Raw genomic sequence first — 57,671 nt, forward strand, 5'->3', positions numbered from 1 at the left:
TTTCCGACGTCTCGGAAAACCAAGTAGTTCTCTCAAAGTTACTTTTAATAACGGCGTAATTGGCGAAACCTTTAGGAAAAAAACCATAAAATTAAAGAAATAGCGATAAAGGAGAAGAAAGCGTGACTGGTAATAAATTTATCAAAAAAAAGATAAGAAAAACGCTAAAGTTGTCGAGAAGTCCGTCGAGCGAGGTTTTGTGTTTTTATTAACCAAAGAAGCCAAATAAACTGAAATGGTGTTATGAGATTTAAAGTAATTGATTAACCTAACAAGGTTAAGGCAAGGTTAGGTGCTTGCTTCGCTTGAGCCAGAATAGTGGTGCTAACTTGCTGCAGAATTTGCTGCTTTAGCATCTGAGTCGTTTCCTTGGCGTAATCGGTATCTTTGATTCGACTGTTTGAGGTCGCCAAGTTTTCATGAACATTTTCAAGGTTGTTAATGGCGTGGTCGAAGCGGTTTTGCATTGCGCCTAATTCAGAGCGATGGCTATCCACGTACTTCATCGCGGTATCTAAAATAGAAACAGCACGCTGCGCACCACCCACATCCGTCACATTGATGTCATTCACCGACTCATAGTAACCCGCCGACATCGACAGTTCACTCGCGAGTGAACCAGAGAAAGAGATAGTGCCAGAGGTATCTTCACCAGACATGTAGATTTGAAGCTGCCCATCATCATTAACCGAAGCTGAGACCAGATCCGTTTGACCATTTATGTAGGTCGCCAACTCTTCAATGTCATCGCCGACTTTCGCATTAATGATGATCTCTTGAGGCTGACCAAAACGATCGGTAAACGACATCGTCATATCATTCTGATTTGATTTCACTGCCCACGAGTCATTGGCCATGCCATTAGCGACATAACTAAAACCACCCATGTTGATGTCATCGGTACGCATACTTTTGAGGCCGATTTGTACCGCCTCGCCAGAGCTACCACCAATCTGAAATGACGTACTACCAAAGTTACCATTGAGAAGTTTTTTGCCACCAAAAGAAGTGGTCTCTGCAATACGATTCAGCTCATCGTTTAAGGCGGTAATCTCTTCTTGAATCGCCGTTCTTTCGGACTGGCTATTTGAACCGTTGCTTGCTTGTAGAGACAAGTCGCGCATGCGCTGCATGATATTGGTGGTTTCATTCATCGCACCTTCAGCGGTTTGCATGATAGATATACCATCATTCGCATTACGCACAGCGACATCAATACCACTCATCTGCGCTTCCAAGCGGTTGGAGATTTGTAGGCCAGCAGCGTCGTCTTTAGCGCTGTTAATACGACTCCCTGAAGCCAAGCGCTCCAAAGATTGGTTCAGCATGTTATTGGCATTAGAGAGGTTTCTCTGGGCCACCAGCGCTGAGACATTGGTATTAACAGTTATAGCCATAGACCTTCGCTTACAAAAAGAGGAATAAAACTCACGATTGCTCTTATATCGACCAATTCATATAAAGCTTTAATAAAAAAGGAGCCCTGAGGCTCCCTTTGTTTATTCTTTTTGAGACGACTTACTTAATCGTTAATGCACTCAACATCTCAGTTGAAGGAGCAAAGTAATACGCGCCAGTCACCGCTTTAGTAAAGCGAAGCAGTTGGTCTGTTTTACCATCAGTTACGCCGTACATGCTCTCTAGCATCGCGTCGAAGTTATGGCGCACGTTACAGTAAGCAATAAACAGTAGGCCGTGATCACCCGTTGCTGTGCCGTAAGGTAAGCTGTGACGAACGATCTTAAGGCCTTTGCCTTCTTCTTTAATATCTACACGACCAACGTGAGACGCTGCTGGAACATCATCGAGCTCGATTGAATCAGGCTTAGTACGACCAACCACTTTTTCCTGCGCCGATACATTCAATCGGTTCCAAGCTGGAAGGTTATGAACAAAGCGCTGCACCATCACGTAGCTACCACCCGCAAATTCACCTTCAGGAACAATCGCGACTTCAGCGCGTTGTGCGTCTTTCGGGTTTTCAGTACCATCAACGAAGTCCGTCATGTCACGAGAGTCTAGGAAGCGGTAACCGTAAGTTTCATCAACCACTTCAACGTCTGCTGCTACTTCAGATAGCAATTTACGTAAGATGAAGAAGTGCAGATCGTGTCGGTTTGAATGGCAGTGAATCAACACATCTGCTGGCGTGCTAGGTGCTGTAACATCACCTTCACCAAGCGCAGGGAAATCAATTAGATCAGAGGGAGCTGCCTGCTCGAACTTATCCCAAAACGCTTTAGAGAATGCAACCGAAGCCGTTAGGTTTGCATCTGGCTGAGTCTGATTCAGCTCTTCGATTAGCGCTGGAATCTTTTGAATTTCAGCTAGTACATTAGCAGTGTTAGCATTCACTTTAAGTTGAACGTAAAGAGCGAAAGGCCCAGCTTCAGGCAAAATAGCACTTTGAACGTTAGGCTGCTCATTTGAGACATTAAGCATAGATTATTCCTTCCAGTTTTAGCTTCTAAGTATAATGGTGAATGGGACAAATGTTTTGATGAGAATCAGTCTTCGTGCTCAACCACTTTAAAGCAATCCCGTGCTGTATAGCTATTGGTTAGATAAAGCGCAAACCACAGCAGCAACAATAGGGTGAGACCATTTGACCAACGGAACCAACCGTTATCCAAATAGATTAAATAAATTGTATGGGAACCCTGCCCCACAATAGCAGCCATAGTGGCCCAACGCCCCCAAGACACCACTTTATTGAGGCGCTTTCTATCTGGAGATCTTAGCCCAAATAACCACATCAGTATCAAGCTAGGGACACTCAAAGCGATCCCTACATAAAACATATGATGATCTGGGTAGATGATCTCGAGAATATCAGTTCCCGATTCTCTACTTGCACCTGCAACGATGAAAACGACGAGAGCTTTCGCAAGAAACAGCCAACCTAACCATAATAAGATGGGTGCTTTTAAGAAGCCGTGCTTGTCGTATTGTTCTATGGAGTACCGCACAAATCTCACTTTCACTTGTTTTCAAACCAACACTTTAACGCAAATCATTCATACTTAACTAGGTTTGCGTTATCTTATTAGCTAATCCGTTTTAATTATCGAACTCAGCATGAAAAAGAAAACTAATACACCCTCTGTTGAATCACAACAAGAAGCACTGAAGATAGCCAAAGCGACTCAAAAGCCAGCCCAAACCAAAGAACAAACCAAATTAATTGCCCAAGGTATTGAGAAAGGCATCGCGCTTTACAAGAAGCAGCAAAAGGAACGCAACCGTCAAGCTGATAAAGCCAAAAAACGTGTACAAAAAGAGAAGCAAACTCAACAAGCGGCGATAGAACAAGAGCGCAATGCAACATCGAGTGTTGAAGCGACATCAAATCACTCAAGTAAGTTACCGTGGATACTATTGTTCGCGAGCTGGGTAGGTTTTGCGATTTATTTGATGCAATAACAGGATAGACGTATGAAAAAGGAATGGATGGCATTAGCCGTGAGCGGCATGTTGTTGGGGTGTACGACACCGACGACAGTCCCGCATAGCGAAGCTGACCAAGTACAAATGGATTATCATGGACTGATTGATATCAGCAAGTGCGCGTACAAAGGGGAAGTCACTGGTAGCGAAGGCCATTGGTACAGCTACCTATTCTACCCGAATGACACCTTGATTCAGGGTGCGATGAACGAACTCAAAACCAATACCATTGAGCTTGGTGCAAACACAGTCATCTTTACCTTACCTCAAGATTTTGCCACTTCGGTTACCATGTTAGGCACTGCTTATCTTTGCGAGTAACCAACAGCTCTACTGCGTGCCATACAAAAAAGAAAGCCAGCTTTCGCTGGCTTATACGCTAAATCCAAGGCTTGTTGCTATATCGCTTTTTCGTTCGAGAACCCACTGACTGTCAAATGGTCCCCAGTCGGATAACTGGTAATAGCCATCATTATGACGTCGCCCATCTTGAACAAACATAAGTTCGATACCGATCCCCGGTAACGCCTTGAGTACATCTTGAATAGTACGACGAGGCCAACCCGTTTTTTCGATGAGTTTAGGCACATTTGGCCTATCAATGCTTTCAACTAACAATGCTAAATATAGCCGCCTTGCAAAAACAGGACTCAACTCCATTGACACCTCCTATATATGTACAACTCAATTATTTCTTTTTTCGCTGACAACATGTTGAGGCTGATCAATAAGTCTCCAATAGTGACATTTTCTTACTGTTTTTTTTCGCTCAATGAAATATTCCTCACTCTATTTTGTCTGAATTGCCGCTTCCTGATAGGATTCAACTCATAACAATGAAAGAAAATCACCCAGAGGAACAATAATGACTATCACAATGTTTGGTATCCCAAATTGCGACACGATTAAAAAAGCAAAGAAATGGCTCGAAGCTGAAGGTATCGAGTTCGAATTTCACGATTATCGCAAACAAGGCATCACTGAAGAGTTGGTAACAAGCTTCTGTTCAGAGCTTGGTTGGGAACTTGTACTAAACAAACGTGGCACGACTTATCGTCAGCTTTCTCAAGAGCAAAAAGACACGTTAACAGAGCAAACGGCAATCACTCTGCTTGTTGAACAACCAGCGATGATCAAGCGCCCTATTTTAAAAGTCGATGGCAAACTTCACATCGGCTTTAAAGCTGACCAGTACGCGGCTATTTTTGCGTGATCAGTCACTTTTATAATCAACAACTTGCGCAATAAGCAATATTAGAACAGATAACAAGGCGTAGAGCGTGCTCTGTTCAACGCCTGAAATTAATGACTCGACGTTTTATTTAAACAAGGAATTCAAGGATGACAGATAGCCCAACTCTGGCTCTGGCAAAAGACCTCATTAGCCGTCAATCGGTAACCCCTGAAGATGCGGGCTGCCAAGAGCTGATGATTAATCGATTAAAATCACTCGGATTTGAAATCGAAGTGATGGTATTTGAAGATACGACGAACTTCTGGGCTCGTCGTGGTACCGAAGCACCTCTATTTGCTTTCGCAGGTCACACCGACGTGGTTCCAGCTGGCCCAATCGAACAATGGAACAACAAACCATTTGAACCAACGATCGTTGATGGCTACTTACACGGCCGTGGTGCGGCAGACATGAAAGGTTCTCTGGCTTCAATGATTGTTGCCGTAGAGCAATTTATTGAAAAGTACCCAGACCACTCTGGTTCAATCGGCTTCCTTATCACCTCTGATGAAGAAGGCCCTTTCATCAACGGTACAGTACGTGTTGTTGAAGCTCTGATGGCACGTGGTGAGAACATTGACATGTGTATTGTTGGTGAGCCATCAAGCACTGAGTTTGTGGGCGATGTGGTGAAGAACGGCCGTCGCGGCTCTATCACAGGCGATCTAACCATTAAAGGTACACAAGGTCATGTTGCCTACCCTCACCTAGCAAATAACCCGGTACACAGCTCTCTGCTGGCAATTCACGAGCTAGCGACGACTGAATGGGACCAAGGTAATGACTACTTCCCACCAACCAGTTTCCAGATCCCGAATGTGAGTGCAGGTACTGGCGCGTCTAACGTGATTCCAGGTGAGTTTAATGTTCAGTTTAACCTGCGTTTTAGTACTGAATTAAGCAATGACGTTATCGTTGAGCGCGTGACAACAACGCTCGATAAATACGATTTCGAATACGATCTTAAGTGGACCTTCAACGGCGACCCGTTCCTAACAGACGCAGGCTCACTGCTTGATGCGATTGTTGATGCTGTTGGTCACGTCAATGATGTGAAACCAGCGCTGCTGACAACTGGCGGTACATCTGATGGTCGCTTCATTGCACGTATGGGCGGACAGGTGGTTGAACTTGGCCCAGTAAACGCGACCATTCACAAGGTTAACGAATGCGTGAAAGTGGCGGATTTAGAGAAGCTAACTGACATGTACGAAAGAACGTTGGTGAACTTGTTCGCTAAATAGATCTTTCCTAGCGAAGTATCACTTCCAAACATTAGAGACGCGTTATGACACCAGAGCAGCTTACCGGACAATCAGATTCTCATCTGGCACCGACACTAATTGGTACTAAGACCTTCTTGGTACACAGTGACGTTATCGATGACCTAAACAGTTTGATTGAGGCTGCTCAGCTTGCTGGCTTTAAAATGGAGATCGCCAGTGGCTTTCGTGACTATGAAAGGCAATCGCTGATATGGAACCGTAAGTTTTCTGGTGAAGCCCCGATCTTAAACTCTGATAGCCAACCACTTGATGCTTCAACACTGACTGAACATCAAAAGCTGTCGGCGATTCTGAGATGGTCTGCGCTTCCTGGAGCGAGTCGCCACCATTGGGGTTGTGACTTCGATGTGTTTGCTCGTAATCACCTCCCTGAAGACACACAGCTACAACTAGAGCCATGGGAATACCTTACCGGCCACCAGCAAGCGTTTTATCAATGGCTCTCTGCGAATGCTGCACAATTTGGGTTCTTTTTCCCGTATAGCCAAGACCTTGGCGGTGTGGCGATAGAACCTTGGCATATTAGCCATCGTAGCGTTTCGGAGCTGTGTTTATCACAGTTATCCCCGACTTTACTTGGCAAGCAGCTCAAATCTAAGCCAGTATTAGGGTATGAGATTATTATGGAGCAGCTAGACGATATCTATGCGCGCTTCATAGCAAACATCAGCCATTAGGAGCGCTTATGTTAGAGTGGCTTACAAACCCTTGGGTTATCATCATCATCGTGATTAGCGTTGTGGTAGGTAACATCGCAGCTCTAAAACAGACCGCTAATACGGATCTTGGCAAAACAAGCCGTAGCAAACGAGAGAGCAACTTGGACAAGCTCAATCGTCTAGATAAGCAGAACCAAGAGAAAACTCAATCGAAAGAGACCAAAGGTAGCTAATCTTACGGTCAAACGAACACAAAAAAGAGGACACAATGTGTCCTCTTTTTATTTGTTTACACTGAAACATTGGCTGAACTAAAAGGGCCTATTTTCCGAGGCCCTTTAACCTATCAAGGTTTGCTTACTCAGCTTCCGCCGCTTTATCATCTTTGGTTTGGTCTGCAACGTGTGCTAGAACAGGAACCAGTGACTTAAGTAGCTCTTCTTCTACTGGCTTACCTGATGCGTCCGTCACGTTAATTGACGTACGGTTACCAAGGTCACCAAATAGGAAGTTGTATGTACCTGGCGCTAGATCAACAGGCTGTAAACCAACCTCTTCCCAGAACTTATCATCTGGCGCTGCGTACTTAGCTTTAACCGTACCCTGAGATTGGTTACGCTCTTCAAGCTCAAAGCCCATCGCCGGCAACAAGGTCGGCAGACGCTGCCAGAATACGTTGTATGGCGTACGAGCAATAATCACAGGGAAACCACTGCGGTCAGAGCCCATCGAGATAGGAATGCGCTTCACTAGCTCTTGTGCTTTCAGAGCCGCTTCAGCACGAAGGTTTTCATCGTACTTAGCCATCACTAAATTGGTTAGGAAAGCGTTGTAACGCTCTTTGTTGGTTGCCGTAACTGGTTTCTCTTTGTTGCCTTCACGCCAATCAATAAGGTTAATCTTGAAGCCATGACGGTTATTCGCTTGGAAACGAGAGATAGAGTAGCGGCTGCCGATCTCTACGTCTTCGTCTTCAGAAACCCAAGTAACCCAATCGGTCTCAATCTCGTTCTCAGACTGTTCACGAATACCAATACCACGTTGAGCCAACATGTCGACAGCCGTTTGCCATACACGGTCTGCTTCTTCTGCACGAAGCAACCATAACGTTACTTCACCGTTTTGACGCTCAGCACGAGCACCAGGGATCAACTCAAGAACCTGTTGTGGTGGACGAATATCCACGGCAGGGCCGACACCACCAGTGAAGTCACCGCTCGGGATGTCAAAATTGGGGTAGAACTGAGGCTGAGCATCTTCAGGCAGCTGCCATTGTGAAAACTCAGGTGTTTCTAAGTATTCGAAATCATCTTTGGCTTGACGACGTTGAGTCGGGCTGCCAGAACATGCTGTAAGAACGAAAACAGCCAGTGACCCAATCACTAGCTGGTGAGAATACTTCATTTATACTCCTAAATGCCGAAGGTTCGCTTCGGCATCACTTCATACGTTTTTAGTAAATACACGCTTCAGTCATTGCTTGAGCAACAACAGGTTGAGCTGGTTCCGACAGTTCAGTCAGAGGTAAGCGTAAGCCACCTTCAGCAATCAGACCCATTTTATGAACCGCCCATTTTACGGGAATAGGGTTAGACTCAACGAACAAATTCTTATGTAGAGGCATCAAGCGCTCATTGATCGCTTCTGCTTCTTCAAACTTACCTTCTTTCGCAAGTTTGAACATAGTAGCCATATCAGCCGCTGCAACGTTATTCGTTACAGAAATCACACCATCGCCACCACGCTTAACAAATTCTAGGCCTGTTAAGTCATCACCACTTAGTAAGATAAAATCTTCGCCACAAAGTTCACGGTGAATTGCAATTCTGTCGAGATCACCCGTCGCATCTTTAAGTGCAACAATGTTTTCGATCTCAGAAAGGCGAGCAACTGTCTCTGGTAATAGGTCTACAGCAGTACGACCCGGTACATTGTATAGGATTTGAGGAACGTCACTTACTTCAGCAATCGCTTTGTAGTGTTGGTACAAACCTTCTTGAGTCGGTTTGTTGTAGTAAGGCGTTACGCTCAGGCAACCCGCAATACCAGAACCGTTCAATAAACGACTGAATAGCACTGACTCGTGCGTAGCATTAGCGCCTGTACCTGCGATAACTGGGATACGACCATCAGCAAATTCAACGATCTTATTGACGACTTTGACATGCTCTTCAATTGTGAGTGTTGACGACTCACCTGTTGTGCCAACCGCAACCAGACCATCACTACCTGCAGCAACATGGTGCTCAACTAACTTTTTAAGGCTGTCGAAATCCACTTCGCCATCTGCGTTAAATGGCGTAACTAGCGCAACGATACTTCCTGAAAACATGTCTATCTCCCTTAATTTATTCTTTTTGCATGTTACTGTAAGCCAATCAATAAACACAAGACATTAAAGTGGCTTAGCGGCAACATCGGTATGAAATATTGTCGTATGTTTGAGGTAAAACGGCTTATGACGCCGTTCAGCCTAAAATTTGGATAACCTGAGCTCAATCTAACGGATAGCAAACCCGTCGATGTCAGTATCAGGTAAGCTGTGCAGCCACTCGACAAACTTGCGTTTCCGCGTTTTAGATATTCTTATCATTTGTTGCCAGTTAGACGCAAGATGAGTCATAAAAAGCCCCGCTCGCACGCTTATTCCTCCTGCTAACTGTGCTAACATGCATGAATCAATGGAATATATAGAGACGTGATTTTATGACTCAACATCTAGTAATCACAGCTGTGGGCACAGATCGCCCAGGTGTTTGTAACCAAGTGGTCCACTTGGTCACCCAATCAGGCTGTAACATTATTGATAGCCGTATCGCCCTGTTTGGCGAAGAATTTACGCTTATCATGCTACTGTCTGGTAAAGCAAACAACATCACCCGTGTTGAAACCACCCTGCCCTTGCTTGGCCAAGAGCACGACTTGATTACGATTATGAAGCGCACCTCTCCGCACGATGTGGTAGAGAACTCCTACACGCTAGAAGTGTTCGTTGAGTCAGATGACAAACTCGGCCTGACCGAGCAGTTCACACAGTTCTTTGCAGACCGAGACATCGGCCTCGACTCACTGAGCGCACAAACGATCAATAAATCTAAGGTCCAGCTCGATAACGACCAATTCCATATCTCTATTACCGCTTCTGTGCAGTCAGAATGTAATTTGATGCAGCTACAAGAAGAATTCAACTCGCTGTGTCAGAGCCTATCAGTCCAAGGCTCGCTCAACTTTATTAAAAACAGTCTTTAAAAAGGAAATATCATGAATACGCTAACGGCTGGTGTTCCAGCACCTGCTTTTTCTCTTCCAGATCAAGATGGCAATATCGTATCTCTTGGTGACTTCAAGGGTAAAAAAGTACTTTTCTACTTCTACCCAAAAGCAATGACTCCGGGTTGTATCGTTCAAGCAGAAGGTCTGCGTGACATCAAAGCTGAGCTAGATGCACTGAACGTGGTTGTTCTGGGTGTTAGCATCGACCCAGTGAAACGCCTACCTAACTTCATTGAGAAGAAGTCTCTCAACTTCACACTACTATCTGACGAAGACCACAGTGTTGCTGAGCAGTTCGGTGTTTGGGGTGAGAAGAAGTTCATGGGTAAGGTTTACGATGGTCTACACCGTATTAGCTTCCTAATTGACGAAGAAGGTCAGATTGAGCACGTCTTCAACAAGTTCAAGACAAAAACTCACCACGAAGTGGTTCTAGAGTACTTCAACCAAGAAGCTTAATGCTTGTTGAGGTGAGCTAACTAGACTCACTACTAATCAAGACAAATTAAAAAGGCGACTATCATCGATAGTCGCCTTTTTGTCATTCATTTTTCGTTAATGATGATGCACAGGGTCATCATCTAATGCATGGCTAGGTAAAGCATTCCAAACCGCCTTCACTAAGGTTGCCAGTGGAATTGCGAAAAACACGCCCCAGAATCCCCAAAGCCCACCAAACACTAACACCGCCACAATAATCGCAACAGGGTGTAGATTCACAGCTTCAGAGAACAGAACCGGCACTAACACGTTACCATCTAGGGCTTGAATGATGCCGTAAGCCAATAACAGCCAGTAGAATTGAGGCTCAAGCCCCCACTGGAACAAGCCAACAATGGCAACTGGTACGGTTACCGCCGCTGCACCTATGTATGGGATCAATACCGAGAAACCGACAGCAACCGCGAGCAACACAGAGTAACGAAGATCTAAAATCGCAAAAGTAACATAGCTGACGCTACCCACGATTAAAATCTCTAGCACCTTACCTCGGATGTAATTCGAGATTTGTTCGTTCATCTCTTCCCATACTTTAGTCGCTAAACGACGGTTTCGAGGAAGCACACCACTTGCCATTCTGATCATCTCTTCTTTGTCTTTCAGTAAGAAGAAAATAAGCAGTGGAACTAAGATAAGATAAACACCTAGCGTCGCTAAGCTAACCAGAGACGCCAATGAGCCTTTCACCACACTTTCCCCCATACCTAACGCCTTGTTCTTCGCGTTAGACATCACAGATTCAACAATCTGTAAGTTGGCCAGCTCAGGGTAACGCTCTGGAATCGTTGCAATGAACTTCTGCAAGCTACCATACATACTAGGAATATCATTGATCAGGTTGCCCACTTGCTCCCAAATGGTTGGCACTAACCCGAATATCGCTAAAAGCATTAAGCTAAAGAACATCAAGATCACCAACATCACCGATGGCGTCCTTGGAATACCGAGTCGTTGAAGTTGAGTCACTGGCCACTCGAGCAAATAAGCCAAGACAATCGCCACCAACAATGGTGCGATCAGGTGACCAAAGAAGTAGATAGTAATAAAGCCGAATAGAATGATGGCAACCAAACTGACAGCGTGTGGATCAGAGAAACGTCGTTTATACCAACGACTGACCATTTCAAGCATCTGACTGCGATTCCTTTTTAGTGACGAGGAGATGGTGGTAATTAGAACAAACCTCTGTCATGACAACATAAGCTTGCTTAGACAAAAACGTAACAATATCTTTCATCGAACTGTTATCTGATACATAAATTGACAAAGATTGCCCTACTTCTAACTTTACACTGTGACGCTTGGCTAATAATAACGCCATTGGGCAGCGCTCTTTGCGTAAATCTAGAATATTAGGTGTCATTCTTGGGCTCGATGCTTATTATAAGGGGCATATTGTAATCTGTTTTTGAAAACGTGCCATCATTGATTCATCTTCCTTCAGGATAGCGCACGCACTTAACAAAGGTTAAACCAGATAAAGAACCAATTTGCATTGCCCTTGTCTTACTGTCAGAAGAAACGGAGTATTACTGACTAATATGTTTAAACGCGCTCGTTCAATTGCTTGCTTATGCATTGCAGCCACATTAAGCACCCCAACGTTGGCTAACACCAACAGCTTGGATTTACCGGACATCGGCACCGCGGCTGGCGGCACACTCACTATCGATCAAGAACTCATCTATGGTGATGCGTACATGCGCATCATCAGAAGCAGCCAGCCTGTCATCAATGATCCAGTTCTAAACCTTTATATCGACACACTAGGTCATCGCCTTGTCGCGAATGCCAATGACGTAAAAACCCCTTTTCAGTTCTTTATGATCCGTGACCGCAACATCAACGCTTTCGCTTTCTTTGGCGGTTATGTTGCGCTGCACTCGGGTCTTTTCTTACATGCAAAGTCGGAAAGTGAACTTGCATCTGTGTTAGCGCACGAAATCGCACACGTTACGCAGCGTCACTTAGCGCGTAGTATGGAAGATCAAGCGCGTCGCTCTCCTGCGACTATTGCAGCGCTTGCCGGCTCCATATTACTGGCGATTGCCGCACCTGAAGCCGGTATTGCGGCCTTAACCGCAACCACCGCGGGTAACATGCAGAGTCAAATCAACTACACTCGTAGTAATGAGAAAGAAGCCGATCGCTTCGGTATCAACACACTCGCCAAGGCTGGATTTGACGTAAACGCAATGCCACGCTTCTTCAGCCGTTTAGCTGATGAATACCGTTATGCCAGCACACCACCACCGATGTTGTTGACTCACCCATTACCAGAAGACCGTATTACCGACTCTCGTGCTCGCGCTCGCAGTTATCCACCGCTAAAGCTTGCTCCATCCTTAGATTACCACTTAGCAAGAGCCCGAATCGTTGCTCGATATGCCGGTATCAATAGTGAAGCTTCACTGGACTGGTTCTCTCGCCAATTGAAAAAGGCACCAAAAGAGGTCATCCCTTCGTTAGAGTACGGACAAGCGTTGGTTTACCTCGACTCTAAAAAATTTGATAACGCTGAGACTATACTGACCAAGCTGATTACCAGTGATCCGACTAACCTATTCTATTTGGATGCGATTTCCGACCTTCACATTGAACAGGAAAAGCCTGAGCTTACCATTAAGGAGTTAAAGCCTGCTTTGGTCCGTCAGCCAAACAACCCAGTTCTTACTATCAACTATGCAAACGCCTTGATTGAAAAAGAAGACTTTGCAGAGGCTATTCGCGTATTACAACGTTATACGCATGACAATCCGAATGACACCAATGGCTGGTATCTGCTCTCAAAAGCGAACACGAGCCTTGGAAACAGTGATGAAGATCTTGCTGCTCGCGCTGAAATTTTGGCATTGCAAGCCAACTGGAACAAAGCAATTCAGTACTACACGCAAGCAAGTCAAATCGCAGAACTCGGTAGTTTGAAGCAAGCTCGCTACGATGCTCGAATTGATCAACTGATGATCCAGCGCGAGCGCTTCTTAGCACTGCAATAAGCCGAGCAATACGCGGAAATCCCAAAAGAACAAAGCTCAACGTATACAGTGAAGAGGCCAATTAGCTGGCCTCTCCTGAAAATTAAATAAAAAATAATAATGAGGAAGAACCATGTCTGTCGTGATTTATCATAACCCACGCTGCTCAAAGAGCCGTCAAACGCTTGAACTGCTTGAAAAAAACGGCGTACAACCTGAAGTAATCAAGTACCTAGACACACCTTTCACTGTTGAACAGCTAAAAGTACTGTTCACTCAGCTTGGTTTTAGCAGCGTTCGCGAGATGATGCGCACAAAAGAGACAGACTACAAAGAAGCGAACCTTGGTGATGCTTCTGTATCTGATGAAGACCTATTTTCTGCCATGGCTGCGAATCCAAAACTGTTTGAACGCCCAGTAGTTGTGGCAAATAACAAAGCCAAGATTGGTCGTCCACCTGAGCAAGTACTAGAGATTCTGTAAGCGGCTATGAGCATCAACATTCTTGTTCTCTACTATAGTCGTCACGGCAACACACAAGCTCTCGCAAGGCAGATAGCACGAGGGGTGGAGTCTATCCCTGAGTGTGAAGCTATGCTGAGAACGGTTAACGATGTATATACCGTAGAAGAGCAGCCAGACTCTCGCTATCAACCCACAGACCCAATCGCCACACTTCAAGATCTCCGTTCTTGTGATGGCTTGGCGCTTGGTAGTCCGGTTTGGTTCGGCAACATGGCTGGGCCGATGAAGCACTTTTGGGATAGCACTACATCATTGTGGATCAATGGCGATCTTATCGATAAGCCAGCTTGTGTATTTACCTCTTCTTCATCACTGCATGGTGGGCAAGAGACAACACAGCAAAGTATGATGTTGCCACTGCTTCACCATGGAATGTTAGTGGTAGGTATCCCCTACTCAGAGCCTGCATTGCATACCACTCAAACCGGTGGTACGCCCTATGGCGCAAGCAGCACAGGCGAAAATGCTTCATTAAGCAAAGAAGAAATTGAGTTGGCGCAGAACCTAGGCAAACGCCTCGCGCGCATCGCGATAAATCAGAAGGGAATCTCTCAATGATGTACATGTCAGAGAAGGCGATGTCTCCTAAGACAAAGCTATTCCGCTACCTAGCATTAGCAGGCAACCTATTACTGTTAGGTTGGGTTGTCGCTTGGCAGATGACGCTTTCACCGCATCCTCACCTAGACAATGTCACACTCGCTATCGTTTGGGCTGTTCCGTTACTGTTGCCATTACCTGGCATTTTAATCGGCAAGCCTTATACGCATGCTTGGGCAAACTTCATCTTAATGCTCTACTTCCTGCACGCATTAACCATCCTATACGTAGATGGTGGTGAACGCTTATTAGCTGCTGTTGAGCTACTGCTGACCACGATTGGCTTCGCCGGAAATATCCTATTTACCCGTTTCCGCGCTAAAGAGTTAGGCATCAAGCTTAAGCGCCTTTCTGAAGTAGAAAAGAAAGAGAAAGCGAAGTTCGAGCAATAAGGTTGGATTCGACATACCCAATCAGCTAGCTCAAGCAATTATCGAACAAACAAAAAGCCCTGCGAGATTTCTCTAGCAGGGCTTTCTTTTTATTTCTCTTCGCCTACTTACTCTTCATATAGACGATGAATGTCAGCAATTACCTAACTACGATTCCACTCGTATACCAAGCTTGGCTTTGCATGCTGTGGAGCTGCGGCTTCTAGCGCTTCGCTACCCGCACCTTCGGAGTTAGCGTCCGAGCCAGCTAGCGTATCATCACCAACAACTTCATTACCTTTGATCACTTGAACATCAGTATCCGCGTCAGTAGCTGTTGCTTCAGTATCAACTACAGCCGTTGAATCATCACCTACAGACATAGTGTTGTCTTGTGTCTCAAATTCAGGGCTTACTTCTGGTTCGATGTAAGACCCTTCAACCTTCACAACTTGGCGAATACTTGCCACTTCTTGCTCAAACTCTTGTTGAGTCGACAGCAAGTGAATACGGAACGTCACTTCGTTGTTTTGAATCTTAAGAATATCTAGACTAGCAACCGAGTTTAGACGCTTAAGTGCATTCTCTAGCTGGAAGAAGTCTTGAGCATTATTCAAGCTAATAAACTGAGTTAAAATCGACTCTGATGACTCACTCGCCACCGTCACCGCGCTTTTACCCGCGTAGTAGTTACTGATTTGGTCAACTAGCTTCTTCGAAGCCGTTGCACTGTTACCCGACACTGAACCTGTGATTGGTGCCGTTGGCGCGCTAGTTAACTGACTTGGTTTTTGGTCGTACAGCGTCCAACGCAACCCTGAAGATTGAGCTTTAATCACTAACACTGCATCTACTGGGTAGCGTTGACTTGCTCTGCTAATTGGTGAAACAAAGCTGCCCCATAAATCTGAGGTCGCGATACCAGTGATATCGTCGAAGTCACCCACTGGCAGAGTCAGAGGTAAACCACGATCTTTTGCACTTGCTTGCATTTGAGCAGCAAGTGGTGAGTTCGAGTGCTCCCACACAATGTTCTTATCGAAGCTGTCTTCTTCCACCAGCCAAACCAAGATGTTTGAGCGAGTTTCAGGCCAGTACGGCAGTTGTGCTTGAGTCAGTAGAGAACGGATTTGGGCACCATTAAAACGCATACGCAATGTTGATTGGTCATTGCGCTCACCAAAACTCATTTGAGACATGTACTGCGCACTCTTACGCATCGCCTTTTGGATGGTCTCATTTGAAGCAACGTCAGTTTGACCAGTCGCACGTATCAATACCTGCTCCATACCGGTATTTCTTGCCACTTGTTCTGGTTGTTTGTCTTCGGCGTTAATCGCAACTTCAGCACTAAAGATATCGACTTTAGTTAAGGCGTAACTCGGGAAGGCTAATAGTCCCATCAACAACAATGCTATGTAGCGCATATTGATCCTAATATTCAATGCTTGTGCCTTGATGATAAGCAACTATGGATTGAGGGGCAAGGTCGTTAGCGCCCACTGTGTTTAATAACCACAAAATATCACCTGACCATGATAAAGCGCTAACTTATAAACCGAATTTTCGGACCTTGTTCGATATAAAACATCACTATGATAAATAAATTTGATCTATTTTGTGTAGCAATCGATTGCTAAGTGATAGAATCGCGCGAATTTTATTTTTCACTTTTCATATAACGACCAATCTAAGGACATATCATGAAAAATGCATTGCAAGGTGCACAAATGCTGTTTGTAGCTTTTGGTGCACTTGTACTCGTGCCGCTACTGACAGGACTTGATCCCAACGTTGCACTCTTTGGCGCAGGTATCGGTACCCTTTTATTCCAACTTATTACACGCCGTTCAGTGCCAATCTTCTTAGCGTCTTCTTTTGCATTCATCGCGCCTATCATGTTTGGCATCCAAACTTGGGGTATTGGTGCAACCATGGGTGGCCTAATGGCAGCAGGTGTTGTGTATGTATTGATGGGTGCTCTTATCAAAGTGAGAGGCGTTGGCTTTATTCATAAGCTGCTTCCACCTGTGGTTGTAGGCCCTGTGATCATGGTGATTGGTTTAGGCTTGGCACCAGTTGCGGTGAACATGGCTTTAGGTAAGACAGGTGACGGCGCTGTTCAACTGGTTGATGCAGACGCAGCACTTTGGATCTCATCGGTTTCACTGCTAGTTACCGTCATCATCAGCGTATTCTCGAAGGGTTTCCTAAAGCTACTGCCTATCTTCGGCGGTATTATCGCAGGTTACATTACGAGTCTATTCTATGGCGCAGTCGACTTTGCACCCGTAGCGCAAGCATCTTGGTTAGCACTACCAAACTTCACTATGCCTGAGTTCAACATCAACGCTATCTTCTTCATGGTGTTTGTTGCGATTGCACCTGCCGTTGAGCACGTAGGTGACATGCTGGCGATTTCTAACGTGACGGGTAAAGACTACCTTAAGAAACCTGGCCTGCACCGCACAATAACAGGTGACGGCGTGGCAACAATAGCAGCATCTATGTTGGGCGCTCCACCAAACACAACTTACAGTGAAGTAACTGGCGCGGTGATGCTAACGAAAGCGTTTAACCCTGTAATCATGACTTGGGCTGCAGTAACCGCTATCGTTCTTGCATTGGTTGGTAAACTGGGTGCGCTTCTACAAACTATTCCAGTTCCGGTAATGGGCGGAATCATGATTCTTCTGTTTGGTTCTATTGCAACAGTAGGCTTGAATACTCTTATCAAAAACAACGTTGACCTACACAAATCACGTAACCTTGTGATTGTGGGTATTACCCTAGTATTCGGTATTGGCGGAATGGCTTTTGGTATCGGCGACTTCAGCCTACAGGGCGTAAGCTTATGCGGTATCGTGGCGATTCTACTTAACCTAGTACTTCCTGAAGAGCTAGGTGACAACACTGTGGTAGACAAGGCTCAAATCGACTAACAGTTAAGTCTGGTTAGATGCCGACAAACTGGAAGATAAAAAAAGGGAGAGCATCGAATGCTCTCCCTTTTTATTAATACGTGTAATTAAGTGAATTCATTAAATTACAACAACGGAACCCACTTAATCTAAAAACCGAATTACTTAGTACCGAAGATCTTATCACCAGCATCGCCAAGACCAGGAACAATGTAGCCCTTGTCGTTTAGCTTTTCATCGATTGCAGCAGTGTAAAGTTCAACATCTGGGTGCGCTTTTTCTAGAGCCGCAATACCCTCAGGAGCCGCTACAAGAACAAGAATCTTGAAGTGCTTACAACCTTTCTCTTTCATTAGGTCGATAGTCGCGATCATAGAACCACCCGTTGCAAGCATTGGGTCTACCACTAGAGCGATACGCTCATCGATGTTAGATGCAAGCTTGTTGAAGTATGGTACTGGCTCAAGTGTTTCTTCGTCACGGTAGATACCAACAACGCTGATACGTGCACTTGGGATGTGCTCTAGAACACCGTCCATCATGCCTAGACCAGCACGCAGGATTGGCACTACTGTTACTTTCTTACCTTTAATTTGGTCAACTTCAACTGGGCCGTCCCAACCATTAATAGTTACACGCTCAGTTTCAAAGTCTGATGTCGCTTCGTATGTTAGAAGGCTACCCACTTCTGTCGCTAGCTCACGAAAACGCTTAGTGCTAATCTCACCTTCACGCATCAGGCCAATTTTATGTTTTACTAGCGGGTGTTTCACTTCAACAACTTTCATTTCCAACTCCGGCAATATTTAAACAAACCTGTAGATTATACACGAACTCTGTGGTTATTTCAGAATCTTTATTCTAATAAAAAAAACCGCGCAAACGTTTGCTCTTCATATTCAAGCCCTGTTAGAATAGCGCCGTTTTCACATCCAACTTAAGTTCGAGGACTATCCCGTGAGTGGTAATACTTCTTCTCTAAGCTACAAAGACGCTGGTGTTGATATCGACGCAGGTAATGCACTAGTAGACCGTATTAAAGGTGCTGTTAAACGCACTCGTCGCCCTGAAGTAATGGGCGGTATTGGTGGCTTTGGCGCCCTATGTGAACTTCCAACGAAATACAAAGAGCCAGTACTTGTTTCAGGTACTGATGGTGTTGGTACTAAACTTCGCCTTGCTTTGGATCTGAAAAAACACGACACCATTGGTATCGACCTAGTGGCAATGTGTGTGAACGACCTAATCGTTCAAGGTGGTGAGCCTTTATTCTTCCTAGACTACTACGCAACAGGTAAGCTAGATGTAGACACAGCAGCAGACGTTGTTTCTGGCATCGCTGAAGGTTGTGTGCAAGCTGGTTGTGCACTTATCGGTGGTGAAACCGCTGAAATGCCGGGCATGTACGAAGGCGACGACTACGATGTTGCTGGCTTCTGTGTTGGCGTTGTAGAAAAAGCTGACATCATCGACGGTACTAAAGTAGCTGCAGGCGACGCACTTATCGCTGTTGGCTCAAGTGGTCCACACTCAAACGGTTATTCTCTAATTCGTAAAGTTCTAGAAGTTTCTGGTGCTGATAAGAATGAAGAGCTAGAAGGTCGCACTATCGGTGAACACCTACTAGAACCAACTAAGATTTACATCAAATCAGCACTTAAGATGATCGCTGAGCATGACATTCATGCTATCTCGCACATCACTGGTGGTGGTTTCTGGGAAAACATCCCACGCGTACTTCCTGAAGGTACTAAAGCAGTGATTGATGGTAAGAGCTGGGAATGGCCTGCTATCTTCAACTGGCTACAAGAGAAAGGCAACGTGGAAACATTTGAAATGTACCGCACTTTCAACTGTGGTGTAGGCCTTGTGGTTGCTCTACCTAAAGACCAAGCAAACGCTGCTGTTGAACTACTGAAAGCTGAAGGTGAAAACGCTTGGGTTATCGGTGAGATCGCGAACGCGGAAGCAGGCGAAGAGCAAGTTGAAATCAACTAAGTGAGCACTTCACTTAATTAGTTAATCAATGAGGACCTAATGGTCCTCATTTTGCTATTTGGCCCGCAGAAAACCTTAGTTTATGTAGGTAATATAGATACCAATCGTAGTAAGTAACTGGTCATCCTAGCTTGTTAAAACGCTCGATCACGTCGTTAGAAATTTTGATTGTAGGATAACTACTTATCTAAAATCTCTGCCTTGTTCTCAAGCCTTTTTCCTGCGCTATTTATGAGCACTTACTTACTGTGATTGGTATAAACTCCAGTTAATCAATCATATGACCCACTTTATGAAAAACAATCACTCTCAGAAAACCACTCAGTCTCAGAAAAATATCGTTGTGTTAGTTTCAGGAAGCGGCAGTAACTTGCAGGCGATCTTAGATGCTTGCGATAGCAATATGATTGATGCTTCAGTCAAAGCTGTCTTCTCAAACAAGGCAGAAGCATTCGGCTTAGAACGAGCAAAAAATGCTGGCGTCGATGCACGCTCAGTGAATCCAAAAGATTTCGGCTCGCGTGAAGAGTTTGATCATGAGCTGATGATTCAGATCGACGCCTATCAACCAGACTTAATCGTACTGGCAGGCTATATGCGTATTTTGAGTTCAGAATTTGTTCGTCATTACGCAGGAAAAATGGTCAATATCCACCCTTCTCTGTTGCCTAAATACCCGGGTTTACATACCCACCAGCGTGCAATTGATGCCAAAGACAAAGAACACGGAACGAGTGTGCATTTTGTAACAGAAGAGCTTGACGGTGGTCCTGTTATCTTACAAGCCAAAGTCCCTGTGTTTGAGGACGATGATGCCGAGCTGCTGGCGGGGCGAGTACTCACTCAAGAGCACGCAATCTATCCGATGGTTTGTAAATGGTTTGCAGAAGACCGTTTATCTATGGTTGATGGACAAGCGGTGTTAGACGGAAAAGTACTAGGCAAACACGGTTACGCAGAAGAGTAGTATCGAAAATACAAAAAGGCAGTTAACTGACGAGTGCAGTTAACGGCCTTTTTTATCGAATCAAGTAATGAGACGTTTAGCTCAATGGTTCAGTAGGCGCTTGGCTTGCGACCTTTTTAGGAGCATAAGCGACATCTTCCAGCTCTTTGTGATTATTGCCAATCAATTCACCTGAATGGAACAAGGCGTATTCACCCGGCTTCATTCTAAACCACTCTTCATTACCAGTGAGGGGTTGAGTAGCCACTACCGTCACCACATCATTCGGTGTGGTTTCTTCTTGGAAGTTAATCTCGACGTCTTCATCGATCAAGCTCGCGTTACCAAAAGGCGCGCGTCTCGTAATCCAGTACAAATGGTTGGTACAGTATGTCATTACGTACTCGCCATCGCTCAACAACATGTTGAAAACGCCCTTCTCTCGTAGCTTGTCGCAACACTCTGCAACGAAGCGGAACATGCCTTCCATGTCTTGTGGTGGTTCAGGGAAACGCTCTTCCAGTTGCTTAAGTAACCAACAGAATGAACGCTCGCTGTCAGTTTCACCAACCGGTCTAAAACGCCCACTCACTAAGTCATCGTAATCTGATAGTTGGCCATTGTGAGCAAAGGTCCAGTATCTTCCCCAAAGCTCACGAGTGAAAGGGTGTGTATTCTCTAGATTAACACCACCACGGTTGGCTTGACGGATGTGGCTGACAACAGCTTGGCTTTTAATTGGGTAGTTTTGAACCAATTCAGCTATCTTAGATTCACAGCTAGGGTTAGGATCTTTAAAGGTACGAAAGCCCTTGCCCTCATAAAAGGTGATCCCCCAACCATCACGATGTGGGCCAGTATTGCCACCGCGCTGCATAAGACCAGTGAAGCTAAAACAAATATCCGTTGGCACATTCGCGCTCATACCGAGCAATTCACACATGGTTTAATCTACTCCCTATTAAAACCAATAGAGCCACAAACCTAGGCTCTATATGTCTGTAAAACTGTTATTCCATCTCTTTTTCGACAAGCTGAATCACAATATGGATGATCTTAATGTGAATCTCTTGGATGCGGTCTGCGTAACCAAAATGTGGTACACGGATTTCAATGTCCGCGCAACCTGCCATTTTACCGCCATCTTTACCAGTCAGAGCGATAGTCTTCATGCCTTTCGCTTGGGCTGCTTCAATGGCTTTTAGGATGTTGCCTGAGTTACCAGACGTTGATAGACCGAATAGCACATCGCCTTTACGGCCAACCGCTTCTACATAACGAGAAAATACGTGGTCGTAGCCGAAGTCATTACTTACACAAGATAAGTGGCTAGGGTCTGAAATCGCAATACCAGCGTAGCCTGGGCGGTTTTCACGGTAGCGGCCAGTCAGCTCTTCTGCGAAGTGCATTGCATCACAGTGTGAGCCACCGTTACCACAAGAAAGCACTTTACCTTCTTGTTTGAATGAGTCAGCAATCAGTTTTGCCGCCGCTTCAATTTGAGCAATGTTATGGTCATCACTCAAAAACTTGTTAAGAACGTCAGCAGCTTCGTTCAATTCACTTTTGATTAGGTCTTGGTACATAAGGCTTATCTCTTATTTTTATGACGCAGCTTAACGTGCGCGACATGAGAGCTGAGGTTTTTTCCCTCTTTTACCTGAGTTTACCCACAAACATGAAATAGTGTCGACACTTAAGCCCAAAGATTGCCACCTTAATTAGTCAGTCATCGCCGATTCGTCCAAATAATCGCCACCAACCTCTCACAATTAGAACTTTAACTCTACTCAGATCACTTTTTACCCAACTTTGAGTTTTACAAATATTTAATATTTTGTTTACACTTGACTGGTTAGACCTCTTACCTAAAACTTAATAACAATAAGTGATCTCTGAAAAGGAAATCGATCATGAACATATTGCTCTCCCTACTCGGCATGACAGCTATCTTAGGTGTCTGTCTCTACCACAGAGTTAACTTGGTACGCGCATTAATCGCATTAACTGGAACGATGGTAGCTTTAACGCTATTCGGTGACGTAGCGGTTACTGGCTGGCTTTGTTACCTATTAGCGGTTGCTATTTTTGCTGTCCCAGCCATTCGTCAAACTCTCATCAGCCAAAAAGCGCTTTCTGTATTTAAGAAAGTACTACCGGCAATGTCTCAGACAGAAAAAGAAGCACTGGAAGCCGGCACCGTTTGGTGGGAAGCAGAGTTATTTAAAGGCAAGCCTGAATGGAAAAAGCTACAAAACATCGCTGATCCAAAACTGTCTGAAGCAGAACAAGCCTTCCTAGACGGCCCGGTAAACACGGTGTGTGAAATGGTCAATGATTACCAAGTCACCCATGAGCTTGCAGATTTACCGCCAGAAGTGTGGCAATACCTGAAAGACCATAAGTTCTTCGCCATGATCATCAAGAAAAAATACGGCGGTTTAGAATTCTCAGCTTACGCTCAATCTTTGGTTCTACAGAAGCTGACGGGCGTTTCCAGCGTCCTTTCATCAACGGTTGGTGTACCTAACTCGTTAGGCCCAGGTGAGCTGTTGCAACACTACGGCACAGAAGAACAAAGAAACCACTACCTTCCACGCTTGGCAGAAGGTAAAGAGATCCCTTGTTTTGCCCTAACTAGCCCAGAAGCAGGCTCTGATGCTGGCTCTATCCCAGACTACGGTGTGGTATGTAAAGGCGAATGGCAAGGTGAAGAAGTTCTAGGCATGCGCCTAACTTGGAACAAGCGCTACATCACTCTCGCACCAGTTGCGACCGTACTTGGCTTGGCCTTTAAACTGCGTGACCCAGATGGCTTACTGGGTGACCAACAAGACCTTGGCATCACATGTGCCCTTATCCCAACCGATTTGAAAGGTGTGGAGATTGGTAACCGCCACTTCCCGCTTAACGTTCCTTTCCAAAATGGTCCAACTCAAGGTAACGATATTTTCGTTCCTATTGATTTCATTATTGGTGGTCAGAAAATGGCAGGCCAAGGTTGGAGAATGCTGGTTGAATGCCTGTCAGTTGGCCGTGGTATCACCCTGCCATCAAACTCAACGGGTGGTATCAAAACAGCGGCACTTGCAACGGGCGCTTACGCTCGTATCCGTCGCCAATTCAAACAACCAATTGGTCGCATGGAAGGGGTTGAAGAGCCACTAGCACGCCTCGGTGGTAATGCTTATGTCATGGATGCAGCAAGTAACCTGACCGTTGCTGGTATTGACCTTGGTGAAAAACCTTCGGTTATCTCTGCAATCGTTAAGTATCACTGTACGCACCGTGGTCAACGCAGCATCATCGATGCAATGGACATCGTAGGTGGTAAGGGTATTTGCTTGGGTCCATCTAACTTCCTAGCTCGTGGCTACCAAGGCTCTCCGATTGCGATTACCGTTGAGGGTGCAAATATTCTGACTCGTTCGATGATCATCTATGGTCAAGGTGCAATTCGTTGTCACCCTTACGTACTTAATGAAATGGAAGCGGCTTACTCTGAAAGTAGCGATGCTCTAGACAAGTTTGATTCAGCGTTAGCAGGGCACGTTAGCTTTACGCTAAGTAACCTAGTTCGTAGTTTGTGGTTTGGTTTAACTGATGGCCGTGGTTCGGACACACCAACACCTGCCAATAACACCGATAAGCAGACAAAGCGCTACTACCAACAGCTGAACCGTTACAGTGCTAACCTAGCGCTACTGTCTGACATTTCAATGGCTGTATTAGGCGGCTCACTGAAACGTAGAGAGCGTCTATCTGCCCGTCTAGGTGATATCCTGAGTCAACTTTACCTTGGTTCTGCAACACTAAAACGCTTTGAGAGCGAAGGCAGCAATGCAGAAGATCTACCGCTAGTACACTGGGGTATGCAAGACAGCTTGCGTCAAACTGAAGTGGCAATTGATGAGTTCTTAGCAAACTTCCCTAACCCAGTGGTTGGACGCCTTCTACGTGTTGTATTGATGCCATTTGGCCGTATTCGCCGCGCACCAAACGACAAACTGGACAGCAAAGTTGCACACATCCTACAAACACCAAGTGCAACACGCTCACGTATCGGCCGTGGTCAATACTTAGCGGATACTCAGTACAATGCCGTAGGTAAGATCGAGAAAGCATTGGAGGTTATTCTTCAAGCTGAGCCTCTGTTCGACAAAGTCTGTAAAGAGACGCATCAGAAACGCGCCTTCCTACGACTGGATTTGGTCGCTCAATTAGGTCTTGAGAAAGGCATTCTGACTGAGAAAGAAGCGGCACTGTTAGAGAGTGCAGAGCAACATCGACTGTACACCATCAACGTTGATGACTTCTCGCCAGAGGAACTAGCAGCAAAGCCCCAGTATCCGGGCCAATCGATAGATAACGTAGCCTAGATTTAGCTATAAAAACAAAACGGGACTCCTATGAGTCCCGTTTTTTTATTCTAGATATGATGAACTGTCACATGTTCCGAGTGCGAGATTGAGTAGCTCTCTCAAAATAACTCAATCAAGCAGATGGTTACTTAGGAGACTTAAGTTGCATCTCTGGTTGAGCTATCTTCTTGGCAGTCACTTTACGAACCACAAACCAAATCAGTAGACCCAATAGAATAGCAACCACGTTACCTACCCCAATAATAATCATACTGCGTTGTCTGTCTTCTTCTCGCTTCTTGAGTATCATCATCTCAGTAGCGATACGCTTTTGCTCGGCTAACGCTTCTTCTTGCAGGCGGCGGGATTCCGCTAAATCAATATCTTGAACCACACTGTAAGAGTGCTCGGAAATAGGGAACGTCAATGGGCGCTGGCTAGAAGCATCGGTGGCATAAACCATTCCAGACCAGTTATAAATCCCAAGTTCACCATTATAAGGGATCTCCAAAGGCACCTTCATCGCATCGACATCTGCTTGCCCTTGCTTGTACATCACGTATTCATCTGGTGCTTTATGCTCAACGTGCACCGCTAACGAACTCGGCTCTATCATTCCCTGCTCGCCAGAGACCACGATAGTATGAGGTAAGCCATCTTTGCGAGACTGGATAAAGGTGGTGGTGATAGGTGTCGGATAAACCAAAATTTCTTGTTCTTGCGCTCGTAAAAACACGCCATTGCCGGAAGTGATGCGCGCGCGGTATTTGCCCGGCTCTATATCGATAGGTAAAGATACAGTGAAGACGCCGTCCCCTGCTTTTTCATCAAGATCAACGCCATCGTCAGCAAATTCACCCATCACAACAGGGACTGGGCGCGCTTCTCTCATTAAAGATTCTTCGTTTTCGACAAATTTAGTAAACGTCACCTTGAGCTTCACTCGATCAAGGAAATCACGCAGCACCAAGGGCTTACCATCAGAGGTGAGACGGGCAGTGAATTTAATACGCTCTGTCTGGTACAGCTTGTTTGGAAATTCATTCGCATCCAAAACAAGATGAGACAGTAGCTTGATATTGTTCTTAGGAGAGACCTTACCTACCGCTTGCCATGGGCCCGGCATCGGCTTATCAATAGAGACAATGTCCATTGAGGATTCTTCATACCAACGGACATTATCAGCGTTACGCCAAGAGTAGTATTTCTTGCCATCAGGACGAACTAAGACGACAGGTTTAGAGTTATCGGCTCGATAAATTATAAAGGTAATTTGTTCTATGCTGGGATCAACTCGGAATCGGTTGTCCAATAAACTCATTACGGATTCTGTTGCCGCGTGCAAGCTAAAGCTTAACAGCAGCAAACAACCGGTGGCCAATACCCTTAACATACTTTCTCCCTACTGACGCCAGAGGCAGCTTCCGCTTTTCTCGACGAGATCTAAACGACTTTGATGCGCTTCTACTTCATCGGCCGTTGCTCGTAAAACCTTTAGGGATTTTCGACCACTTTCTACTCTTCGGATACTTTCTACGCCGCCTTCTTGCTGACCAGCATTAAATTGCAGTGACGTTTGTCCGCCCGTCATCAATAAGTAGACGTCGGCTAGGATCTCCGCATCGAGCAAAGCGCCGTGAAGGGTACGGTGCGAGTTATCGATGCCATAACGTTCACATAAGATATCTAGGTTGTTTCTTTTACCCGGGAATATCTTTTTCGCCATGTCCAGGGTATCGGTAACTTTACAGTAATCCTCTGTCTTACCGATAGTAGGGTCCAGTTTCTCAAACTCGTAGTCCATGAAGCCGGTATCGAAGGGCGCGTTGTGAGCCACCAGCTCAGCGCCTTTGATGAAGTCGAGAAACTCTTTGTGGATGTCTTGATATTCCGGCTTATCAACCAAGAATTCATCAGTAATACCGTGAACGCCAATCGCCTCTTCTTGAATAGCGCGATCAGGCTTGATGTAAACGTGGAAGTGGCGTCCAGTTAACTTACGGTTGATGATCTCTACGGCACCGATCTCAACGATGCGGTGACCCATGTAGTGAGGACCACCTTCGGTATTCATACCGGTTGTTTCGGTATCGAGTACGACGATGCGCTTGTTTTCATTCGAACTGTTTTTTTCGTTCGCGGTTTGTTCTGGAGTGCTACTGGTATTCATAAGGATAACTGTGTCAGACTATGCCGATAATGTGCTTGAGGTAATAGTATCAAATCATGACGAAACAAGTTGAAATTTTCACTGATGGTTCTTGTTTAGGCAATCCAGGGCCTGGCGGCTACGGCATCGTACTTCGCTACAAGAAAGTAGAGAAGACGCTCGCGCAAGGCTACACCCTAACGACCAACAACCGCATGGAAATGCTCGCTGCTGTTGTTGCACTGCAAACCCTAAAAGAGCCGTGTTCTGTGATTCTGACCACCGATAGCCAATACGTTCGTCAAGGCATCACTCAGTGGATACATAACTGGAAAAAGCGTGACTGGAAAACCGCCGACAAAAAACCGGTAAAAAACGCTGATCTTTGGCAAAAACTCGATAAAGAGACAGCACGCCACACTGTCGATTGGCGCTGGGTGAAAGGACACGCAGGTCACCGAGAAAATGAAATGTGTGATGAGCTGGCGCGTACCGCTGCCGAAAACCCAACCCAAGAAGACACAGGCTATCAGCCAAGCTAATATTGGGAACGGATAAAGATATCCGATAGCAAAAAGCCGACTACGAGTCGGCTTTTTCTGTTTTTAGCGGGCGCAGCGCACGAATGGAATGCAACGTGCAGCGAGTATCTGTTCTAAAGCTTGCACCGACCGGAGAGAAGCGTCGTTTGAGGTGCCAGTGTGGCTTAATAGGCTTAAGTGGATAGGTGCGCTTGCGAGCGACAATAAAGTATTGGCTTCCAGCAAATGAGGCGCAACCTCCCAAAGCATTTTCAAGCCAGGTCCACATCGCTTGATACTTACTCATCGGGAACAATGCATAAGTATCACAATGAATCACTTCATAGTTCAGAACGCCCAACCAGTCTTTTACACGACTTGGCGTATACATTCGCCCACTCCACGGTAAACTGTTCTTACGCCAAGGCATTAAACTGGCAAGCCCTGTGACACTGAATGGGTTAAAGCCGGTGATGATAATGTAGCCATCGTCCATCATCACTCGGTCGACTTCTCTTAATAACCGATGTGGGTCATTGCTATAATCTAATTGATGACTCAGTACCACAACATCAAAACTTTTCTCCAAAAAGGGCAAATTATAGCCATCCGCTATCACATTATGTAATGGGTTCTGGATATCTAGGTTTACTTGATGTTGAATGTTGCATGTGCAGCTAGAAATCTCACTGCTGAGACCGCCGAGCTTGAGCATATGGTAACCAAATAACTTTGGACACCACTCATCTAGTCGAGTTTGAATTGATTCTCTCAACCAGTCCCCATTGTGCAATTGTGCCCAAGTGTAAGGACGCTCAAACTTCTTTCTGCTACGTGCTGGCTTCATCAATAATCTGTCTCACTTATTCTGTCGCACTGAAAGTGACTGGAGAACCAATAATGTTACATATCAAAAGCATACCTGCATTTAACGACAATTACATCTGGCTGATTGAAAATAGCGATCGCCGTTGTGCTGTCGTCGACCCCGGCGATGCAGCTCCAGTATTAGAGTTCTTAGCACACCATGAGCTAACTTTAGATGCAATCTTGATTACGCACCACCACCACGATCACATTGGTGGCGTTCCAGAGTTAGTTAGGCAATTCCCAGGTGTTGATGTTGTAGGCCCGAAGAATGAGCCTATCCCAACATTGACACACCCAGTGGATGATGGAGACCAACTGGAGTTGTTTGGCGAAGTATTCTTGGTTCTTGGGTTAAGCGGGCACACGGCGGGCCATATCGGTTACGTTGGTGATGCAAAGCTATTCTGTGGCGATGTAATGTTCTCAGCGGGCTGTGGTCGCATCATGGAAGGCACTCCGCAACAGATGTTTGATGCATTAAATAAGATTACGGCGCTTCCTCAAGAAACCGAAGTCTATTGTGCACATGAGTACACAGCAGCCAATATCGCTTTCGCACTTGCAGTTGAGCCAGATAACCAACATTTGCAGCAATATCGCGACCAAGTGAACCGACTTCGCGCACAAAATAAGTCGACCATCCCCACAAATTTGAGACAAGAGAAGTTTGTGAACCCTTTCTTGCGCTACACCGAACCAAGTGTAGTGAAATCAGTATCTAATCGCACTGAACAGACCGATCCTTTGTCGGTATTTACCGCTTTACGTGCGTGGAAGAACGAATTTTAACAAATACAGACTTGTCACTTATAGGGAGTGGCAAGTATTATCATCGGCCGTTTATTAAAAAGGCTGTAGCATGCGAGTTAAGTACAGCTGGGCTTTGGTATTACTACTATCTGGTTGCCAATTAACTCAGTCAGAGAATCCAGACCAAGCTTCCGAGCAAACCAACACATCTCATACAGAAGTTTCTCAAGCGAACGTTTCACCTGAAGCGACCAAAGAAGAACAAAAAGTTGAAGCACCTGTCGTTACTCCACAAACACAAGAAGATGTTTGGAAACGTATTGCGATGCAACTTGAAATGGAAGTACCAGACCAAAAGAAGGTCGACTACTACCGAACTTGGTATCTAAAACACCCTAGTCATCTAAAAACCGTCTCCAAGCGAGCTGAGCCTTTCCTTTACTTGATCACCACCAAGATCGAAGAAAGAGACCTACCTTTAGAACTGGCATTGCTGCCGGTTGTTGAAAGCTCGTTCGACGCATTTGCTTATTCTCACGGCAGTGCTGCTGGTCTATGGCAATTCCTCGCTGGCACGGGTAAAGACTACGGACTTGAGCAGAACTTCTGGTACGACGGCCGCCGTGATGTTGCCGCTTCAACCGATGCTGCGTTAGGTTTTCTAACCGACCTAAACAGACGTTTTGATGGCGACTGGCAACACGCAATCGCGGCATACAACAGTGGTGGTGGTCGTGTAAACAGCGCAATTCGTAAGAACAAGAAGCTTGGCAAACCAATCGACTTTTTCTCACTAGACCTGCCGAAAGAGACTAGCAGCTACGTACCTAAACTGCTGGCACTGGCAGACGTAATTGCCAACCAAGAAAAGTACGGCATTGATATTCCTGCAATTCCAAACAAGCCAGTACTAACTCTAGTTAACCCAGAAGAGCAACTGGATTTAGCAATCGCAGCTAACTACGCAGGCATTCCAGTAAAAGAACTGCAAGGCTATAACCCTGCCTATAACCAGTGGGCGACGGCACCAGAAAAACACCAACAATTACTGCTTCCCCTAGACTCAGTTGAAAAATTCAACAAAGAAGTCACGGCCAACAAAGGCAAAGGCATGAAGCTAGTACGTTACAAGGTTCAATCTGGCGACAGCATCAGCGTACTGGCAAACAAATACAACACCACCAGCAAAGTGATTCGCTCAGCGAACGGTTTAACCAACAACAACATTCGTATTGGTCAACATCTACTGATCCCAACCTCGACCAAAGACGATAAGACTTACGCACTCAGCGCTTCTAACCGCCTAGCAAGCACACAGTCAAAGAGTCGCGGTCAATATAAGCTAACCCACAAAGTAAAAAGTGGTGACAGCTTATGGACCATTGCGCGTGCCAATAAGGTATCTCACCAGTCACTAGCGAAGTGGAACGGTATGGGCCCACGCGACACGTTACGAGTTGGTCAAGAGTTGGTCATTTGGAAGAACGGTTCTGACGGTGCCATCATCCGAACTATCTTCTATAGCGTAAGATCAGGTGACACAGTCAGCGGTATTGCATCAAAGTTCAAGGTAAAAAGTTCAGATGTTGTAAAATGGAACACTTTGCTGAACAAGAAATACTTACAGCCAGGACAAAAACTCAAGCTGTATGTTGATGTAACTAAGGTAAGTGTATGAACCCGTCAAGTAACCCACTCGTCATGCTGTTGGATATATTCCGTTCACCAACAGCTTGTTTCTTAGCGCTTTATCAGCGAAGTGCTTGGGGATGGCAACCCTACGTCGTATTAATGCTCAGCCCATTTTTATTTTGGGGTGCTTATTTTTCGAATGTAGATTTTGCTTGGTTAAATGCTGAGCTATCTAAGCAATTAGCTCAAACAAACCCAGACCAGTTGGCGTTACTTGATAGTAATACTCTACTTGCCAGTGAAATTATCAGCGATGTGTTTAGCCGCACGCTCACTATCGTTCTTTTGGCATTTTGGTTTAACCTTGCAACCAAACCAAGCCAACATCAGCATAGCTTTTGGCGATGGTTTGCAGCAGCATCAGTTATCATCTTCCCTGCAGTTTTAGGTGATATTGCGAGCTACGCAAGTCTAATCCTAAAGCACGGTCATGTGATGAACTACGCCGCTGACTTGAACAGCTTAAACGGCTTAATCAAGTTGCCGCTTACAAGTGATTGGTCACAATTTGCTAGCTCTTTACCACTGCTACTGCCTTGGTACATCGTACTTGGTTACGCAGCGGTATTAACGTGGACAGAGTTTGAGCGTGGACAAGCACTGGTAATTTCAGGCTTGCCGTGGATTGGCTATTACCTAATCTGGGCTATCTACATTTTAGTTTCGTAGATAACCGTTACTGAGTCTTATCTTTACGCTATTTAGCCTTAAAAGTGACTAACATTGGATTATGATCAGAAGCGTCCGTCATGGGCGCTTTTGCTTTTTCTACCTCTAGCCCACGATAAAATACATGGTCTAGCACTAACCCCGTTATGAACTGAGTGCGGTTATCAGGCTCAAAAGCGACCTCCGCCAAGCCTACCTTTTCCAATGCCTCTTTCAATACGGTAAAACGAGCCTCACTCCAGCTATTAAAGTCACCAGCAAAAATAACTGGCCCACGATACTTTTGTAGATTGTCGGTTAAGCTCTTGAGTTGAGCTTCATAATCTTCAGTACCAAAGGTAAAGTTCACAGCATGAATGTTGATCACCGCCAACTCCTCACCATTGCTCAACTTGTAACGGGACCATAGAGCAGACTTAGGTAACTGCAACCAAGGCTCTTCATGAGTATAAGCACAAGCCTCGATAGGCAAATGAGTCGCGAGGTTGAGCACACCAGCACTTTTTTCAAATGCCTCAAACGCATTGACTCGAGTACTTCCCCATTGGCCACTCGTTACCCACTGACGAAGTCCATCCGTCATACTGGCTTCTTGCAGCAATACTAAATCGCTTCCCGCTGTCAGCTTATTGAGTTCCGTCTGCCAATGACTGCGATTTTGCTTATAAATATTCCATACTGTGAGGCTTAAGCCGTCAGACACATCCAGCGCTTTAGGTTCAGAGTTTTGGTAGCAACTGTAGATGTCATTGCTGGTATTTGGAGAAGACGTAATAAGATTGGGCTTATTTGGGATCACGAAAATAAAGTGAAAACTAACAACAGCCAGTGTTATCAGTAATGTGATAACTATGATGGTTTTCTTGAACATAAAGCACCCTACCAGAAATGAAAAAGGAGCGATAAACGCTCCTTTTAGGGTAATAGTTTTTTATACGGCGTCTTCGTCTTCTTCGCCAGTACGAATACGTACCACACGTTCAACGTCAGTGATGAAGATCTTACCGTCGCCAATTTTACCAGTTTGAGCCGTCTCGATAATGGTATCAACACATTGGTCTGCTACTTCATCAGTAACAACGATCTCTAACTTAACTTTAGGCAAAAAGTCGACCATGTACTCTGCGCCACGGTATAGCTCAGTATGACCCTTTTGGCGTCCGAAACCTTTAACTTCAGAGACCGTCATACCCGTAATGCCCACTTCTGCAAGCGCCTCACGTACATCATCAAGTTTGAATGGCTTGATAATGGCTTCAATCTTTTTCATGTTCATCCCTTAAACTGTGCGAATGGCTCATTATCGGATAGCTATAGTAAACATTCAATGAAAAAAGCCAGGGCTTTAAAGCTCTGGCTCGAAATTCATCGTATTGTTTAATCTGTGCTTTAAGAAGGGTTTACTTAAGGCTTGCGTAGTAAGCAGCTAAATTAGCAATATCTTCATCATTGAGCATTGAAGCTTGAGCCTGCATTACAGCAGCCAAACCGCCGGTGCGCTGGCCGTTCTTATATGCGTTGATTGATGAAGCAATGTATTGCTCGTTTTGACCTTTAAGGTTTGGGTAACCCGGGATCACTGCGATACCGTCAGCACCGTGACAAGCTGCACATACTACTGCTTTTGCTTGTCCTGCAGCAACATCACCTGCCAGAGCGTTACCACTCAATAGTCCAAGTCCAAGAACTAATCCTAGTGTAATTTTCTTCATTGCATATTCCATTAATTATTTTTATTAAAGTGACATAGAATTGTGACACAAACTTTTTCTAGTTGCTCCAAAGCGCTTCACAATCTTGACCATCGTAGTTTTTATCTACGAATAATCCTAAAACAGCGATCACTCGATCACCATCCATTAATATAGGCGTTCTGCGCCTCAGCCAGCTAGGCACTTGGTACTCTTGAAACAGCTTCTTGAGCTTCCTGCTATGTCCACGCCCAACTGGGTGCGCCGATAAACCTTCAGGATTAAAGGTAACACGTAATACCGCGTTTTGGTCTGGTAAACTGAACGTTTGTACCCGACGACCAGGTTCGGATTCAGATACCCCAGCGTGTAAGCTTACATCTCCCAAGCCATCAGGCAGAAGCAACTTTCCGCCAACAGTAATATCACCTTGCCAGCCCGATAGATCTTTAATCTCTCGAACCAAATAGAGTTTTTGATTAAAACGCCTAACTTCAACGTCGTTTAACACCAGTTTAGGATTAGCATCATGCTGAGCACACGCTACTTCCTCCCAGATAAGCTGGAGTTGCTTTTGGCTCGGCATCGCTTGCTGGCAATGACCTAACCACATTCTCAACAAGCGCGCTCTTAGTAAAGCAGATTGCTCAGATAAAACCTCTATGCTCAAGCTCTGGTCATCACCGAGGGCTTGTTGCAAGTGGGAAGCTAATAGCTCATCTAGCAACATCTCTTGCTCGGCACAGAGCTGAGCGCTGCGACTGACAGACTCTCGAAAACTGGGCCAACGCTCGGTCAGCACCGGAGTCACTTGGTGGCGAATAAAGTTACGGTCGAAACGCACATCCTGATTACTTTCATCTTCAACCCAAGTTAACCCCATACGGCGAGCGAACGCTTCAATCTCTGCTCTGGTCACTGACAGCATAGGACGAACAATATAAGCACCTGAAAATGGCATCACTTTCGCCATCGATGAGAGGCCTTTAGGACCACTGCCGCGCTTTAACGCTAATAGAAAAGTCTCGACTTGATCATCGACGTGTTGCCCAGTAACCAGCACATCCCCTTGTCGCAGATGCGATTTGAAGGCGTTATATCTGGCGTCTCGAGCGAGCTTTTCAATACTTTCACCACTATGAACATCCAGTGAGACACGCTCCACTACCAAAGGCACTGACAAATCATCGCACCATGCTTGGCATTGCTCAGCCCAGTAGTCCGCATTCTCACTCAAGCCATGGTGAACATGGATTGCCTGACAATCGATACCATGATCTTGGGTGTATTGCGCAGCCAACTCCAAAAGCACTCGTGAATCAACCCCACCACTAAAGGCAACCACCAGCCGGTGAGGCTTGATTGCGCTTTGGTCAAATACAGAGGTAAACGTTTCGATTAAGTGAGTCATGAGGCTTAATGAACCAAGAAAGTGTTTGAAAGGTAATATTTAAATAATAAAAAAGGGTTGGCACTGAGTCCAACCCTTTCATCATCTTGTTACATAAAGTCCGCCTTCGAATAAGGCAGCTTATTAGCAGTAACCGTAGCTCATTAGACGCTGGTAACGACGCTCAAGAAGCGTTTCGTTATCAAACTGCTCTAGCTCTTCTAGTTGCTTAACTAAAAGATCTTTCATGTTCTGAGCGGTTTGCACTGGATCACGGTGTGCGCCACCTAGCGGTTCAGGGATAATTTCGTCGATAAGCTCAAGCTCTTTAAGACGAGGAGCAACTAGGCCCATCGCTTCAGCTGCTTGTGGTGCTTTATCTGAATCGCGCCATAGGATTGAAGCACAACCTTCTGGAGAGATTACCGAGTAGGTAGAGTACTGAAGCATGTTCACGTAGTCACCAACACCAATTGCTAGTGCACCACCAGAACCGCCTTCACCAACAACGTTACAGATAACTGGAACAGAAAGACCAGCCATAACCTTAAGGTTTTTAGCGATAGCTTCAGACTGACCACGTTCTTCTGCGCCAACACCTGGGTATGCGCCAGCCGTGTCAATGAAAGTAATGATAGGCATGTTGAAACGCTCAGCAGTTTCCATTAGGCGAAGTGCCTTACGGTAACCTTCTGGCTTTGGCATACCAAAGTTGCGAAGTACTTTTTCTTTAGTTTCACGACCTTTCTGGTGACCAATAACCATAACAGGACGGCCATTTAGACGAGCCATACCACCCACGATTGCTTTGTCGTCAGCGTAAGCGCGATCGCCCGCCATCTCTTCAAATTCAGTGAATGCATGCTCCAGGTAATCTTTTGTGTAAGGACGTTGTGGATGACGAGCAAGTTGAGCTACCTGCCATGCACCTAAGTCGCTAAAGATTTTCTGTTTAAGCTCTAAGCTTTTTTTCTCTAGTTGTTCGATTTCTTTGTCTAGATCTACCGCTGTGTCACCACCGTGACGCGAAACGTCACGTAGCGCTTCGATTTTTGCTTCAAGTTCAGCGATAGGCTTTTCAAATTCTAGAAAGTTCAGGCTCATCTATGAATCCTTGTTGATTCAGCTTTGCATTTGCGAAGCTAAATTTTAGTTAAATTCGAGTTCTACTTGGCTATTTCCAAGCAGCTGTTTTAATTCGTCTAGTAATGTATCACTTGGCGTCACGCGCCATTCTGTGCCCAATGTTAACCGCGCTCTAGCGTCGGCACGCTGGTAGTATACATTGACTGGGACCGTTCCGGCTCTATAAGGTTCTAAGATTTGACTAAATCGTTCAAAAAATTGACCATTAATTTGGGATTCATCGATAGATATCGATACCCCACGAGCATATTTTTCACGGGCGCTTCCTAAGTCCATGACCTCGCGCGCGGACATTTTAAGCCCACCGTTGAAGTCATCAAAGCTGACCTGTCCAGAAACGACCACAATTTTGTCTTTTTCGAGCAATTCTGCGTAACGATCGAGCGCATCTGAGAACAACATCACTTCCATACGCCCAGATCGATCGTCGATGGTCATCAAACCAATTCGAGTACCACGCTTGGTGGTCATTACTCGAGCTGCAATCACCAAACCTGCAATGGTTAATGATTGATCACGGCGTGTTGGCGTCGCATCTTTCAGACGGCAGCTGGTGTATTTCGCTAACTCTTTGATGTAAGCGTTAACCGGGTGACCCGTCAGGTACAAACCTAGCGTTTCACGTTCACCTTCGAGCCAAACCTTTTCAGGCCACCTTGGTACTTGGGTGTACTTGTGCTCGACTTCTTCCGGAGCATCCGTCAATACACCAAACATATCCGATTGCCCAAACGACTCTGCATGGTGATATTGGCTTGCCGCTTTAACTGCATCAGCCAGAGAAGCCATCATCGCTGCACGGTGAGGGCCTAATCTATCTAACGCACCCGATAGAATCAACTTTTCGATAACACGCTTGTTAACTTTCTTTAAATCAATACGTGCACAGAAGTCGAATAAATCTTTGAAGTAACCGCCCTTATTTCGCGCTTCAATGATCGCTTCAATCGGGCCTTCACCTACCCCTTTAATCGCGCCGATGCCGTAAACGATCGCACCGTCGTCATCAACATTAAATCGGTAGAGACCTGAGTTGATATCAGGCGGCAGCAGTTTGAGCTTCATGCGGAAACACTCATCAACAAGGCCGATAACCTTCTCGGTGTTATCCATATCCGCCGTCATTACCGCGGCCATAAACTCTGCAGGATAGTGTGTTTTCAGCCAAAGTGTTTGGTAAGAAACCAATGCGTAAGCGGCTGAGTGCGATTTGTTAAAGCCGTAACCCGCAAACTTTTCTACCAAGTCAAAGATCTTCATGGCAAGTTCGCCATCAACACCGTTGGCTTCCGCACCTTCTTTGAAGGTACCACGCTGTTTCGCCATCTCTTCTGGCTTTTTCTTACCCATCGCACGACGCAGCATATCCGCGCCACCCAGCGTGTAACCCGCGAGGATCTGTGCAATTTGCATTACCTGTTCTTGGTACAGGATGATGCCATAGGTTGGCTCTAGCGTATCTTTTAGCGATTCATGTTGCCATGTTTCATCTGGGTAAGAGACCGCTTCTCTACCGTGCTTACGGTCGATAAAGTTATCTACCATGCCTGATTGCAGTGGGCCCGGGCGGAACAAGGCTACCAATGCGATGATATCTTCAAAACAGTCAGGCTGAAGACGTTTGATCAGGTCTTTCATACCACGTGATTCCAGCTGGAATACCGCAGTGGTTTCAGAGTTTTGTAGTAGGTTGAACGACGCTTGGTCATCCAGAGGGATCGATTCAATACGAACCGGCTCTTTGCCTTCCTTCTTTAAGCGTGGGTTTACTAGGCCCAACGCCCAGTCGATGATGGTCAGGGTACGTAGACCCAAGAAATCGAACTTAACCAAACCAGCGGTTTCAACGTCATTCTTATCGAATTGCGTTACTGGGAAATTACCTTCAGCATCGGCATAGATAGGTGCGAAGTCCGTGATCGTAGTTGGTGAGATTACAACACCACCTGCGTGTTTACCGGCGTTTCGCGTACAACCTTCAAGGATGCGACACTTATCGATCAGTTCACGAACTTCCTCATCGCCATCGTAAAGCTCTGGTAATGCAGGTTCAGCAAGGAAGGCTTTCTCTAGTGTCATCCCCGGATCTGGCGGTACAAGCTTAGAAATACGGTCCACGAAGCCAAACGGGTGGCCAAGTACACGGCCTACGTCACGAATTACCGCTTTTGCTGCCATGGTACCAAAGGTGATGATCTGAGATACCGCATCACGACCATACATTTCAGCAACGTGATCAATTACTTGGTCACGCTTATCCATACAGAAGTCGATATCGAAATCGGGCATCGAGACACGTTCTGGGTTCAAGAAACGTTCGAACAGTAGATCGTATTCAAGTGGATCGAGATCCGTGATATCCAATGCGTACGCCACCAATGAACCAGCACCCGAACCACGACCTGGGCCTACTGGCACATCGTTATCTTTAGACCACTGGATGAACTCCATTACGATCAAGAAGTAGCCCGGGAAACCCATGTTGTTAACAACTTCCAGTTCAACCTTTAGGCGCTCGTCATATTCAGGGCGGCGCTCCGCTCGCTCTTTTTCATCAGGGAAAAGGAAAGCTAAACGACGCTCAAGGCCTTCTTCTGATTTTTTAATCAAGAAGTCTTCAATCGCTAAACCTTCGGTTGGGAAGTTAGGGAGGAAGTACTCACCAAGACGAACAGTAACGTTACAACGCTTAGCAATCTCTACGCTGTTTTCAAGCGCTTCTGGGATATCGGAGAACAGCTCACACATCTCTTCTTCACTACGAAGATACTGTTGTGCGCTGTAGTTTTTAGGGCGACGTGGATCGACCATGGTGTAACCATCGTGGATCGCTACGCGGATTTCATGGGCATCAAACAAATCTTCGTTTAAGAACACTACTTCATTGGTTGCCACAACCGGTAAGTCTTGTTGTTCAGCAAGCTCTAATGCGAAATGCAGGTAAGACTCTTCATCGGCACGCCCGGTACGAATCAGCTCTAAGTAAAAGCGATCGGGGAAGTGAGTTTTGTAAAACTCGACACTACTCGCGACCAGATCACGGTTACCTTTCAGCAATGCCTTACCGATCTCGCCTTCTTTGGCGCCAGATAAGATAATCAACCCCTCAGCGTTTTCGATTAACCACTCTTTATCGATCACAGGTTGATGCTGTATGTGACCACGCAAGTAAGCTTTTGAAATCAGCAAGGTAAGGTTGTTATAACCTTTGTTATCAGACGCTAAAACCGTCAGTTTCGTCAGCTCATCTCCAAATTCTGGAGATTGCATCAAAAAATCAGCACCAATAATTGGTTTAACCCCACACCCATGGGCAGTACCGTAAAATTTCACCAAACCACATAGGTTAGTGAAGTCGGTAAGTGCTAGGGCGGGCATACCCATTTCAGCGACTTTCTTAACTAACGGTGGCACCTTAGACAGGCCATCCACCATAGAAAAGTCACTGTGTACGCGTAGGTGAACAAATTTTGGATCTGACATTATTTTTCCTGAGTTCTAGACCGGAGCCTAGGATTACAACTGAGTGTATTCTATTTTTTTCTATTGCTAGTAAGCAAATTTATTCGAAGATCAACGCTTATCTGTGTAGCACTTAATCAATGCCTAAAATACGTTTTACTGGCTTAAAGCTCTTACGGTAGTGCTCGGTAACACCGTGCTTTTCAATTGCCTCGAAATGCACCTTGGTCGGGTAACCTTTGTGCTTAGCAAAACCAAACTCCGGATGAAGCTTATCAAGCTCTTCCATCTCTTGGTCACGGACGACTTTAGCGATAATAGAGGCGGCACTGATTTCAGCGACGCGTAAATCTCCTTTAACCACTGCAATACCGGCCATTGGCAATTCAGGTACACGGTTGCCATCAATCAAAGCCATATCAGGCTGAACACTTAACCCAGCAATCGCACGCTGCATCGCAACCATAGTCGCTTGTAGAATATTGAGTTCATCAATTTCTTGCGGTGAACAACGGCCCACAGACCATGCCAATGCTTTTTCTTTAATTTCAGGAAGCAGGGCAAGGCGCTTTTTCTCAGACAGTTTCTTTGAGTCGTTCAGGCCTTCAATTGGATTATTCGGGTCTAGGATAACTGCAGCTGTCACTACATCACCAACCAATGGTCCACGCCCTACTTCATCGACGCCAGCAAATAGCTGGTAGCCTTGAGGGTATTCGAAAGGTGGAAGCTCTTTTTTCTCTTTTACTGCCATGACAATTCTCTTTGTAACTTTTAAGCCCGTGCCTTTGAAACTAGCACGTTATGATTCAACAAACTCTCGGCCGATCAATTTCAGCACCGCATTGGCGGCTTGTTTGTCAGCATCTTTACGGATCCAGTGGTGCATTTCAGTAAAGCGTTCAATCAATGCACTGTTATCGGCAGCTAGCATCTTATCAACCGAAGGGAATAAGAAATCTGGATGGCACTCTTCCAAGATGTGCTCTTTGACGATTTCTTCGCCTGCCAGAATATTCGGCAGTGACACAAACTCGGTGATAGCCAGCTTCTTCACAATGTAGCCAGTCAACTTATTCACCTTGTACCCCACAACCATTGGACGCTTAAGCAGCATGCACTCAAGAGCGACCGTGCCGGATGCCAATAGTACAGAGTCCGCTGCAGTGATCACGTTACGAGCTGTATCTTGTACAATAACAAAATCTAATTCTGGTGCTGTCGCCTTCCAAATCTCGGTAAATTGTTGCTTGCGGGCTTCGTTAACAGCAGCCACCACGAAACCGATGTCTGGGTGCTTTTGTTTGATACGTTTACAGGTTTCAATGAAAGGTTGCGCGATGAGTTTCATTTCACCACCACGACTGCCCGGTAGAACCGCTAACCACTGCTTGTCTTGCTCTAGGCTAAGCAGTTCTCGCGCTTCCGCTTGATTTGGCTCGAGTGGAACGGCATCTGCCAGTGTATGACCAACAAATTCACAGGCAACGTTGTATTTGTCGTAGAACGCTTTTTCAAATGGTAAGAACGCCAGTACCAGGTCGGTTGCTTTGTCGATCTTAAAAATACGTTTTGGACGCCACGCCCATACTGAAGGGCTAACGTAATGAACCGTTTTTATACCTGCGTTCTTAAGGTCTAGCTCCAGTCTCAAGTTAAAGTCAGGAGCATCAATACCAACGAACACATCTGGTGGATTCTGAGTAAAGTATTTAACCAGCTCTGCTTTTACTTTTAGCAGACGAGGCAAGCGACCAAGTACTTCAACAAGGCCCATTACGGCAAGTTCTTCCATCTCAAACAAAGATTCACAGCCTAGCGCTTTCATTTTTGGCCCGCCAATACCAACAAATTCTGCATTCGGGTACTGAGCTTTTATCGCTTTGATAAAGCCTTCGCCAAGGGTATCGCCAGAGAGTTCTCCGACAATAATGCCTACACGCAGTGGCTCGTTGGAAACAAAGCCTGAGTTATTGGTTTGTGCTTCTAGCTGTGCCATAGTTTTCCAATTCCCTTCTCGCCTAAAACAAAAAAGATCGCCTTGAAAGTAGCGATCTTTTTTATATCAATCACACCTGGTATTAACGAATAATACCGCGCTCAGAGTTCTCTAGCATCTCTAACATAGGAGTTACCGAAGCAAACTCTTTTGCCATTTCAACTAAAGCCGCTTTCGCTTCTTCTAGTGTTTTACCAGAGCGGTAAAGCTCTTTGTACGCTTTTTGTAGTGCACGAATCTCTGGTTTCTCGAACCCGTTACGCTTCAGACCTACAAGGTTAAGGCCGAATGGTGCTGCATGGTTACCTTGTGCAAGTACGTACGGAAGTACATCTTGAACAACGGCAGAACAACCACCAATGTAAGCGTAAGCACCGATTGAACAGAACGGGTGAATCGCAGAAAGCGCCATAACACCAGCGTAATCGCCAACTGTTACGTGACCACCTAAGATAGCATTGTTACCAATGTGAGTGTGGTTGCCAACAATAACGTCGTGCGCTACGTGAGCGTTAACACAAAGCAGGTTGTCATCACCAATCACAGTGGTTGCTTTATCTTGAACCGTACCACGGTGGATTTGAACCGCTTCACGAATCACGTTGCGGTCGCCGATCACAACCGTAGTGTCTTCGCCACCGTACTTCTTGTCTTGGTTCTCTTCACCAATCACAGCATGTGGGAAAATTCGGTTTTCTTTACCAATAGTTGTGTGACCTTTGATCACAACATGCGACATGATTTCTGTGTCGTCACCAATGGTTACATTACCAGCAATGTAAGTAAAAGGGCCAACTGTTACGTTTGCACCAATCGTCACATCACCTTCGATAACTGCAGCCGGGTGAATTTTTGCTGTTTCATGAATCATATTAAAACTCTCTACGAGCACATTTAAGTTCAGCTGAACATACTACTTCGCCGTCAACTTTCGCAACGCCGTTAAATGACGCGATGCCACGACGCTCTTTTAGGAATTCAACTTCGATAACCAGCTGGTCACCAGGTACTACTGGCTTACGGAATTTCGCTTTATCAACACTTGCGAAGTAGTAAAGCTCGTTACCAGAAGGTGCACCGAAAGATTTAAATGCAAGAAGGCCTGTTGCTTGCGCCATCGCTTCTAGGATCAACACACCAGGAAATACAGGAAGTTGAGGGAAGTGGCCAGTAAACTGAGGCTCGTTAACAGAAACATTCTTAATTGCAGTCAGTGTTTTTTCTTTTTCAAAGCTAGTCACACGATCAACCATTAAGAATGGGTAGCGATGAGGTAATAGTTCCTGAATTTCAGTAATGTTCATCGTTGTCTGTTCAGTAGTCAAAGTCGTATTCCTATATGTATTCTTTATTTAATTAGAAAGATTATAAACGAAAAAGACTCGCTGTACGCGAGCCTTTTATTAGAAATGCTGGAATTATGATTCCGCGCTCTTCTCGATAAGTTTTTCAACGGTTTTCAAACGCTTGTTCATTTCATCAATACGATGAACACGCGTTGCTGTTTTACGCCAATCTTTATTTGGCTGTAAAGGAATACCCGAAGAGTACATGCCTTTCTCAGTGATGCTGCGCATTACCATTCCCATACCGGTAATCGTAACGCCGTCAGTGATTTCAATGTGACCATTGATTACAGTGCCGCCACCAATAATACAGTACTTACCTATCGTCGTGCTGCCTGCGATGATAGTACCACCCGCAAGAGCAGAACCATATCCGATGTGAACGTTGTGTGCGATTTGCATTTGGTTATCAATGATAACGTTGTCTTCAATAACGGTATCATCTAACGCACCACGGTCGATCGTGGTACACGCACCGATCTCTACGCGATTACCAATGCGAACAGAACCGACTTGAGGGATCTTAACCCACTCGCCTTTCTCGTTCGCGTAGCCAAAGCCATCAGAACCAATCACAGTACTTGATTGAACCAAACAAGCTTCACCAATTACCACTTCATGATAAATGCTTACGTTAGCCCACAGCTTAGTGCCAGCGCCAATCTTGGCGTTTTTACCGATAAAGCAACCCGCACCGATGATCACATCGTTACCAAGAACAACACCAGACTCAATCACAGCGTTCGCACCAATAGACACATTTTGCCCAAGTGTTGCATCGCTCGCAATCGAAGCTGAGTCAGCAATATCCGCAGCCGGTGCTGGAGTAGTATCAAGCGCTTGAGCAACTTTAGCAAAAGCAACGTAAGGGTCACTGACCACAATCACGTTAGTCTTACACAGCTCGCGCTCACTCTCTTTAACCATAATCGCTGACGCTTTACAGTCACCTAGGTGCTTGCTGTACTTAACGTTAGAAAGAAACGTAATGTTGCCTTCTTGCGCTTTATCCATAGGAGCAACAGCAGAAACGGTTACAGTACCGTCACCATGTAGCTCCCCCCCGGTAATGGTTGCCAATTCGGCTAAAGTCAGTGTCTTCATAAAACTTATTTTAGTTCTTTAATTACTTTCTCAGAGATGTTGTATTCAGGCTTGCCGTATTGTAGCGCTTGAATATCAACGATCATGTCGTAGCCTTCTTTCTCTGCAACTTTCGTTACAGCATCTTGAATCACTTTGAATAGCTTCTGCTTCTCTTGCGCTTCGCGACGTTGGCTTGCTTTTTCTAGAGCTTGAGCTTTGATTTTGTACTTGCTGTCTAGTTGACCAACTTCGATACGAAGCTTCTCAACTTCGTCTGGACCTAGTAGCTCGCCATCACGCTTAAGCTTTTCAATCTTAGTCTTAGCTTCCGCTTGAATGCTTTGCAGCTCAGCCGCTTTGTCTTTGAACTCTTCCTGCATTTTTTGAAGAACAACTTCACGCTGAGGTAGAGCCTGGAATACTTGTGCAGTGTTTACATAACCCACTTTTTGCGCAGCTTCAGCAGCTGTTGCAAAGAAAGAAGAGCTAATAACTACAAGGCCTAAACCTGCTGCTTTAATCATATTTTTCAAAATATTGTCCTTTAAATATTAGAAAGTTCTGCCAATGGTGAATGTGAAGAATTCCTCATCATCACCTTCGTAAATTTTAATTGGTTTCGCTAGAGAGAAAACCAATGGGCCCATCGGTGACATCCATTGAAGAGCGGCACCATAAGATGAACGGTAATTCGTTGGATCAGAGTAATCGTAGTAGTACTGGCCGCCACTGTTAGGTGCGCCACGGTCTACGAACTCGGTATCCCATACACTTGCCATATCGAAGAAGACACTGGTACGAATTTGGCTGCGAGCTTCATCAGAAGCAAACGGCGTAGGTACGATTAACTCTAAACTTGCCAAAGCAACCGCGTTACCGCCTACTGAATCGTCAGTAGCGGTGTCGTAGGTTGGGTTGTTACCCGTGCTGCTGCCGTAAACGGCTTTTGGACCTGCCGAGTTAGAGCCAAAACCACGTAGGGTTGTAAAACCACCCGCATAGTAGTTCTCGTAGAATGGGAACAAGTTATCGTTCCCATCCGTTTGACCATAACCATTACCATAGCCTAATCGGCCGCGCATCAATAGAGTGAACTCATGCTTTTTGGTCAGCGGGATGTAATGTTTTACATCGTACTGCATTTTGAAGTACTGAGCATCAGAGCCTGGTACCGTCATTTTAGCGAAAGCACGTTGGTGGTTACCCTCTGTTGGGAAGAAACCACGGTTCAAGTTGTTACGCGTCCAAGAAATATTGATATCGAAATCATCAGTTAAGATGTTCTCATCACCGTATTGGTCGATACTTCTCGCAAACTGTTCAACCTGGATATAAGTCGGTACGTTACCGATCTTGTTGTGCGTATAGCCAACACCGAACTCAATGCGGTTCAGCTCATCCATAGGGAAACCCCAGGTTAAGCTCGTACCATAACTTTGGTTGGTATAGTCGACGATACCTGCTTCAGATGCTTCAAACTCGTTGTAGAAGATCTTACCGCCTAAGCTCACACCATCTAGGTTCCAGTATGGGTCACGGTAGTCTAAGCTCACGTTTTTTTGGTAATCGTTCATCATGGCACTTACGCCAACGCGGTTACCAGAGCCCGCAAAGTTGTCTTGTTGAAGGCCAACTTGGAAACTCACACCAGATTCAGTACCGTAGCCGACACCAAAGTTGATGCTACCTGAGTTTGCTTCTTTAACGTTGTAAACCAAATCAACTTGGTCTTCGCTGCCTGGAACACGAACGGTTTGTACATCGACAGTTTCGAAGAAACCTAGACGGTTAAGACGGCTCTTACCGGTATCAATCGATTTAGAGTTAAGCCAGCTGCCTTCCATTTGACGCATTTCACGACGTAGCACTTCATCTTTTGTCGAGTTGTTACCTGTAAAACGAATGTCACGCACGTAGATACGGCTACCCGCTTCTACGTTAATAACCAATGAAACTTCTTTGGTTTCGTCATTGAATTCTGGAATCGTACGAACTTGCGGATACGCATAACCTGACTCGCCAAGAATACGCTTAACGCCTTCTTCTAGTGAAGTTACAGAAGAGCCGTTGTAGGTATCGCCATCTTCAAATGGCACAAGCGCTTCAAAATCAGCTTCGCGGCCAATAAGCTCACCACGGAATGATACGTCTTTAACTGCGTAAGCTTCGCCTTCATCTAGACCAAGAGTAATATAAACGCCTTTCTTATCTGGAGAGATCGCCACCTGCGTAGAGTCAACCTTAAATTTCAGGTAACCGCGGTCAAGGTAGTAAGATTTAAGCGCTTCAATATCACCAGCAAGCACTTGCTTCTGGTATTTTTCATCCGCTAGGAAGTTCCACCAAGCCACATCTACATTGAGGTTGAAGCGGCTAAGCAGTTCTTCATCAGTAAACACTTCGTTACCGATAAAGTTAATTTGCTGAATCTTAGCGGAAACGCCTTCAGTAAATACAAATTTAAGGTCAGAACGGTTACGTGGCAGAGGTGTTACAACCGCTTTTACTGTCGCGTTGTACTTACCAACACTGTAGTAAAAGTCCTCAAGACCTTTCTCAATATTACTTAGCGTAGTACGGTCAAGAGCTTCACCCTCACGAACACCTGATGCATCTAGGTTCTGCTGAAGTTGTTCTTCTTTAATCGCTTTATTGCCCGAGAAAGAGATACTTGCGATGGTTGGTCGTTCTTTCACTTGAACAATCAATACACCTTCATCGCGAAGGACTTTAACGTCTTCAAAGTTACCCGAAGCGTACAATGCACGGATGATCTCAGAAACATCGCTTTCATCTACTTCATCGCCAATACGTACTGGCATTTTCAGTAGAGCTGCACCAAGTGCAACACGCTGTAAACCTTCGATCTTGATATCTTGAACTACAAAGTTTTGTGCTCCGTTCGCCGCCACACTGGTGGCTAATAGACTTGCGAACAGAATTTGCTTAATCGCCATACTTATTCTAATTATTCCTTGCTACTACCAATGCCTGTGAGAAACCATTCACAGACGAGTAAAATCGTTAAATATTGCCAGAGCCATTAAAGAGAAGAGGATCGCCCCTCCCACTCTGTAACCCATCTCCTGAACTTTCTCAGGGACTGGTTTACGAGTAACGGCCTCAATAGCGAAAAAGAGCAAATGTCCGCCATCAAGCATAGGCAGCGGAACCAAATTAATAATACCCAAGTTAACACTGATCAGAGCTAAAAAGCCTAGGAAGTAAACCAAACCGTAATCAGCGGTTGTACCTGCGCCTTTAGCAATTGAAATCGGGCCACTTAAGTTATTTAAGCCAACATCACCAACGATGAGCTTTTTCAGCATAGTAAGCGTCAGGCCAATGATTTGACCTGTTTTATCAAATGCTTTTCCTACAGACTCAATTACACCAAATTGTAACTCAAAGCGATAATCTTCTGGCCATTCTGCGACTTCCGGAGCAATACCCGCATAGCCGATTGTTGAACCATCAGAAAGCTCGCGGCTTTTCGGTGTCATCACGAGTGATTGCTCACTGCCGTTTCTTGATACGACAACGTCTAATGGTGTCATTGGGTTCGAGCGAATTAACTCAACCACTGATTGCCACTGCTCAATTGGTTGACCATTAATTTCAACAATTTGGTCGCCCGCTTCCAGACCAGCAGAGTATGCAGCACCATCATCAATCACTTGAGCCAGCACTGTCGAGATCTCTGGAGAGTATGGTCTAAAGCCAAGCGTTGTCATCGCAGATTCAGTTTCTGGGTTGAACGACCAGTCTGAAATATCCAACGTCAATTGCTGCTCAAAGCCGATATCGTCTTGCGAAGACACCGTTACTGTCATCGATTGATCACCAATATGCGATATCAAACCCATATTGACTGATTCCCAATCTGCGGTTTTGATTCCCGAAATAGATTTAAGTTCCATTCCAGTTTCAATTCCGGCTTGTGCAGCAATAGATTGTGGAGTTACCTCACCAATCACGGGCTTAACCGCAGGCACACCGATCAGAAATACTAACCAATATGCAAACACAGCAAAGATGAAGTTAAACGCTGGTCCTGCGCCAACAATCGCGGTTCGTTTCCACAATGGCTTTTTATCAAACGCGTACTGCTGCTCGTCTTCTGATAGGTCATCGACACGACCATCGAGCATTTTTACGTAGCCGCCCAGTGGAATAACGGACAAGCTGTATTCTGTACCGTCACGGCCAACTTTGCTCCAGATTGATTTACCAAAACCAATCGAGAATTTTTCAACTTTTACACCGCAACGACGAGCAACCCAGAAATGTCCAAACTCATGAACCGCGACCAGAATGCCAAGCGCTATGATAAAAGATGCGAAGTTCCACAGAATTCCACTCATGCTAGCTGCTCTTTAATAAATTGAATGGCTATTTGACGAGACATATTATCTAGCTCAAGCAGGCTTTCCAAGCTATCTAAGCCTTCAGAGTTATGTTGTTCACATACTTTGCTCATAACATGTTCGTTAATGACTGCAATATCGGTAAATTTAACCTGATTGTTCAAGAAAGCGTCGACCGCAATTTCGTTTGCTGCGTTAATCGCTGTCGTTGCATGCTGGCCTAAGTAACACGCTTCGATGGCTAATTTCAAACATGGGTAACGGTTGAAGTCAGGCTCTAAGAAAGTCAGTTCACCAACTTTGGTGAAATCCAGAGGCTTAACACCCGCTTCAGTACGTTCAGGGTAAGACATCGTCAGTGAGATAGGTGTCGCCATATCTGGTTCACCCATTTGAGCAAGCACTGAACCATCCTTGTACTGAACCATAGAATGGATCACAGACTGAGGGTGGATAATCACCTTTAGCTGCTCTTGAGACGCATTAAATAGCCACTTCGCCTCAATGTACTCAAGGCCTTTATTCATCATAGTCGCAGAATCGACTGAGATCTTAGGTCCCATAGACCAGTTAGGGTGTGCAATAGCACGTTCAGGAGTCACGGATTCCAGTTCAGCCACGTCGGTATAACGGAAAGGACCACCAGAACCGGTTAGTAGGATATGGTTAATGCCGTTAGCTTCTAAATCACAGTGACCTAGATTGGTTTGGACGATTTGTGGCAAGCATTGGAAGATAGCATTGTGTTCACTATCTACAGGAAGAAGTTCTGCACCGTACTTTTCCACAGCATCGATAAACAGCTGTCCAGACATCACCAAGGCTTCTTTATTTGCCAAGAGAATACGCTTACCCGCTTTAACTGCTGCCATAGTTGGAAGCAAGCCTGCCGCGCCAACAATCGCAGCCATCACCGTATCCACTTCATCCAAAGAGGCAACCTTACACATGCCTTCAGAGCCTGAGAGTACTTGGATATTAGGGTGATTGATAGACAAGGTGTCAGCGAGCTGAGATGCAGCATCAGGACAAGCCATAGCAACATAGCTTGGTTGCCACTTTTCTACTAATGCCAGCATCTTTTCAACATTCGAGCCAGCAGCCAGCGCAACGACTGAATAAAGATCTGGGTTTTGCTCAACGACTTTTAGTGTACTTGCACCAATTGAGCCAGTTGCGCCTAGGATAGTTAGATTTCGCATCACATATGACCGTAGAAATGTAATAAAGGGCAGATTCACTGCCCTTTTAATTAGAATGCTAAGTAAAGCAGAGCAAAGACAGGGAATGCAGCCGTTAAGCTATCGATTCTGTCTAGTATACCACCATGACCAGGAATCAGATTACTGCTGTCTTTGACCCCAGAAACACGCTTGAACATGCTTTCAACAAGGTCACCAAGAACAGAGATAACAACGGTCACAAGCGTAATCACAATCATGTGTAGAGGGCTTGAGAATTGGATATTGAACAAGTCAGCAAAAATCCAAGCCACAATCACCGCGGTGATGATACCGCCAATCAGGCCTTCAATTGTCTTGTTCGGGCTAACAGCTGGTGCCATTTTACGCTTACCGAAGCTCTTACCAGAGAAGTAAGCGCCACTGTCTGCAGCCCATACCAGAAGACACACAAACATCACGAGTTTTGCGCCATGGTAAGGATCAACGTCAATACCGTTAGCGCGCAAAATCACTACACTCCAAAAGAATGGCAGCAGAGTTAGTACACCAAAACCATGACGAAGAAACGATGAGTCTTTCCATGCTGGCATAGACTTAGGATAAGTCACTGCCATACCACTTGCGATTACCCACCAAATTGAACCAATCGTTAAAATGGCGTAGTGAGCACTCGATAAGTTATTTAGGCTAAATGCATCAAAAGGGATAAAAGCAAAACTTGCAGCACTTACCACAACCGTTGGAATCAACGCTAAATAACGCGATTTGCTTTCAACAAATTGAGTCCATTCCCAGTAACCCAATAGCGAGATAACCGCTAATGAAAGGATAAACGTAGGAAGTGATAACTCGAAAATTCCTAGAATAACTAGGGGAGCTAAAATCAACGCCGTAATAATTCGTTGTTTCAAACCAAAAAATCCTTATTAACTGTCCATCAGAGCTTTAATCTGCTCACCGGTGCAGCCAAAACGGCGCTCACGATTTACAAACCAAGTCACAGCTTCTACTAAGCTGTCTTCATTAAAGTCTGGCCAGAATTGTTCAGTAAAGTACATTTCGGCGTAAGCCAACTGCCAAAGCATAAAGTTACTAATGCGGCATTCACCACTGGTACGGATCAGTAGATCAACTTCTGGAATATCCGCCATTGTCAGGTGCTGTGTAATCATAGCTTCATCAATGTCTTCTACATTAATATCGCCAGACTTTACCTGTTGAGCGATGGAAGTCATCGCTTGCTGAATATCCCACTTACCACCGTAGTTCGCGGCGATATTGATAACCATACCGGTATTGGTGCTAGTCAAAGCTTCCGCTTCTTCTATTTTCTTTTGTAGTCGATCATTGAAACGACTTTTATCACCAATAACACGAAGTTGTAGATTATTTTTATGGAGCTTTTTCACTTCACTTGAAAGCACGGAGATAAAGAGTTCCATCAAAATACCCACTTCTTCCTCTGGTCGGCGCCAGTTCTCGCTACTGAATGCGAAAAGTGTAACGGCTTTGATGCCGAGTCTGGCAGCAGAAGAGATGGTTTTGCGAACGGCTTGAACACCGTTTTTATGACCAAAGACGCGAGGCTTGCCCTGAGCTTTTGCCCAGCGACCATTACCGTCCATAATGACAGCAATGTGTTTAGGAAGAGAGTCTGTGAACGCTTGAGAATTATGCATAAAAGAGTGAATCAAATTCTAATAGTCGAACAGAGTAGCATAAAAAAACGCTGAACAGTGAGTACAGCGTTTTTCCGGAAAGAAAAGAATATGGAAAATTAAACTTCCATCAACTCTTTTTCTTTAGTTGCTAGAACTTCGTCTACGTTCTTAACCGCAGCGTCAGTTAGCTTTTGAATTTCGTCTTGTGCTTTACGATCTTCATCTTCAGAGATTTCTTTATCTTTAAGAAGTGCTTTTAGATCGCCATTCGCGTCACGACGGATGTTACGGATAGCAACACGGCCACCTTCAGCTTCGCCACGAACGATTTTAACTAGGTCTTTACGACGCTCTTCGGTTAGCGGTGGAAGTGGAACACGGATAACCGTACCCGCAGACATAGGGTTTAGACCTAGGTCAGATGTCATGATCGCTTTTTCAACTAGAGGCGTTAGCGTTTTATCAAACACTGTGATTGCTAGAGTACGTGCGTCTTCAGCAATAACGTTAGCAACTTGAGTCAAAGGCGTTGGTGCACCGTAGTACTCTACTGTAAGGCCAGAAAGTAGGCTTGGGTGTGCACGACCTGTACGAATCTTTTGCAGGCTGCTTCTTAGTGCATCAACACTTTTTTCCATGCGCTCTTGAGCGTCTTTTTTGATTTCGTTAATCACAATTTCACCTTGATTATGTTCTTTCTTCAAGAAAGCTTTTTATTTGGAGTGATAAGGATAAAGCTTACCGGAGTATAGCCCCCAGTAAGCCCGAAAAATTAGTCAGCGTCGCTGATTAATGTACCTTCAGTTTCACCCATAACCACGCGACGTAGTGCGCCTGGCTTATTCATGTTAAATACACGGATTGGCATTTTGTGATCACGTGCTAGCGTAAATGCAGCCAAGTCCATTACTTTAAGCTCTTTCTCAAGAACTGTGTTGTAAGACAAAGTATCATACAGCTCTGCGTCTGGGTTTGCTACTGGGTCAGCAGTAAATACACCATCTACTTTTGTCGCTTTTAGAACTACGTCAGCTTCGATTTCGATACCACGTAGACATGCAGCAGAGTCAGTAGTGAAGAATGGGTTACCAGTACCAGCAGAGAAGATCACAACGCGACCTTGACGTAGTTGGCTGATTGCATCTGCCCAGTTGTAGTCGTCACACACGCCTTTTAGAGGAATTGCAGACATTACACGTGCGTTTACGTAAGCACGGTGCAGAGCATCACGCATAGCAAGGCCGTTCATTACTGTTGCAAGCATACCCATGTGGTCGCCAACAACGCGGTTCATGCCAGCTTCAGCAAGACCAGCACCACGGAACAGGTTACCGCCACCGATAACAACACCAACTTGAACGCCTAGTTCAACCAATTCTTTTACTTCTTGAGCCATACGATCAAGGATCGTTGGGTCAATACCAAAACCTTCTTCGCCTTGTAGCGCTTCACCGCTAAGTTTTAACAGAATACGTTGATACGCTGGTTTAGGGTTCGTAGTCATGGAGTTTACCTTCCAAAGAGTTGATGATTAACAGTCATGGATAAAAACTGAGTAAGTCAGTTTGCATTCATAACCACTAACGTTGCGTTCAAAAATAGTTCACTATTCATAAAAAGACCGCAGCATTTGCCACGGTCTTTTTTCAAACAATACGCTAAGGATTAACCTTTTTGTACCGCTGCAACTTCGTCAGCGAAGCTCATTTCAGCAGCTTTCTCGATACCTTCACCAACTTCTAGACGTACGAAGTTAGATACTGCAGCGCCTTTTTCTTTAAGGATTTCGCCAACAGTTTTCTTAGGTTCCATGATGAAAGCTTGACCTGTTAGAGAGATTTCGCCCGTGAATTTCTTCATACGGCCGATAACCATTTTCTCAGCGATCTCTTGAGGCTTGCCTTCGTTCATAGCGATTTCAACTTGAACTTCTTTCTCTTTAGCAACTACGTCTGCTGGTACATCTTCTGGGTTAACAAACTCAGGACGAGAAGCAGCTACGTGCATAGCAACGTGCTTAAGAGTTTCAGCTTCGCCTTCACCAGCTACAACAACACCGATTTTCTCACCGTGACGGTAAGAAGCTAGAGCAGCACCTTGTACGTATGCTACACGACGGATGTTGATGTTTTCGCCGATTTTTGCAACTAGAGCAACGCGAGTTTCTTCGAACTTAGCTTGTAGCTCTTCTACAGAAGCTTGAGTAGCTACTGCGTCAGCTGCTACTTCTTCTGCGAATGCAGTGAAGCTAGCATCTTTTGCTACGAAGTCAGTTTGGCAGTTAACTTCAAGAAGAACAGCTACACCGTTCTCTTCTTTGATGATGATTGCGCCTTCAGCAGCAACGTTACCAGCTTTCTTAGCTGCTTTCGCTGCGCCAGATTTACGCATGTTTTCAATTGCTAGTTCGATGTCAGCGTTTGCTTCTACAAGCGCTTTCTTACATTCCATCATGCCAGCGCCAGTGCGCTCGCGAAGTTCTTTAACTAGAGCAGCAGTTACAGTTGCCATTCTCTATTCCTCGGTTGATTCGAAAATAAGGTAAAAATCAGGGGCCAAAATGAGGCCCCCGATCTAACTATAACCTAGCTTACATTTAATAAAGATTTCAAAATCTATATTAGCTAAGCCAAGCGTGATTCAGAGCCGCTATTATTCAGCTTCTACAAAACCATCTTTTTCAGCAGCTACAGCAGCAACGTCTTTGTTACGACCTTCTTTAACCGCGTCTGCAGCAGCGTTTAGGTAAAGCTGTACTGCACGGATTGCATCGTCGTTACCTGGGATAACGAAGTCAACGCCGTCTGGGTTAGAGTTAGTATCAACTACAGCGTAAACTGGGATACCTAGGTTGTTTGCTTCTTTAACTGCGATGTGTTCGTGATCAGCATCGATTACGAATAGAGCGTCTGGTAGGCCGCCCATGTTCTTGATACCACCAAGAGACTTCTCTAGCTTCTCCATTTCACGAGTGCGCATTAGAGCTTCTTTCTTAGTTAGCTTGTCGAAAGTACCGTCTTGAGCTTGCGCTTCAAGTTCTTTCAGACGCTTGATAGACTGACGAACAGTTTTGTAGTTCGTTAGCATACCGCCTAACCAGCGGTTGTTAACGTAGAACTGGTTGCTGTTTACAGCAGCTTCTTTAACAGCTTCAGATGCAGCGCGCTTAGTACCAACAAAAAGAACTTTACCTTTCTTCTCACCAACTTTAGCGATTTCTGCTAGAGCTTCGTTGAACATTGGTACAGTTTTTTCTAGGTTGATGATATGTACTTTGTTACGAGCACCAAAGATGAATGGCTTCATTTTTGGGTTCCAGTAACGAGTTTGGTGACCGAAGTGAACACCAGCTTTAAGCATATCGCGCATTGATACAGTTGCCATTTTAAAATCCTCTATGGGGTTAGGCCTCCACATCCCCCATGAATCCGACCCCTAACAACTAACCACTTTTCAGCCGTTATCTGTGTTGTTGAAGCACCCCGGAACATGTGACGGAATGTGTGTGATTTAAAGATATAAGTTAGTGGATACCAAAGCCTGTTTCGCCAGTTGGAGAAAACAGTCCTGATGTCCGGCGAGCTTTATACCATATTTTGTCTATCTATGGCTAGAAAAAAATCGAAAAATGGCGACTGCTATACTGATCTCTGAAGGTAATTTTCCCCTATAAAATAGTGTCTATATCAAACGGCTTCTGCATCCGTTAGCCGAGCATTATTTAATCACGTTAACAGTATCCACCGGTATTGTACGGACATGGTAATGTTGCGCTAAATTGCTGCACTGATAGAATAGCCCCAATATGCACACTTAGGTGCTACCAAATTAAGAGATATGCAATGGCTGTAAAAATTAAAACTGCTGAAGAAATTGAAAAAATGCGCGTCGCCGGCAAACTGGCTGCTGAAATTCTAGAGATGATCGAACCTCACATCCAAGTAGGTACGACGACAGAAGAGCTAAACCAAATCTGTCATGACTACGCTCTAGAAAGAGGCGCATACTCAGCACCACTTGATTACCACGGTTTCCCTAAGTCTATCTGTACGTCTATCAACCACATCGTGTGTCACGGTATTCCGGCATCACAAGACGAAACTGGTAGCACAGGTCAATTTAAGCCTGCTGTACTTAAAGATGGCGACATCCTTAACGTAGATATCACGGTAATCATCCCTGACGACGAAAATGCAGATCTAAGCACTCGTCCTCAAGGCTACCACGGTGATACGTCTAAGATGTTCCTTGTGGGTGAAGTTTCACCAGCAAACAAGCGTCTATGTATGGTTGCTCAAGAAGCACTTTACGAAGGCATGCGCCAAGTGAAGCCGGGTGTTCAACTTGGTCAAATCGGTACGGCTATTGAGAAGTACATCAAGACCAACAACAAGAACAACCCTCGCGCTAAGTTCTCTATTGTTAAAGATTACTGTGGTCACGGTATCGGTTCTGAGTTCCACGAAGATCCGCAAGTTGTACACTACAAAAACAACGACCGCACAGTACTGAAAGCGGGCATGTGTTTCACTATCGAGCCAATGATCAACGCCGGTAAGTTTGGCTGTCGTCTTGATGACGAAGATAGCTGGACAGTGTATACAGCAGACAGCAAGAACTCGGCTCAATGGGAGCACACACTAGTCGTAACAGACACGGGTTGTGAAGTTCTAACACTGCGTAGCGATGATACTATTCCACGTATCATGAAAAACGCTTAGTTCACTGAGCTAAACGCATCAAACCTTTAAAAATATCCTCGCATTGTCGAGGATATTTTTTATCCGCTCAATTTCGATTTTCCACCAGCTTCTGGTAAATTGTTTAATATTCTCATTTGCTTGCACGGATAGCAGACTATGCCTTATCAATGCCCTCTTACGTTCAATGACGAACAAATTGAAATCTGCGAATTAAAAAATCAGCTCGAGATCTTCACGCAGTACCAAAAAAATGAATTTCTAAACCATCATCCTGTCACGGACTTGGTATTGCTCCGCTCTGAATACATGGACTTGTTACTCAGACGCTTATGGGAGCATTTCGGTTTTAGCAACCTACCTCATATTTCGCTAGTTGCTGTGGGTGGCTATGGTCGTGGTGAACTTCATCCGCTGTCGGACATTGATATCTTAATCGTATCCCAAAAAACATTGCCACCAGCCCTTGGTGAAAAAGTCAGTCAGTTCATCACCTTACTGTGGGATTTAAGGCTCGAAGTTGGCCACGCGGTGCGTACCATTGCTGAGTGTATTGATATCGGTTTCGATGATCTAACCGTCGCCACCAACCTACAAGAGTCGCGCTTATTGTGTGGCAGTGAAGATACCTTTCAAGAACTTAAGCTGAAGATTCATTCCGATTCCTTTTGGCCAAGTGAGACCTTCTACAAGGCAAAAATTCAAGAACAGAGAGAGCGTCATGCGCGCTACCACGATACCACTTACAACCTTGAACCTGATATCAAGTCTACGCCAGGCGGTCTACGAGACATCCACACGCTCAGTTGGGTAGCTCGTCGTCACTTCGGTGCGACCTCTTTACTTGAAATGAGCAAGTACGGCTTCCTTACTGATGCCGAGTATCGCGAGCTCGTAGAATGCCAAGACTTCTTATGGCGCGTTCGCTTCGCACTGCATATTGAGCTGCGCCGCTACGACAATCGCCTGACGTTTGCCCATCAAGCACAAGTCGCCGAACACCTTGGCTACACAGGCGAAGGCAACCGCGGTGTCGAGATGATGATGAAGGAGTTTTATCGAACCCTTCGCCGAGTAGCAGAGCTCAATAAAATGCTGCTCAAACTATTCGACCAAGCGATCATTAATGGTGGTGAGACAGAAGAAGCTGAGATTCTCGACAATGACTTCCAACGCCGAGGTTCATTGATAGAAGCGCGCAAGCCTGCCCTATTCCAAGCAAGGCCAGAGACCATTCTCGATATGTTTATCCATATCGCCAATGACTCTTCCATCGAAGGCGTTAGCCCTCCAACATTACGACAACTGCGTACGGCACGTCGCAGGCTTAACCGCTTCCTGCATACTATCCCAGAAGCGCGTGAGAAGTTTATGACTCTGGTTCGCCACCCCAATGCATTGCACAAAGCATTTAGCTTGATGCACAAATTGGGAGTGCTTTCAGCGTATCTACCGCAGTGGAGCCAGATCGTCGGCCAGATGCAATTCGACCTGTTCCATGTTTATACCGTAGATGAGCACAGTATTCGACTGCTCAAACACATCAATCGCTTTGGTCAAATTGAAAACCACGACAAGCACCCTATCTGTTGTGAAGTCTACCCTCGAGTGCAGAAGAAAGAGCTGCTGATCCTAGCCGCTATCTTCCACGACATTGGCAAAGGTCGTGGCGGTGATCACTCAGAGATTGGTGCGGTCGAAGCGTACTCTTTCTGTATTGAGCATGGCTTATCAAAACCAGAAGCCAAGCAAGTGGCGTGGCTAGTACAAAACCACTTGTTGATGTCTGTTACCGCTCAACGTCGCGATATCTACGATCCAGAAGTGATAACCGAATTCGCCAAGAAAGTACGTGACGAAGAATCACTAGAGCTGCTGGTTTGCTTAACC

The 57,671-nt window shown here is 45.3% G+C and carries 58 protein-coding genes (1 of these 58 running past the window's edge); 22 read left to right on the top strand and 36 right to left on the bottom strand.

Annotation, left to right across the window (positions count from 1 at the left end):
* Positions 1-263: 263 nt before the first annotated feature.
* From JC606_RS10625 to JC606_RS10635, 3 genes are all read right to left on the bottom strand, one after another.
* Positions 264-1,397 carry a flagellin gene (locus JC606_RS10625; protein WP_102423686.1) on the bottom strand — a complete coding sequence of 378 codons (1,134 nt, stop codon included), beginning with the start codon at positions 1,395-1,397 and terminating at the stop codon, positions 264-266.
* A 121-nt stretch (positions 1,398-1,518) separates the two neighbouring features.
* Positions 1,519-2,442, bottom strand: coding sequence for a Dyp-type peroxidase (locus JC606_RS10630; RefSeq protein WP_102423685.1), 924 nt, complete (start codon positions 2,440-2,442; stop codon positions 1,519-1,521).
* A 65-nt stretch (positions 2,443-2,507) separates the two neighbouring features.
* Positions 2,508-2,969 (bottom strand): DUF2919 domain-containing protein, encoded by a 462-nt coding sequence (locus JC606_RS10635; RefSeq protein ID WP_198778568.1) that lies wholly within the window; start codon positions 2,967-2,969, stop codon positions 2,508-2,510.
* 109 nt (positions 2,970-3,078) lie between these two features.
* Between JC606_RS10635 and JC606_RS10640 the strand changes: the two genes are divergently transcribed.
* Positions 3,079-3,423, top strand: coding sequence for a DUF2956 domain-containing protein (locus tag JC606_RS10640; protein ID WP_137409000.1), 345 nt, complete (start codon positions 3,079-3,081; stop codon positions 3,421-3,423).
* Positions 3,424-3,435: 12 nt separating this feature from the next.
* Entirely contained in the window at positions 3,436-3,768 is a 333-nt protein-coding gene (locus tag JC606_RS10645; protein ID WP_198778569.1) for a DUF4156 domain-containing protein, read from the top strand.
* 51 nt (positions 3,769-3,819) lie between these two features.
* Here the strand turns inward: JC606_RS10645 and JC606_RS10650 are convergent, their stop codons facing one another.
* Positions 3,820-4,107, bottom strand: coding sequence for a winged helix-turn-helix domain-containing protein (locus JC606_RS10650; RefSeq protein ID WP_198778570.1), 288 nt, complete (start codon positions 4,105-4,107; stop codon positions 3,820-3,822).
* Positions 4,108-4,312: 205 nt separating this feature from the next.
* Between JC606_RS10650 and JC606_RS10655 the strand changes: the two genes are divergently transcribed.
* From JC606_RS10655 to JC606_RS10670, 4 genes are all read left to right on the top strand, one after another.
* Positions 4,313-4,660 carry an ArsC family reductase gene (locus JC606_RS10655; protein ID WP_004741664.1) on the top strand — a complete coding sequence of 116 codons (348 nt, stop codon included), beginning with the start codon at positions 4,313-4,315 and terminating at the stop codon, positions 4,658-4,660.
* A 128-nt stretch (positions 4,661-4,788) separates the two neighbouring features.
* Positions 4,789-5,925 carry a succinyl-diaminopimelate desuccinylase gene (gene dapE, locus JC606_RS10660; protein WP_198778571.1) on the top strand — a complete coding sequence of 379 codons (1,137 nt, stop codon included), beginning with the start codon at positions 4,789-4,791 and terminating at the stop codon, positions 5,923-5,925.
* Positions 5,926-5,969: 44 nt separating this feature from the next.
* Positions 5,970-6,644, top strand: coding sequence for a M15 family metallopeptidase (locus tag JC606_RS10665; RefSeq protein WP_198778572.1), 675 nt, complete (start codon positions 5,970-5,972; stop codon positions 6,642-6,644).
* A gap of 8 nt (positions 6,645-6,652) precedes the next feature.
* Positions 6,653-6,859: a DUF2897 family protein gene (locus JC606_RS10670; protein ID WP_198778573.1), complete on the top strand. Its 207-nt coding sequence runs from the start codon at positions 6,653-6,655 to the stop codon at positions 6,857-6,859.
* A gap of 124 nt (positions 6,860-6,983) precedes the next feature.
* Here the strand turns inward: JC606_RS10670 and bamC are convergent, their stop codons facing one another.
* Both bamC and dapA read right to left on the bottom strand, forming a co-directional pair.
* Positions 6,984-8,030, bottom strand: coding sequence for an outer membrane protein assembly factor BamC (gene bamC / locus JC606_RS10675; RefSeq protein WP_198778574.1), 1,047 nt, complete (start codon positions 8,028-8,030; stop codon positions 6,984-6,986).
* A gap of 49 nt (positions 8,031-8,079) precedes the next feature.
* Positions 8,080-8,958, bottom strand: coding sequence for a 4-hydroxy-tetrahydrodipicolinate synthase (dapA, locus tag JC606_RS10680; RefSeq protein WP_004741658.1), 879 nt, complete (start codon positions 8,956-8,958; stop codon positions 8,080-8,082).
* A gap of 374 nt (positions 8,959-9,332) precedes the next feature.
* On the opposite strand from dapA, the gene JC606_RS10685 reads away from it, so the two are divergent.
* Both JC606_RS10685 and bcp read left to right on the top strand, forming a co-directional pair.
* Complete coding sequence (locus JC606_RS10685) at positions 9,333-9,875, top strand: glycine cleavage system protein R (RefSeq protein WP_004741657.1); 543 nt, start codon at positions 9,333-9,335, stop codon at positions 9,873-9,875.
* 12 nt (positions 9,876-9,887) lie between these two features.
* Positions 9,888-10,358: a thioredoxin-dependent thiol peroxidase gene (bcp, locus tag JC606_RS10690; protein WP_061034333.1), complete on the top strand. Its 471-nt coding sequence runs from the start codon at positions 9,888-9,890 to the stop codon at positions 10,356-10,358.
* 96 nt (positions 10,359-10,454) lie between these two features.
* Here bcp and JC606_RS10695 read toward each other — a convergent pair whose 3' ends face one another.
* Both JC606_RS10695 and JC606_RS10700 read right to left on the bottom strand, forming a co-directional pair.
* Complete coding sequence (locus JC606_RS10695; protein WP_198778575.1) at positions 10,455-11,531, bottom strand: AI-2E family transporter; 1,077 nt, start codon at positions 11,529-11,531, stop codon at positions 10,455-10,457.
* Complete coding sequence (locus JC606_RS10700; protein WP_198778576.1) at positions 11,524-11,763, bottom strand: sulfurtransferase TusA family protein; 240 nt, start codon at positions 11,761-11,763, stop codon at positions 11,524-11,526. The genes JC606_RS10695 and JC606_RS10700 overlap by 8 nt, the downstream gene beginning before the upstream one ends.
* Positions 11,764-11,941: 178 nt before the next feature.
* Here JC606_RS10700 and JC606_RS10705 point away from each other — a divergent pair, with 178 nt between their 5' ends.
* The 4 genes from JC606_RS10705 to JC606_RS10720 all read left to right on the top strand — a co-directional run bounded on the left by JC606_RS10705 (position 11,942) and on the right by JC606_RS10720 (position 14,893).
* On the top strand, positions 11,942-13,396 hold the full coding sequence (locus tag JC606_RS10705; RefSeq protein ID WP_198778577.1) for a beta-barrel assembly-enhancing protease: 1,455 nt from the start codon (positions 11,942-11,944) through the stop codon (positions 13,394-13,396).
* A 112-nt stretch (positions 13,397-13,508) separates the two neighbouring features.
* A complete protein-coding gene (gene arsC, locus JC606_RS10710; protein ID WP_105025415.1) occupies positions 13,509-13,859 on the top strand; it encodes an arsenate reductase (glutaredoxin) in 351 nt (116 codons plus the stop codon).
* 6 nt (positions 13,860-13,865) lie between these two features.
* Positions 13,866-14,459 carry an NAD(P)H:quinone oxidoreductase gene (gene wrbA, locus JC606_RS10715; protein ID WP_198778578.1) on the top strand — a complete coding sequence of 198 codons (594 nt, stop codon included), beginning with the start codon at positions 13,866-13,868 and terminating at the stop codon, positions 14,457-14,459.
* Positions 14,456-14,893, top strand: coding sequence for a DUF2069 domain-containing protein (locus JC606_RS10720; RefSeq protein ID WP_137407886.1), 438 nt, complete (start codon positions 14,456-14,458; stop codon positions 14,891-14,893). Before wrbA ends, JC606_RS10720 begins: the two co-directional genes overlap by 4 nt.
* Positions 14,894-15,036: 143 nt before the next feature.
* On the opposite strand, the gene JC606_RS10725 is transcribed toward JC606_RS10720, so the two are convergent.
* Positions 15,037-16,299, bottom strand: a complete 1,263-nt coding sequence (locus tag JC606_RS10725) for a DUF2066 domain-containing protein (RefSeq protein ID WP_198778579.1) — start codon at positions 16,297-16,299, stop codon at positions 15,037-15,039.
* Positions 16,300-16,575: 276 nt separating this feature from the next.
* Between JC606_RS10725 and JC606_RS10730 the strand changes: the two genes are divergently transcribed.
* A complete protein-coding gene (locus JC606_RS10730; protein WP_008222947.1) occupies positions 16,576-17,814 on the top strand; it encodes a uracil-xanthine permease family protein in 1,239 nt (412 codons plus the stop codon).
* Positions 17,815-17,954: 140 nt separating this feature from the next.
* Here the strand turns inward: JC606_RS10730 and upp are convergent, their stop codons facing one another.
* Complete coding sequence (gene upp / locus JC606_RS10735; protein WP_004738627.1) at positions 17,955-18,581, bottom strand: uracil phosphoribosyltransferase; 627 nt, start codon at positions 18,579-18,581, stop codon at positions 17,955-17,957.
* A 169-nt stretch (positions 18,582-18,750) separates the two neighbouring features.
* Between upp and purM the strand changes: the two genes are divergently transcribed.
* Both purM and purN read left to right on the top strand, forming a co-directional pair.
* Complete coding sequence (gene purM / locus JC606_RS10740; RefSeq protein WP_137407888.1) at positions 18,751-19,791, top strand: phosphoribosylformylglycinamidine cyclo-ligase; 1,041 nt, start codon at positions 18,751-18,753, stop codon at positions 19,789-19,791.
* 292 nt (positions 19,792-20,083) lie between these two features.
* On the top strand, positions 20,084-20,758 hold the full coding sequence (purN, locus tag JC606_RS10745) for a phosphoribosylglycinamide formyltransferase (RefSeq protein WP_128159696.1): 675 nt from the start codon (positions 20,084-20,086) through the stop codon (positions 20,756-20,758).
* Between the two features lie 76 nt (positions 20,759-20,834).
* Here purN and JC606_RS10750 read toward each other — a convergent pair whose 3' ends face one another.
* On the bottom strand, positions 20,835-21,680 hold the full coding sequence (locus JC606_RS10750) for a class II glutamine amidotransferase (RefSeq protein ID WP_063524584.1): 846 nt from the start codon (positions 21,678-21,680) through the stop codon (positions 20,835-20,837).
* A 67-nt stretch (positions 21,681-21,747) separates the two neighbouring features.
* The gene (lpcA, locus tag JC606_RS10755) at positions 21,748-22,323 is read right to left on the bottom strand and encodes a D-sedoheptulose 7-phosphate isomerase (RefSeq protein WP_008222941.1); all 576 of its coding nucleotides are present in this window, start codon (positions 22,321-22,323) and stop codon (positions 21,748-21,750) included.
* Positions 22,324-22,650: 327 nt separating this feature from the next.
* Here lpcA and fadE point away from each other — a divergent pair, with 327 nt between their 5' ends.
* Entirely contained in the window at positions 22,651-25,116 is a 2,466-nt protein-coding gene (gene fadE / locus JC606_RS10760; protein ID WP_198778580.1) for an acyl-CoA dehydrogenase FadE, read from the top strand.
* Positions 25,117-25,243: 127 nt separating this feature from the next.
* Here the strand turns inward: fadE and JC606_RS10765 are convergent, their stop codons facing one another.
* Together JC606_RS10765 and dnaQ are read right to left on the bottom strand one after the other, a co-directional pair.
* The gene (locus tag JC606_RS10765) at positions 25,244-26,491 is read right to left on the bottom strand and encodes a TIGR03503 family protein (RefSeq protein WP_198778581.1); all 1,248 of its coding nucleotides are present in this window, start codon (positions 26,489-26,491) and stop codon (positions 25,244-25,246) included.
* 9 nt (positions 26,492-26,500) lie between these two features.
* On the bottom strand, positions 26,501-27,268 hold the full coding sequence (gene dnaQ / locus JC606_RS10770) for a DNA polymerase III subunit epsilon (RefSeq protein WP_137407892.1): 768 nt from the start codon (positions 27,266-27,268) through the stop codon (positions 26,501-26,503).
* 56 nt (positions 27,269-27,324) lie between these two features.
* Between dnaQ and rnhA the strand changes: the two genes are divergently transcribed.
* The gene (gene rnhA, locus JC606_RS10775; RefSeq protein ID WP_008222935.1) at positions 27,325-27,789 is read left to right on the top strand and encodes a ribonuclease HI; all 465 of its coding nucleotides are present in this window, start codon (positions 27,325-27,327) and stop codon (positions 27,787-27,789) included.
* Positions 27,790-27,829: 40 nt separating this feature from the next.
* Here rnhA and JC606_RS10780 read toward each other — a convergent pair whose 3' ends face one another.
* Entirely contained in the window at positions 27,830-28,615 is a 786-nt protein-coding gene (locus tag JC606_RS10780) for a class I SAM-dependent methyltransferase (protein ID WP_008222934.1), read from the bottom strand.
* Between the two features lie 53 nt (positions 28,616-28,668).
* On the opposite strand from JC606_RS10780, the gene gloB reads away from it, so the two are divergent.
* The 3 genes from gloB to JC606_RS10795 all read left to right on the top strand — a co-directional run bounded on the left by gloB (position 28,669) and on the right by JC606_RS10795 (position 31,749).
* Positions 28,669-29,427, top strand: coding sequence for a hydroxyacylglutathione hydrolase (gene gloB, locus JC606_RS10785; RefSeq protein WP_198778582.1), 759 nt, complete (start codon positions 28,669-28,671; stop codon positions 29,425-29,427).
* A gap of 70 nt (positions 29,428-29,497) precedes the next feature.
* Positions 29,498-31,066: a LysM peptidoglycan-binding domain-containing protein gene (locus JC606_RS10790; RefSeq protein WP_137407894.1), complete on the top strand. Its 1,569-nt coding sequence runs from the start codon at positions 29,498-29,500 to the stop codon at positions 31,064-31,066.
* Positions 31,063-31,749: a YIP1 family protein gene (locus JC606_RS10795; protein WP_198778583.1), complete on the top strand. Its 687-nt coding sequence runs from the start codon at positions 31,063-31,065 to the stop codon at positions 31,747-31,749. Before JC606_RS10790 ends, JC606_RS10795 begins: the two co-directional genes overlap by 4 nt.
* A gap of 28 nt (positions 31,750-31,777) precedes the next feature.
* Here JC606_RS10795 and JC606_RS10800 read toward each other — a convergent pair whose 3' ends face one another.
* From JC606_RS10800 to rpsB, 21 genes are all read right to left on the bottom strand, one after another.
* Positions 31,778-32,620 carry an endonuclease/exonuclease/phosphatase family protein gene (locus JC606_RS10800; RefSeq protein WP_102423665.1) on the bottom strand — a complete coding sequence of 281 codons (843 nt, stop codon included), beginning with the start codon at positions 32,618-32,620 and terminating at the stop codon, positions 31,778-31,780.
* Between the two features lie 60 nt (positions 32,621-32,680).
* Positions 32,681-33,019, bottom strand: a complete 339-nt coding sequence (gene glnB, locus JC606_RS10805) for a nitrogen regulatory protein P-II (RefSeq protein WP_004738609.1) — start codon at positions 33,017-33,019, stop codon at positions 32,681-32,683.
* Between the two features lie 130 nt (positions 33,020-33,149).
* The gene (locus JC606_RS10810) at positions 33,150-33,461 is read right to left on the bottom strand and encodes a c-type cytochrome (RefSeq protein WP_198778584.1); all 312 of its coding nucleotides are present in this window, start codon (positions 33,459-33,461) and stop codon (positions 33,150-33,152) included.
* 58 nt (positions 33,462-33,519) lie between these two features.
* The gene (tilS, locus tag JC606_RS10815) at positions 33,520-34,851 is read right to left on the bottom strand and encodes a tRNA lysidine(34) synthetase TilS (protein ID WP_198778585.1); all 1,332 of its coding nucleotides are present in this window, start codon (positions 34,849-34,851) and stop codon (positions 33,520-33,522) included.
* Between the two features lie 123 nt (positions 34,852-34,974).
* Positions 34,975-35,934 carry an acetyl-CoA carboxylase carboxyl transferase subunit alpha gene (accA, locus tag JC606_RS10820; RefSeq protein ID WP_198778586.1) on the bottom strand — a complete coding sequence of 320 codons (960 nt, stop codon included), beginning with the start codon at positions 35,932-35,934 and terminating at the stop codon, positions 34,975-34,977.
* A gap of 45 nt (positions 35,935-35,979) precedes the next feature.
* Complete coding sequence (gene dnaE, locus JC606_RS10825) at positions 35,980-39,459, bottom strand: DNA polymerase III subunit alpha (RefSeq protein ID WP_198778587.1); 3,480 nt, start codon at positions 39,457-39,459, stop codon at positions 35,980-35,982.
* Positions 39,460-39,571: 112 nt separating this feature from the next.
* Positions 39,572-40,192 (bottom strand): ribonuclease HII, encoded by a 621-nt coding sequence (gene rnhB / locus JC606_RS10830; RefSeq protein ID WP_198778588.1) that lies wholly within the window; start codon positions 40,190-40,192, stop codon positions 39,572-39,574.
* A 48-nt stretch (positions 40,193-40,240) separates the two neighbouring features.
* Positions 40,241-41,437 (bottom strand): lipid-A-disaccharide synthase, encoded by a 1,197-nt coding sequence (gene lpxB / locus JC606_RS10835; protein ID WP_198778589.1) that lies wholly within the window; start codon positions 41,435-41,437, stop codon positions 40,241-40,243.
* 82 nt (positions 41,438-41,519) lie between these two features.
* A complete protein-coding gene (gene lpxA, locus JC606_RS10840) occupies positions 41,520-42,308 on the bottom strand; it encodes an acyl-ACP--UDP-N-acetylglucosamine O-acyltransferase (protein ID WP_004738600.1) in 789 nt (262 codons plus the stop codon).
* Position 42,309: 1 nt separating this feature from the next.
* A complete protein-coding gene (gene fabZ / locus JC606_RS10845) occupies positions 42,310-42,762 on the bottom strand; it encodes a 3-hydroxyacyl-ACP dehydratase FabZ (protein ID WP_004738598.1) in 453 nt (150 codons plus the stop codon).
* A 93-nt stretch (positions 42,763-42,855) separates the two neighbouring features.
* Positions 42,856-43,887, bottom strand: a complete 1,032-nt coding sequence (lpxD, locus tag JC606_RS10850; protein ID WP_061032608.1) for a UDP-3-O-(3-hydroxymyristoyl)glucosamine N-acyltransferase — start codon at positions 43,885-43,887, stop codon at positions 42,856-42,858.
* 5 nt (positions 43,888-43,892) lie between these two features.
* Entirely contained in the window at positions 43,893-44,393 is a 501-nt protein-coding gene (locus JC606_RS10855) for an OmpH family outer membrane protein (protein ID WP_137407916.1), read from the bottom strand.
* Positions 44,394-44,420: 27 nt separating this feature from the next.
* Positions 44,421-46,826 (bottom strand): outer membrane protein assembly factor BamA, encoded by a 2,406-nt coding sequence (gene bamA / locus JC606_RS10860; RefSeq protein WP_137407902.1) that lies wholly within the window; start codon positions 46,824-46,826, stop codon positions 44,421-44,423.
* Between the two features lie 48 nt (positions 46,827-46,874).
* Complete coding sequence (gene rseP, locus JC606_RS10865; protein ID WP_102423120.1) at positions 46,875-48,233, bottom strand: sigma E protease regulator RseP; 1,359 nt, start codon at positions 48,231-48,233, stop codon at positions 46,875-46,877.
* The gene (gene ispC, locus JC606_RS10870) at positions 48,230-49,438 is read right to left on the bottom strand and encodes a 1-deoxy-D-xylulose-5-phosphate reductoisomerase (protein WP_137407904.1); all 1,209 of its coding nucleotides are present in this window, start codon (positions 49,436-49,438) and stop codon (positions 48,230-48,232) included. The genes rseP and ispC overlap by 4 nt, the downstream gene beginning before the upstream one ends.
* A 50-nt stretch (positions 49,439-49,488) precedes the next feature.
* Positions 49,489-50,331, bottom strand: a complete 843-nt coding sequence (locus tag JC606_RS10875) for a phosphatidate cytidylyltransferase (protein WP_004738591.1) — start codon at positions 50,329-50,331, stop codon at positions 49,489-49,491.
* Positions 50,332-50,346: 15 nt separating this feature from the next.
* Positions 50,347-51,099 (bottom strand): isoprenyl transferase, encoded by a 753-nt coding sequence (locus tag JC606_RS10880; RefSeq protein WP_004738590.1) that lies wholly within the window; start codon positions 51,097-51,099, stop codon positions 50,347-50,349.
* 98 nt (positions 51,100-51,197) lie between these two features.
* A complete protein-coding gene (frr, locus tag JC606_RS10885) occupies positions 51,198-51,755 on the bottom strand; it encodes a ribosome recycling factor (RefSeq protein ID WP_198778590.1) in 558 nt (185 codons plus the stop codon).
* Between the two features lie 98 nt (positions 51,756-51,853).
* Positions 51,854-52,585 (bottom strand): UMP kinase, encoded by a 732-nt coding sequence (gene pyrH, locus JC606_RS10890; RefSeq protein ID WP_004738586.1) that lies wholly within the window; start codon positions 52,583-52,585, stop codon positions 51,854-51,856.
* A gap of 161 nt (positions 52,586-52,746) precedes the next feature.
* Positions 52,747-53,592 carry a translation elongation factor Ts gene (gene tsf / locus JC606_RS10895; RefSeq protein ID WP_102423122.1) on the bottom strand — a complete coding sequence of 282 codons (846 nt, stop codon included), beginning with the start codon at positions 53,590-53,592 and terminating at the stop codon, positions 52,747-52,749.
* Positions 53,593-53,733: 141 nt separating this feature from the next.
* Positions 53,734-54,465, bottom strand: a complete 732-nt coding sequence (gene rpsB, locus JC606_RS10900) for a 30S ribosomal protein S2 (RefSeq protein WP_032546326.1) — start codon at positions 54,463-54,465, stop codon at positions 53,734-53,736.
* 458 nt (positions 54,466-54,923) lie between these two features.
* Between rpsB and map the strand changes: the two genes are divergently transcribed.
* Positions 54,924-55,802, top strand: a complete 879-nt coding sequence (map, locus tag JC606_RS10905) for a type I methionyl aminopeptidase (protein ID WP_004738580.1) — start codon at positions 54,924-54,926, stop codon at positions 55,800-55,802.
* Between the two features lie 138 nt (positions 55,803-55,940).
* A protein-coding gene (gene glnD, locus JC606_RS10910) for a bifunctional uridylyltransferase/uridylyl-removing protein GlnD (RefSeq protein ID WP_137407905.1) crosses the window boundary here: on the top strand, positions 55,941-57,671 show its 5' portion. 891 nt of this gene lie beyond the right edge of the window; only the first 1,731 of its 2,622 coding nucleotides appear in the window; its start codon is at positions 55,941-55,943; the stop codon falls past the right edge of the window.

The sequence above is a fragment of the Vibrio sp. IB15 genome (genome assembly GCF_016406055.1).
GTDB lineage: Bacteria > Pseudomonadota > Gammaproteobacteria > Enterobacterales > Vibrionaceae > Vibrio > Vibrio chagasii.

What these genes read in the sequence shown, in the direction of transcription:
- JC606_RS10625 (WP_102423686.1), bottom strand. Translation starts at nt 1,397, where the DNA reads ATGGCTATAACTGTTAATACCAATGTCTCAGCGCTGGTGGCCCAGAGA.
- JC606_RS10630 (WP_102423685.1), bottom strand. Translation starts at nt 2,442, where the DNA reads ATGCTTAATGTCTCAAATGAGCAGCCTAACGTTCAAAGTGCTATTTTG.
- JC606_RS10640 (WP_137409000.1), top strand. Translation starts at nt 3,079, where the DNA reads ATGAAAAAGAAAACTAATACACCCTCTGTTGAATCACAACAAGAAGCA.
- JC606_RS10645 (WP_198778569.1), top strand. Translation starts at nt 3,436, where the DNA reads ATGAAAAAGGAATGGATGGCATTAGCCGTGAGCGGCATGTTGTTGGGG.
- JC606_RS10650 (WP_198778570.1), bottom strand. Translation starts at nt 4,107, where the DNA reads ATGGAGTTGAGTCCTGTTTTTGCAAGGCGGCTATATTTAGCATTGTTA.
- JC606_RS10655 (WP_004741664.1), top strand. Translation starts at nt 4,313, where the DNA reads ATGACTATCACAATGTTTGGTATCCCAAATTGCGACACGATTAAAAAA.
- dapE (WP_198778571.1), top strand. Translation starts at nt 4,789, where the DNA reads ATGACAGATAGCCCAACTCTGGCTCTGGCAAAAGACCTCATTAGCCGT.
- JC606_RS10665 (WP_198778572.1), top strand. Translation starts at nt 5,970, where the DNA reads ATGACACCAGAGCAGCTTACCGGACAATCAGATTCTCATCTGGCACCG.
- JC606_RS10670 (WP_198778573.1), top strand. Translation starts at nt 6,653, where the DNA reads ATGTTAGAGTGGCTTACAAACCCTTGGGTTATCATCATCATCGTGATT.
- bamC (WP_198778574.1), bottom strand. Translation starts at nt 8,030, where the DNA reads ATGAAGTATTCTCACCAGCTAGTGATTGGGTCACTGGCTGTTTTCGTT.
- dapA (WP_004741658.1), bottom strand. Translation starts at nt 8,958, where the DNA reads ATGTTTTCAGGAAGTATCGTTGCGCTAGTTACGCCATTTAACGCAGAT.
- JC606_RS10685 (WP_004741657.1), top strand. Translation starts at nt 9,333, where the DNA reads ATGACTCAACATCTAGTAATCACAGCTGTGGGCACAGATCGCCCAGGT.
- bcp (WP_061034333.1), top strand. Translation starts at nt 9,888, where the DNA reads ATGAATACGCTAACGGCTGGTGTTCCAGCACCTGCTTTTTCTCTTCCA.
- JC606_RS10695 (WP_198778575.1), bottom strand. Translation starts at nt 11,531, where the DNA reads ATGCTTGAAATGGTCAGTCGTTGGTATAAACGACGTTTCTCTGATCCA.
- JC606_RS10700 (WP_198778576.1), bottom strand. Translation starts at nt 11,763, where the DNA reads ATGACACCTAATATTCTAGATTTACGCAAAGAGCGCTGCCCAATGGCG.
- JC606_RS10705 (WP_198778577.1), top strand. Translation starts at nt 11,942, where the DNA reads ATGTTTAAACGCGCTCGTTCAATTGCTTGCTTATGCATTGCAGCCACA.
- arsC (WP_105025415.1), top strand. Translation starts at nt 13,509, where the DNA reads ATGTCTGTCGTGATTTATCATAACCCACGCTGCTCAAAGAGCCGTCAA.
- wrbA (WP_198778578.1), top strand. Translation starts at nt 13,866, where the DNA reads ATGAGCATCAACATTCTTGTTCTCTACTATAGTCGTCACGGCAACACA.
- JC606_RS10720 (WP_137407886.1), top strand. Translation starts at nt 14,456, where the DNA reads ATGATGTACATGTCAGAGAAGGCGATGTCTCCTAAGACAAAGCTATTC.
- JC606_RS10725 (WP_198778579.1), bottom strand. Translation starts at nt 16,299, where the DNA reads ATGCGCTACATAGCATTGTTGTTGATGGGACTATTAGCCTTCCCGAGT.
- JC606_RS10730 (WP_008222947.1), top strand. Translation starts at nt 16,576, where the DNA reads ATGAAAAATGCATTGCAAGGTGCACAAATGCTGTTTGTAGCTTTTGGT.
- upp (WP_004738627.1), bottom strand. Translation starts at nt 18,581, where the DNA reads ATGAAAGTTGTTGAAGTGAAACACCCGCTAGTAAAACATAAAATTGGC.
- purN (WP_128159696.1), top strand. Translation starts at nt 20,084, where the DNA reads ATGAAAAACAATCACTCTCAGAAAACCACTCAGTCTCAGAAAAATATC.
- JC606_RS10750 (WP_063524584.1), bottom strand. Translation starts at nt 21,680, where the DNA reads ATGTGTGAATTGCTCGGTATGAGCGCGAATGTGCCAACGGATATTTGT.
- lpcA (WP_008222941.1), bottom strand. Translation starts at nt 22,323, where the DNA reads ATGTACCAAGACCTAATCAAAAGTGAATTGAACGAAGCTGCTGACGTT.
- fadE (WP_198778580.1), top strand. Translation starts at nt 22,651, where the DNA reads ATGAACATATTGCTCTCCCTACTCGGCATGACAGCTATCTTAGGTGTC.
- JC606_RS10765 (WP_198778581.1), bottom strand. Translation starts at nt 26,491, where the DNA reads ATGTTAAGGGTATTGGCCACCGGTTGTTTGCTGCTGTTAAGCTTTAGC.
- dnaQ (WP_137407892.1), bottom strand. Translation starts at nt 27,268, where the DNA reads ATGAATACCAGTAGCACTCCAGAACAAACCGCGAACGAAAAAAACAGT.
- rnhA (WP_008222935.1), top strand. Translation starts at nt 27,325, where the DNA reads ATGACGAAACAAGTTGAAATTTTCACTGATGGTTCTTGTTTAGGCAAT.
- JC606_RS10780 (WP_008222934.1), bottom strand. Translation starts at nt 28,615, where the DNA reads ATGAAGCCAGCACGTAGCAGAAAGAAGTTTGAGCGTCCTTACACTTGG.
- gloB (WP_198778582.1), top strand. Translation starts at nt 28,669, where the DNA reads ATGTTACATATCAAAAGCATACCTGCATTTAACGACAATTACATCTGG.
- JC606_RS10790 (WP_137407894.1), top strand. Translation starts at nt 29,498, where the DNA reads ATGCGAGTTAAGTACAGCTGGGCTTTGGTATTACTACTATCTGGTTGC.
- JC606_RS10795 (WP_198778583.1), top strand. Translation starts at nt 31,063, where the DNA reads ATGAACCCGTCAAGTAACCCACTCGTCATGCTGTTGGATATATTCCGT.
- JC606_RS10800 (WP_102423665.1), bottom strand. Translation starts at nt 32,620, where the DNA reads ATGTTCAAGAAAACCATCATAGTTATCACATTACTGATAACACTGGCT.
- glnB (WP_004738609.1), bottom strand. Translation starts at nt 33,019, where the DNA reads ATGAAAAAGATTGAAGCCATTATCAAGCCATTCAAACTTGATGATGTA.
- JC606_RS10810 (WP_198778584.1), bottom strand. Translation starts at nt 33,461, where the DNA reads ATGAAGAAAATTACACTAGGATTAGTTCTTGGACTTGGACTATTGAGT.
- tilS (WP_198778585.1), bottom strand. Translation starts at nt 34,851, where the DNA reads ATGACTCACTTAATCGAAACGTTTACCTCTGTATTTGACCAAAGCGCA.
- accA (WP_198778586.1), bottom strand. Translation starts at nt 35,934, where the DNA reads ATGAGCCTGAACTTTCTAGAATTTGAAAAGCCTATCGCTGAACTTGAA.
- dnaE (WP_198778587.1), bottom strand. Translation starts at nt 39,459, where the DNA reads ATGTCAGATCCAAAATTTGTTCACCTACGCGTACACAGTGACTTTTCT.
- rnhB (WP_198778588.1), bottom strand. Translation starts at nt 40,192, where the DNA reads ATGGCAGTAAAAGAGAAAAAAGAGCTTCCACCTTTCGAATACCCTCAA.
- lpxB (WP_198778589.1), bottom strand. Translation starts at nt 41,437, where the DNA reads ATGGCACAGCTAGAAGCACAAACCAATAACTCAGGCTTTGTTTCCAAC.
- lpxA (WP_004738600.1), bottom strand. Translation starts at nt 42,308, where the DNA reads ATGATTCATGAAACAGCAAAAATTCACCCGGCTGCAGTTATCGAAGGT.
- lpxD (WP_061032608.1), bottom strand. Translation starts at nt 43,887, where the DNA reads ATGAAGACACTGACTTTAGCCGAATTGGCAACCATTACCGGGGGGGAG.
- JC606_RS10855 (WP_137407916.1), bottom strand. Translation starts at nt 44,393, where the DNA reads ATGATTAAAGCAGCAGGTTTAGGCCTTGTAGTTATTAGCTCTTCTTTC.
- bamA (WP_137407902.1), bottom strand. Translation starts at nt 46,826, where the DNA reads ATGGCGATTAAGCAAATTCTGTTCGCAAGTCTATTAGCCACCAGTGTG.
- rseP (WP_102423120.1), bottom strand. Translation starts at nt 48,233, where the DNA reads ATGAGTGGAATTCTGTGGAACTTCGCATCTTTTATCATAGCGCTTGGC.
- ispC (WP_137407904.1), bottom strand. Translation starts at nt 49,438, where the DNA reads ATGCGAAATCTAACTATCCTAGGCGCAACTGGCTCAATTGGTGCAAGT.
- JC606_RS10880 (WP_004738590.1), bottom strand. Translation starts at nt 51,099, where the DNA reads ATGCATAATTCTCAAGCGTTCACAGACTCTCTTCCTAAACACATTGCT.
- pyrH (WP_004738586.1), bottom strand. Translation starts at nt 52,585, where the DNA reads ATGACTACGAACCCTAAACCAGCGTATCAACGTATTCTGTTAAAACTT.
- tsf (WP_102423122.1), bottom strand. Translation starts at nt 53,592, where the DNA reads ATGGCAACTGTAACTGCTGCTCTAGTTAAAGAACTTCGCGAGCGCACT.
- rpsB (WP_032546326.1), bottom strand. Translation starts at nt 54,465, where the DNA reads ATGGCAACTGTATCAATGCGCGATATGCTTAAAGCTGGTGTTCACTTC.
- map (WP_004738580.1), top strand. Translation starts at nt 54,924, where the DNA reads ATGGCTGTAAAAATTAAAACTGCTGAAGAAATTGAAAAAATGCGCGTC.